This window comes from Burkholderia sp. 22313 (assembly GCF_052045245.1).
Taxonomy (GTDB): Bacteria; Pseudomonadota; Gammaproteobacteria; order Burkholderiales; family Burkholderiaceae; genus Burkholderia.
In genome coordinates this window covers 1-55998 of sequence record NZ_JBQEON010000015.1, presented here as the reverse complement: position 1 = coordinate 55998, position 55998 = coordinate 1, and the positions used below count along the sequence as shown (strand labels likewise).

The window sequence follows — 55998 nt, the reverse complement described above, 5'->3', positions numbered from 1 at the left end:
CCGGATTCTCGAGCGCCTCGTCGGCCTGGACTTCGCTGGCGTTGGTCTGCAGCGCGGCGAGGATCGATTCGATGTTCGCGGGCTTCGCGAGATAGTTGTCGGCGCCTTCCTTCACGGCCTGCACGGCGGTCGCGATGCTCGCGTAGCCCGTCAGCACGAGAATGCGCGCGTCGGGTTGCAGGTCGCACAGCGGCGCGATCAGGCTCAGGCCCGAATCCTCGCCGAGATGCAGGTCGACAGTGATGAACTGGAACTTGCCGCCGGCCGCGAGCCGCAGCGCCGCCTCCTTGTCGTGCGCCTGCTGGACCGCGTAGCCGCGGCGCTCGAGGCCGCGCGCGAGCGTACCCGCGAACACCTCGTTGTCGTCGATCACCAGGAAATTGTTCTCGCTCATGTGGTTTCTCCGTCTACGTGTTGGTTGAGGCGGCCGGTGCCGCGATGCGCGCCACCGGCAGGCGCAGCACGGCGCGCGTGCCGCGGCCGGGCGCACCGGCCGGGCGGCTGTCCGGCGCAGCGGCCGCTCGTTCGGTCGCGCGCTGGCCCGACGACGCTGCGGCGTGACCATTCGCGGCGGCGCCCGCGCGCCCGTTGCCGCCGGCCGTGCGCGGCGTGACATCGGACAGCTCGATCTCGCCGCCGAGGCGCACGGCCGCGCTGAACGCAAGGTACAGGCCGACCCCGTGCCCGCCCTGCGTGCTGTCGACCGGCATCGCGCCGAGCGATTCGCGCAACGCGGCCGGAATGCCCGGGCCGTCGTCGCATACTTCGAATTCGATCTGGTCGGCCGCCCGCTCGTGGTGCGCGAGCTTCGCGGCCAGCGTCACGCGATGCGGGCTTGCCCGCGCGGCGTTGTCGAGCAGGATCGTCAGGATCTGGCCGGCGGCGACCGTATCGTCGAGCGCGACGCCCGACGGCCGCGCGCCGAGCAGTTCGAACTGCACGTGCGGGTGCCGCAGGCGCCAGTGCTCGACGAACGTGTCGAGCCAGTCGTCCACCGGCTGGCGGCTCGCCGGCGCACTCGCGCGGCTGCGCAGGCGCGCGAGCGCCGACGTGCAGAGCGTCATCTGTTCTTCCAGCACCTTCAGGTCGGCCTCGTAGCGCGCAAGCCCCGGATCGGCGCGTGCCGCGTCGCGCAGTTCCTCCGCGAGCATCGCGATCGTCGACAGCGGCGTGCCCATCTCGTGCGCGACAGTGGCAGCCTGCACGCCGAGCGCGACCGCCCGCTCGTCGCGCAGCAGGTGCGCCTGCGCTTCGCCGAGCGCGGCATCGCGCTGGCGCAGCGCGTTCGACATGCGCGCGACGAACCACGCGATCAGCCCGACGCTGACCATGAAGTTCACCCACATCCCGGTGCGGTAGTGATCGAACAGGTTCGCCGGGTTGTCCATGTTGAGCGGCACCGAATCGAAGCCGAGCGCCGCATAGCACGCGACGGCAAACGCCGCGAGCCAGATCATCAGGTGCCACGGCAGCACGGCCGCCGCGATCGCGAGCGACGGCAGGTACAGCGACACGAACGGATTGGTCGTGCCGCCCGACAGGAACAGCAGCGCCGACAGCGCGCCGAGGTCGACCCACAGCTGGCCGAGCAGCTCGAAATTGGTCTCGGGCCGCGCGCGCAGCACGCGCACCCAGGTCAGCGCGTTGAAAACGATTTCGAGCGCGATGACCATCAGCATCGCCGGCAACGGCAAATGCACGCCGAAATAGGTCTGCACGACGCCGATCGTCACGAGCTGGCCGATGATCGCGAGATTGCGCAGCCAGAACAGGTGACTGAGGTTGACGCGCCCGGTGGTGGTGATTCGTTGCATCCGAGCAGTTTACCCGTTTAGCCCCCGACGCCTCCACCGGGGGCCGGATCGAAACGGACGAACGGGCCGCCGGGCGAGCCGGCGTCTCGTCCGGATGCACGGGCTGCGCCTTCAGCCGGTCGCGCCGGCCATGCGCTGCGCGATCTCGTCGGCGAGGCACTCCGGACACCGGCAGCGCACGCCGGCCGCCAGCGGTGCGCCGCCGGGCAGGGCCGGCATCGACGCGCACCAGCAGTCGAACGGCTGCGTGCGGGCGCCGCAGTCGAAGCCGCGCCCGCAGTGCGGGCAGCGCGCGTGGCGCGGGGTCGAACGGGCGTCGGCGGCGGAATCGGTCATGGCGAAAGCGCGGAAGCGGGCATCAACGTCACCCTACGCGACAAGCATAGCGCGGCGGGCGGATTTTGCACGTCGGCCATCCGGCCGATGCGTGCCGCCGGTACCGCCGGATGCGCCGGGCGCCGCCGCGCGCAGCTCGCTGCCGTGGGGCGCAGCGCCATAGCCGGCGGGCCGCCCGGCTCGCGCCATCCGCCTTCCGGCCGGTCCAAAAACCCGATGCTGCGCTGCGCCACTCCTGTACAATTCGCCCTGTTTCAACCGTTCCCAGCCAGAGCCGCCGCCATGTCCGAGCCCATCGACCTCTCGCAGATCGCCCCCACGCTGAAAGCAGAAATCCTCGCCGAGGCGCTGCCGTACATCCGCCGCTACCACGGCAAGACCGTGGTGATCAAATACGGCGGCAACGCGATGACGGAAGAGCGGCTCAAGCAGGGCTTCGCGCGCGACGTGATCCTGCTGAAACTGGTCGGCATCAATCCGGTGATCGTCCACGGCGGCGGTCCGCAGATCGATCACGCGCTGAAGAAGATCGGCAAGGCCGGCACCTTCATCCAGGGCATGCGCGTGACCGACGAAGAGACGATGGAAGTCGTCGAGTGGGTGCTGGGCGGCGAAGTGCAGCAGGACATCGTGATGCTGATCAACCACTTCGGCGGCCATGCGGTGGGCCTGACGGGCAAGGACGGCGGCCTGATCCACGCACGCAAGCTGCTGATGCCGGACCGCGACAACCCGGGCCAGTACATCGACATCGGCCAGGTCGGCGAAGTCGAGGCGATCAACCCGGCGGTCGTGAAGGCGCTGCAGGACGACGCCTTCATCCCCGTGATCTCGCCGATCGGCTTCGGCGAAGACGGCCTCTCGTACAACATCAACGCGGATCTGGTCGCGGGCAAGCTCGCCACGGTGCTGAACGCCGAGAAGCTGCTGATGATGACCAACATCCCCGGCGTGATGGACAAGGACGGCAACCTGCTGACCGACCTGTCCGCTCGCGAGATCGACGCGCTGTTCGAGGACGGCACGATCTCGGGCGGCATGCTGCCGAAGATCTCGTCGGCGCTCGACGCGGCGAAGAGCGGCGTGAAGTCGGTGCACATCGTCGACGGCCGGATCGAGCACTCGGTGCTGCTGGAAATCCTGACCGAGCAGCCGTTCGGCACGATGATCCGCTCGCATTGAGCGCGCGCCGCCAGCCCGCCAGGCCCGACCTGCCGGCGTCGCTACGGCGCCGGCGCATCTCCCGCAGCCGGCCGCGCGCCGGCGCCCCCGTCTGGCTGTTCGATCTCGACAACACGCTGCACCACGCATCGCATGCGATCTTTCCGGAGATCAATCGCGCGATGACGCAGTACATCATCGACGCGCTCCACGTCGATCGTGCCGAGGCGGACCGCCTGCGCACCGGCTATACGCAGCGCTACGGCGCCGCGCTCCTCGGCCTCACCCGCCATCATCCGATCGATCCGCACGACTTCCTGCGCGTCGTCCATACGTTTCCCGATTTGCCCGCGATGCTGCGCGCCGAACGCGGCCTCGCGCGGATCGTCGCCGCACTGCCGGGCCGCAAGTTCGTGCTGACCAACGCGCCCGAGAACTACGCGCGCGCGGTGCTGCGCGAGCTGCGCATCGAGCGGCTGTTCGAGCGCGTGATCGCGATCGAGCATATGCGCGACCGGCGCACGTGGCGCGCGAAGCCCGACCACGCGATGCTGCGCCGGACGCTGCGCGCCGCGCACGCGCGGCTCGCCGACGCGGTCCTCGTCGAAGATACCCGCAGCCACCTGAAGCGCTACAAGCGCCTCGGCATCGGCACGGTATGGATTACCGGCCACCTGCCGGGCCATCTGCCGAACATCGGCCGTCCGCATTATGTCGATCAGCGCATTCGTTCGTTAAAATCGCTGCGACTGGGCACACGATCGGGGCGACAGAAATGCAGCCGACTTACCCGCAGGACCACGCCGTAACGGAAGACCAGGCCACGCCGTCCCGCTCCCGCCCGAAGCCGGGCGAGCGGCGCGTGATGATCCTGCAGACGCTCGCCGCGATGCTCGAGGCGCCGAAACCCGAGAAAATCACGACGGCCGCGCTCGCGGCGCGGCTCGACGTGTCGGAAGCCGCGCTGTACCGGCATTTCGCCAGCAAGGCGAAGATGTACGAAGGGCTGATCGAGTTCATCGAGCAGGCGCTGTTCGGCCTCGTCAACCAGATCGTCGCGAAGGAGCCGAACGGCGTGCAGCAGGCGCGCACGATCGCACTGACGATGCTCAATTTCGCCGCGAAGAACCCCGGGATGACCCGCGTGCTGACCGGCGAGGCGCTGGTCGGCGAGGACGAGCGGCTCACCGAACGCGTGAACCAGCTGCTCGACCGGATCGAGGCGACCGTCAAGCAGTGCCTGCGCGTCGCGCGCACCGAGGCGCAGGCGCCTGATGGTGCGGCGCCGTTCGTGCTGCCGGCCGACTACGATCCGGCCGCCCGCGCGAGCCTGCTCGTCAGCTACGTGATCGGCCGCTGGCACCGCTTCGCGAAGGGCGGGTTTCAGAAGCCGCCCGGCGAGCTGGCCGATACGCATCTGCGGCTGATCCTGCAGTAGTCGGTGTCCGCCCGCTAAATCCGCACCCCCGCTGAATTCCGCTATACTCTTCCGACCTGCCGCCCGTTGGCGGCAGGTCGGAAGCGCGCCGATTTGCTGACTCGATTGCGGGCGCGCGAACCGACCGGGGCCTTGATGCGTGTCGATGCGTCGTTTGTCCCGGCGGTTCACTACAAATGCGGCTAAAGAGGTCGTCAGCCGCGCACCTTCGCCTCCGCGCACGCCGACACCGTTTAGCCGCCCAGTCATAAGGCGGAACGAATGGAATCGATCGGCATCGTCGCTCCACAGACCATGCACTTCGCCGAACCGCTGCGCTTGCAAAGCGGCAGCGTGCTCGGCAACTATCAACTCGTCGTCGAGACGTACGGCGAGCTCAACGCCGCGCGCTCGAACGCGGTGCTCGTCTGCCACGCGCTCAATGCGTCGCATCACGTTGCCGGCGTCTATGCGGACGATCCGCGCAGCACCGGCTGGTGGGACAACATGGTCGGGCCCGGCAAGCCGCTCGACACCAACCGCTTCTTCGTGATCGGCGTGAACAATCTCGGCTCGTGCTTCGGCTCGACCGGCCCGATGAGCATCGACCCGTCGAGCGGCAAGCCGTACGGCGCACGCTTTCCGGTCGTCACCGTCGAGGACTGGGTGCACGCGCAGGCACGTGTCGCCGACGCATTCGGCATCGACCGCTTCGCCGCGGTGATGGGCGGCAGCCTCGGCGGGATGCAGGCGCTCGCATGGAGCCTGATGTATCCGGAGCGCGTCGCGCACTGCATCGACATCGCGTCGACGCCGAAGCTGTCCGCGCAGAACATCGCGTTCAACGAGGTCGCGCGCTCGGCGATCCTGTCCGATCCCGATTTCCACGGCGGCGACTACTACGCGCACGGCGTGAAGCCGAAGCGCGGCCTGCGCGTCGCGCGGATGATCGGCCACATCACGTACCTGTCCGACGACGACATGGCCGAGAAATTCGGCCGTGCGCTGCGCCGCGCGGACGGCGCTGTCGATGCGTACAACTTCAGCTTCGACGTCGAGTTCGAGGTGGAGTCGTACCTGCGCTACCAGGGCGACAAGTTCGCCGACTACTTCGACGCGAACACGTACCTGCTGATCACGCGCGCGCTCGACTACTTCGATCCGGCCAAGGCGTTCGACGGCAACCTGACGGCCGCGCTCGCGCGCACCCAGGCGAAATACCTGATCGCGAGCTTCTCGACCGACTGGCGCTTCGCGCCCGCGCGCTCGCGCGAGATCGTGAAGGCGCTGCTCGACAACAAGCGCACGGTCAGCTACGCGGAGATCGACGCGCCGCACGGCCACGACGCGTTCCTGCTCGACGACGCGCGCTATCACAACCTGCTCCGCGCGTATTACGAACGAATCGCCAACGAGGTGGGTGCTTGACGTCCTCGCCCGCTTAAAGGCGGGCGATTCCCGCTACCGGCGATGCACGTCCGCATCGGAGAATATTCAACGCAGCGTTGGTATCACGATCATGCACGACACCACATTCACTGCAGGCCCACTCTCTTATTCGCAGCCCCGCGATACCTTTCGGCCGCGTCGTGCTATCTCTCGACCCGCACGACGAACAGGACTGGGTAGAACCACTTTCGTCGACTTCCTCGAAGGTGGCCCCGTGCGCGATCGCCTTGTAACGGAGCTTGTTTCGGAAGGACGACCAGGATGCGTCGTAGACGCTCTTCGCCATCCTGGTTCTGGCGAGCTTCGCGGCCGACACGTTGCCAACCGAGATGTAATCGAAGCGCCGCACCAGATCGAGTGCGAGCTTGTGTTGAAAATCGGCACGCGCATTTGCCACCTTGGCGTGCAGCTTCGCGATATGTCGCTTGTGCTTTCTCGCCCGTTGCGCTTTCGCGAGCTTCTCGCCCGTCGAAAGTGTGGCGAAGTCTTTCAAGCCAAGATCGATGCCGACGCCGGAACGAATCTGGCGAGCTCGAACATCGGACATCTCGATCACGATATTCAAGAACCAGTTACCGCGCGCATCCTGTGCGAAATTGGTTCCGTCCTTGATCTTGCCTTCGGGAAGCGGCCGACTGTTGAACACGCGAAAGGTGTTGCCGGCAAAGCGAAACGCGTCGCCCTCGCGCTTCAGGTCGCGGCCCTTCAGCGGCACCCAGCCCAGCGATTTTCTACCGCGATAGCGCAAGCAAGGTCGTCGGTGCTGGCTGCGCGACTTCGCGTATTGCTCACAGGTTGCGTTGACCGTGCCGGAGTGGAGGCCAAGTTCCTTGCTACTGCCGCTCGTCAGTCGATTCAGGTCGAATCCTGTCGGCCACTTCTTGCTCCACTTGAGCGCGTGCTTCTGCGTGTCGTTGCTGAAGTTCCAGACGTAGTTCACCGCACGGCTCTGCTTGTTGAGCAGTCCGTTGAGCGACTTCACGCGGTAGCGGTAGACAAAAATCATGCTGGTCACTTTAACGTTCGAGTGCCGCCCTTCAAAGGCATTCTTTTTTCCCCGTCCTGAAAGTCGGGAATCCTCGGAGCATCTGATGAACCAGCAAGCACTGAATTCCCTGTCCGCACGCGCGGACTTCCGCACGATCGCGCGCTGGGTCGAACCGCGCTCGACGGTGCTCGACCTCGGCTGCGGCGACGGCTCGCTGCTCGCGCTGCTGATGGAAGAACTGGACGTGACCGGCTACGGGATCGAGCTGAACGACGCGGGCGTGCTCGCGAGCGCGAAGAACGGCATCAACGTGATCCAGCAGAACCTGGAAGACGGCCTGCGCCTGTTCGAGGACCACAGCTTCGACATCGCGATCCTGTCGCAGACGCTGCAGACGATTCACCAGACGGCCGCGATCCTGCGCGAAACCGCGCGGGTCGGCCGCGAATGCATCGTGTCGTTCCCGAACTTCGGCTACTGGCCGCACCGGCTGTCGGTGCTGAACGGCCGGATGCCGGTGTCGAAGTCGCTGCCCTACCAGTGGCACAACACGCCGAACGTCCGCGTGCTGACGATCGAGGATTTCGAGGCGCTCGCGCCCGACGTCGGCGTGACGATCCTCGACCGGGTGGTGCTGCACGAAGGCCAGCCGATTCGATGGGGAGCGAACTGGCGTGGTAGTCTTGCTGTCTACCGCGTCAAGCGCAGCTGAGCCGGGGCCGTTGACGGATGATCCGGCCCGCACACGCGTGCGGCCGCCCCTCCTGCACCGCTCGCGCCGCCTGCGCTGCCGCCGCAATCAGTCAACGCTACCCAGTTCCAGTCCATGTCGAAAACGCCACACGAGGCGCCCGCACTCACCGCTCACGAGGATCACCCCGGCTGGCGCGCCTATCTGAACACGCACATGCTGATCTGCGTGTTCCTGGGCTTCACGTCGGGGCTGCCGCTGTTCACGCTCGTCTACCTCGTGCAGGCATGGCTGCGCTCCGAGGGCGTGAACCTGAAGGAAATCGGCCTGTTCGCGCTGATCCAGTTCCCGTATACGTGGAAGTTCCTGTGGGCGCCGCTGATGGACCGCTACATCCCGCGCCTGCCCGGCTGGCGGCCGGGCCGCCGGCGCGGCTGGCTGCTGTTCACGCAGGTGCTGGTCGCAGGGGCGATCGCCGCGCTCGGCTTCGTGTCGCCGCGCGACTCGATCTGGACGGTCGCCGCGCTCACGACCCTCGTCGCGTTCTTCGGCGCGAGCGCCGACATCGTGATCGACGCGTATCGCCGCGAACTGCTGCGCGACACCGAGCAGGGCCTCGGCAACGCGGTGCACGTGAACGCGTACAAGCTCGCCGCGCTGATCCCCGGTTCGCTCGCGCTGATCCTGTCCGACCACATGCCGTGGGACGCCGTGTTCGCGCTCACCGGCGCGTTCATGCTGCCGGGCATCCTGATGACGCTGGTCGTGCGCGAACCCGAGGTGGTCGGCACGCCGCCGCGCAACCTGCGCGACGCGATCGTGCTGCCGTTCCGCGAATTCATCCAGCGCGACGGCTGGGCCGGCGCGCTGCTCGTCATCGCGTTCATCTTCCTGTTCAAGATCGGCGACACGATGGCAACCACGCTGTCGACGTCGTTCTTCCTCGACATCGGCTTCACGCGTACCGAGATCGGCATCGTCGCGAAAACCACCGCGCTCGTCGCGAGCGTCGCCGGCGGCATCATCGGCGGCATCTGGCTCGTGAAGATCGGGATCGGCCGCGGGCTGTGGATCTTCGGCGCGCTGCAGATGGTGTCGACGCTCGGCTTCGCATGGCTCGCGCAACTCGGCCCCGGCTCGCCGGTGCTCGCGATGCTGTACGACTTCACGGTGTCGACGAGCCACGCGATCGCGTCGGCGCTGTCGGTGTTCGGCATTGCGGTCACGCCGCAATTCAGCCCGATGACGGTCGCGCTCGCGATCGTCTACGGCTTCGAAACCTTCACGACCGGCCTGACGATGGCCGCGTTCGTCGCGTATATCGCGAGCACGACCGACCCGCGCTACACGGCCACGCAGTTCGCGCTGTTCACGAGCCTCGCGTCGGTGCCGCGCACGCTCGCCTCGGCTGCGAGCGGCTTCATCGTCGCGAAGATCGGCTGGTTCGACTACTTCATCGTGTGTACCGCGCTCGCGATCCCCGGCATGCTGCTGCTGTTCAAGATCGCGCCGTGGAACGGTGTCGCGCGCAACGGCGAGGCCAGCCGTGCGCAATGAGCGCATGCATCGCGCGGCACGCGTCGCCGCCGCGCTGAGCATCGGCATCGCAACGCTCGGTGCAGCCGGGAACGCACAGGCGACCGACGCCGGCACGGCGGCGGCCGGCTCCGCCCCCGCCACCGCACCGGCCTTGCCGTCGACGCCGGCGGCAGCCGTCCCGCCGTCCGCCGCCGAGGCCGCGCAGCCGACCGGCGCCGCCGCGCCCGCCAAAGCCTATTCACAGACGTCGCAGCAGGTTCGCTACGGCAATGCGATCGCGTTCCGCACACTGATCCCGTCGCCGCTGCTCGAACAGCTGACCGCGAGCGAATACGCGCAGATCGTGCAGGCAGCCGCCGACAGCAACCGCCTGCTGCCCGCGAACCAGCCACGCGTGAAGCGGCTGCGCGCGATCGTGATGAAGCTCGCGCCGTATTCGGTGAAGTGGAACGATCGCGTGAAGAACTGGGCGTGGGATGTCAACGCGATCCGCTCGCGCGACATCCGCATCACCTGCCTGCCGGGCGGCAAGGTGCTCGTGTACGGTGGCCTGCTCGATCGCGTCCGCCTGAACGACGACGAGCTCGGCGTGCTGCTCGCGCACTGCATCGCGCATGCGCTGCGCGAACACGCGCGCAGCAATTTCAGTACGACGTCGCAGACGTCGCTGCGCGCCGCCGCGCTGCCGCCCCTGTTCGGCGTCGGCGATCCGCTGCCGCAGGCACTGAACCTCGGCGCACGCCTGCAGACGCTGCGCTACGACCCGACTGACGAAACCGAAGCCGACGTGATCGGCGGCGACATCGCCGCCCGCGCGGGCTTCGATCCGCGCGCGGCGATCACGCTGTGGGACAAGCTCGCCGCGGCGACGCGCGCGAACAGGACGTCGGGCTTCATCTACACGCACCCGTACAGCGCGGAGCGCCGGCAGGATCTGCTGAACCGCCTGCCGGACCTGATGCCGCTGTATGCGAAGGCGACGGCCAAACGCGTCGACACGCTGCCCGACTACGCGGGCATCAGCGCGCAGCGGCGCAAGGTGGTCCGGCGCTGAGCGCGCCATCCGGCGGCGCCGCGATCGAACATCGCCGGCGCGTGACGCCGGGCGCTACGCGCCGACATCCGCTTCGACCGGCCGGCTGCCGCTCTCGCGCATCCAGCGCACTTCGTCTCCCGGGCTGCGGCCGAACAGCCGCTTGAACTCGCGGCTGAACTGCGACGCGCTCGCATAGCCGACCCGTGCGGCGGCGGCGCCCGCCCCCACACCGTCCTGCACCATCATCAGGCGCGCCTGATGCAGGCGCGCGGCCTTCACGTACTGCATCGGCGACGTCGCCGTCACGTGCTTGAACTGCGCGTGGAACACGGCCAGACTCATCCCGGCCTCGCGCGCGAGCGTCTCCACATCGAGATCCGCGTTCAGCTCCGCATGGATGCGCCGCAGCGCCTTCGCGATGCGGCCGAAATGATGCTGCTGGACGAGCGCCGCGCGAATCGCGTCGCCCTGTGCGCCCGTCAGCACGCGGTACGCGATCTCGCGCATGATCGCCGGCCCGAGCACGCACGTGTCGTGCGGCGACGCGAGCGCTTCGAGAAGGCGCACCACCGCGTCGGCGAGCGGCGCATCGAGCGGCGTCGAATAGACGCCGTGCGGCTCGCTGACCGCGGCGCCCAGCGTCTCGTCGAGCAGGATCGCGAGCTCGGCGATCACCGCGAGATCGACGCGGATCGAGATCGCGAGAAACGGCTCGTCCATGCTCGCGAAGGTCTCGCATTCGAACGGCAGCGGCACCGACAGCACGAGATACTGCTGCGCGTCGTAGACGAACGAGCGGTCGCCGAGATAGCCGAGCTTGCGGCCCTGGCACACGACGATGATGCTCGGCTCGTACAGCACCGGCATGCGCGGCACGGGGCGGCTGACGCGGATGAAACGCACGCCGTCGAGCGCCGCCAGCGTATCGCCCTCATTCGGCGCGAGGCGCGAATGCAGCTCGATCATGCGGCGCTGCACACGGTCGCCGGAGTCATCAAAAAGGGGCTGGAAGCTCATCGGCGTCGTCCTGTCCGGCAAGAGAATCTGGCTTGCAATGTAGCACTTTGAAAGCGTTTTGACGGGTGTTCTGGCGCAATTCGAGAGGAATAGGCAAATCTTCGAGACCTTCGTGTATTTCGCCGATGCGGCTCGCTCCTTACGATGGGCACCTGTCTCGCCGCGTCGCCACATGATGCGGCGGCAGTCTGATTCGCCGGATGCCTTTCCCGGACAAGGAGCCCCTGCATGAGCACTACCTACGCTTACGCGGCGACCGACGCGCAATCGCCGCTCGCCCCGTTCGAATTCCAGCGCCGCGCGCTGCGCGACCTCGACGTCCAGATCGAGGTGCTGTATTGCGGTGTCTGCCACTCGGACCTGCACCAGGCCCGCAACGAATGGCGCAACACGATCTACCCGGTCGTGCCGGGCCATGAAATCGTCGGCCGCGTCACCGCGACCGGCCCGCAGGTGTCGCGCTTCAAGATCGGCGAGCTGGTCGGCGTCGGCTGTCTCGTCGATTCGTGCCGCACCTGCCCGAGCTGCGCGGAAGGCCTCGAGCAGTATTGCGAGAACGGCTTCGTCGGCACCTACAACGGCCAGGACCGCGTGACCGGCGACATCACGTACGGCGGCTATTCGACGCAGCTCGTCGTCGACGAGGCGTTCGTGCTGCGCGTGCCCGACACGCTCGACCCGGCGGGCGCCGCGCCGCTGCTGTGCGCGGGGATCACGACCTATTCGCCGCTGCGGCAATGGAACGTCGGGCCCGGCAAGAAGGTCGGGATCGTCGGCCTCGGCGGGCTCGGCCATATGGGCGTGAAGCTCGCACGCGCGATGGGCGCTCACGTCGTGCTGTTCACGACGTCGCCGTCGAAGGTCGAGGACGGCAAGCGGCTCGGCGCGCATGAAGTGGTGATCTCGAAGGACGAAGCGCAGATGAACGCGCACCTGAACAGCTTCGACTTCATCCTGAACACGGTCGCTGCGCAGCACGACCTGAACCCGTTCCTGCATCTGCTCAAGCGCGACGGCACGATGACGCTCGTCGGCGCGCCGGAGCACGATCATCCGTCGCCGCAGGTGTTCAACCTGATCTTCAAGCGCCGCCGCCTCGCGGGCTCGCTGATCGGCGGGATCGCGGAAACGCAGGAAATGCTCGACTTCTGCGCGAAGCACGGGATCACGTCGGATATCGAGACGATTCCGATGCAGCAGATCAACGCTGCCTACGAGCGGATGCTGAAGAGCGACGTGAAGTATCGCTTCGTGGTCGACATGGCGTCGATCAAGCAGTAAGCGACGCCCCCAGACGAAACGGGCCGCATGTTCGACATGCGGCCCGTTCTGCATCCGGCAGGCGGATAACCCGACCGCTACGCGCGCGGCGTAGCGCGGGGTCGACGATTATTTCTTGTAGTCGTAATCCACCGTCAGCGGCGCGTGATCGCTGAACTTGATGTCCTTGAAGATCGACGTGCTCTTCGCGGTGCCGGCCACGCCCGGCGTCGCGATCTGGTAATCGATCCGCCACCCGACGTTCTTCGCATACGCCTGGCCGCGATTGCTCCACCACGTGTACTGCTCGGCGCGCGGGTCGAGCGTGCGGAACACGTCGACGTAGCCGACATCGTCGAACAACTGCGTGAGCCATGCGCGCTCTTCCGGCAGGCAGCCCGAGTTCTTCTGGTTGCTCTTCCAGTTCTTGATGTCGATCTCCTTGTGAACGATGTTCACGTCGCCGCACAGGATCACCTCGCGCTTCTTCTTCAGCTCGGCGAGGTGCGGCATGAACTCGTCCATGAAGCGGTACTTCGCCTGCTGGCGCTCTTCGCCGCTCGAGCCGGACGGCACGTACACCGACACGACCGACAGCTTGCCGTAGCGTGCCTCGACGTAACGCCCCTCGCTGTCGAATTCGCTGCTGCCGAAGCCGATGATCACGTCATCGGGCTCGTGGCGGCTGTACACGCCCGCGCCGCTGTAGCCCTTCTTCTCGGCGTGGTGGAAATAGCTCCTGAAGCCGTGCGGCTCGACGAATTCGGCCGGCAGGTCGTCGGCCGATACCTTGATTTCCTGCACGCATACGCAGTCGGCGTTCTGTTCGCCGAGCCATTCGAAGAAGCCCTTCTTCGCGGCGGAGCGGATGCCGTTCAGGTTGGCGGTAATCACTCGCATCATGTCGGGTTCCAGTGTTCAGTTCAATTCAGTTCGAGGTGTTTTGCCGGATCGCGGCCTAGCGGATCTTCACGCCTTCGAGCTCCGGCTTCGGCGGCGGGAACTCGAGCTTCATGTCGGTCAGCGTGCGCAGCAGCAGCTCGGCGATCATCACGTTGCGATGTGTCTTCGAGTTCGCCGGGATCACGTACCACGGCGCATGCTCGGCCGACGTTGCGGCAAGCGCGTCGCGGTACGCCGACTGGTAGGCATCCCAGTGCTTGCGCGCGTCGAGATCGGAGATGTCGAACTTCCAGTGCTTGGTCGGATCGTCGATGCGCGCCTGCAGCCGCTCGCGCTGCTCGTCCTTCGAGATGTGCAGGAAGCACTTGACGATCGTCGTGCCGTTGTCCGCGAGCATCGTCTCGAAATCGCGGATCTGCCGGTAGCGGCGCTCGCATTCCTTGTCGTTGATGAGGTCGAGCACGCGCGGCACGAGCACGTCTTCATAGTGGCTGCGGTTGAAGATCGCGAGCTCGCCCGCGGCCGGCACCTGCGCGTGCACGCGCCACAGGAAGTCGTGCGCGGCCTCGATCGGAGTCGGCGCCTTGAACGGCACGATGCGCAGGCCGAGCGGATCGACGTCGCGAAACACCGCGCGCACGGTGCCGTCCTTGCCGCTGGTGTCCATCCCCTGCAGCACGAGCAGCACGCGCTTCTTCTGCTGCGTATGCAGGCGTTCCTGCTGCACGTCGAGCTCCGTCGACACGGCGGTGAGCCGTTCGCGGTCGGCGTCCTTCGACCCCGACGAAAACGGCTTCGCACCCGGATCGAACGCGTCGAGCTTGAATGCGGCAGCTTCCTTTTCGCGCGTGCAGTACGGCACGCGGAAATCGTCGAGCGACGGTTGTTTCGCCATTCGTTCCTCCGTTGGGATGGAATGCACACGCGCATACGATAACGCATGCACCAAAGCGACGGGCCGCCCCGAACTGGTTCGGCGGCGGCCCGTCGTCAGGCGCGGCTCAGGCGCGCGGCCATGTTCAGCCGAGCTTCTTCTTCAGCAGTTCGTTGACCTGCTGCGGGTTGGCCTTGCCCTTGGTCGCCTTCATCGCCTGGCCGATCAGCGCGTTGAACGCCTTTTCCTTGCCCGCGCGGAACTCCTCGACCGACTTCGCGTTCGCCGCGAGCACCTCGTCGATGATCGCTTCCAGCGCACCGGTGTCGGAGATCTGCTTCAGGCCCTTCGCGTCGATGATGCGGTCGGCCGCTGCATCGTCGGCCGCCTTCTCGTCCCAGATCGTCGCGAAGATTTCCTTCGCGATCTTGTTCGAGATCGTGCCGTCGGCGATGCGCTGCAGCACCAGCGCGAGCTGCGCGGCGGAGACCGGGATCGCGTCGATCTCGATGCCGTCGCGGTTCAGCTGCGACGACACGTCGCCCATCAGCCAGTTCGCGGCGATCTTCGCATTCGCCGCGCCGGCCTTCGCGACCACCGACTCGAAGTACGCGGCCATCGCCTTGCTCGACGTCAGCACGCCCGCGTCGTACGCGGACACGCCGTACTGCTCGACGAACCGCTGCTGCATCGCGGCCGGCAGCTCGGGCATCCCGGCCTGCACGCGCTCGACCCAGTCCCGGCCGATCACGAGCGGCATCAGGTCGGGATCGGGGAAGTAGCGGTAGTCGTGCGCGTCCTCCTTGCTGCGCATCGAGCGCGTCTCGCGCTTGTCCGGATCGTAGAGGCGCGTTTCCTGCACGACTTCGCCGCCGTCCTCGATCAGCTCGATCTGACGACGCACTTCGTAGTTGATCGCTTCCTCGAGGAACCGGAACGAGTTCAGGTTCTTGATCTCGGCGCGCGTGCCGAACTTTTCCTGGCCGACCGGGCGCACCGACACGTTCGCGTCGCAGCGGAACGAGCCTTCCTGCATGTTGCCGTCGCAGATGCCGAGCCACACGACGAGCGCGTGCAGCGACTTCGCATACGCGACGGCCTCGGCCGCGCTGCGCATTTCCGGCTCGGTGACGATCTCGAGCAGCGGCGTGCCCGCGCGGTTCAGGTCGATCCCGGTCATCCCGGCGAAGTCTTCATGCAGCGACTTGCCTGCATCTTCCTCAAGGTGCGCGCGGGTCAGGTTGACCGTCTTTTCGTACGCTTCCTTGCCGGCCTTTTCGTTGGCGGGCACCTGGATCGTGATCTGGCCGCCCTGCACGACCGGAATCTCGTACTGGCTGATCTGATAGCCCTTCGGCAGATCGGGGTAGAAATAATTCTTGCGCGCGAAGATGCTGCGCGGCGCGATGGTCGAGCCGATCGCGAGGCCGAAGCGGATCGCGCGTTCGACCGCGCCGCGGTTCAGCACCGGCAGCACGCCCGGCAGCGCCAGGTCGACCGGGCAGGCCTGCGTGTTCGGCTCGGCGCCGAACTGCGTCGATGCGCCGGAGAAAATCTTCGAGACGGTCGACAGTTGCGCATGCGTCTCGAGACCGATAACGACTTCCCACTGAGTAGTCATGTGCTTACACCCCTGCCGGAACTTGCTTGTGCCAGTCGGTCGCACGCTGGAACGCGTCGGCGACCTGCAGCATCCGGGCTTCGTTGAAATAGTTGCCGATGATCTGCAGACCAACCGGGCGCTTCGCGTTCGCGCCGGCGCCGAAGCCGCACGGCACGCTCATGCCCGGCAGGCCGGCGAGGCTCACCGACAGCGTGTAGATATCCGCGAGATACATCTGCACCGGATCGTCGCCCTTCGCACCGAGATCCCATGCGACCGTCGGCGACGCCGGGCCCATGATCACGTCGCAGGACTTGAACGCTTCCTGGAAATCGTTCGCGATGATGCGGCGGATCTTCTGCGCCTGCAGGTAGTACGCGTCGTAATAGCCGTGCGACAGCACGTAGGTGCCGACGAGAATCCGGCGCTTCACCTCGGGGCCGAAGCCTTCGGCGCGCGACTTCTTGTACATGTCGAGCAGGTCGCCGTACTGCGCGGCGCGGTGGCCGAAGCGCACGCCGTCGAAACGCGACAGGTTCGACGACGCCTCGGCCGGCGCGATCACGTAGTACACGGGGATCGACAGTTCCGTCTTCGGCAGCGATACCGGCACGAGCGTCGCGCCGAGCGCTTCATATTGCTTGAGTGCCGCGTCGATCGACGCGCGCACGTCGTCGGCCAGGCCGGCGCCGAAATACTCGTTCGGCAAACCGATGCGCAGCCCCGCGAGCGGCTTGCCGGCATCGTTGCCGGCCGTCCACGGCTGGCCGAGGTGGCGCGTGAAGTCTTCGTCGTCGCGCTCGAGGCTCGTCGAGTCGCGCTCGTCGAAGCCGGCCATCGCATTCAGCAGCAGCGCGCAGTCAGACGCGCTCTGCGCCATCGGGCCGCCCTGGTCGAGCGACGACGCGAACGCGATCATCCCGTAGCGCGACACGCGGCCGTAGGTCGGCTTGATGCCCGTCACGCCCGCGAACGACGCGGGCTGGCGGATCGAGCCGCCGGTGTCGGTGCCGGTCGCGGCCGGCGCGAGGCGCGCGGCGACGGCCGCCGAGCTGCCGCCCGAGCTGCCGCCCGGCACCGCGTGGGTATCCCACGGGTTCTTCACCGCGCCGAACGCCGAGTTTTCGTTCGACGAGCCCATCGCGAACTCGTCCATGTTGGTCTTGCCGAGCGTGACCATGCCGGCCGCCTGCAGGCGGGCGACGACGGTCGCGTCGAACGGGCTCTCGTAGTTCGCGAGCATCTTCGAGCCGGCGGTCGAGCGCCAGCCGCGCGTGACGAACACGTCCTTGTGCGCGATCGGCAGGCCGGTCAGCGCGCCGCCCGCGCCGCGCGCGAGTTCGGCGTCCGCGGCCTTCGCCTGCGCAAGGGTCAGATCGGCGTCGACGTGGACGAACGCGTTCAGGTCGCGGGCCGCGTCGATCCGTTTCAGGTAGAGCTGCGCGAGCTCGACGGCCGAGCATTCCTTGGCAGCGAGCGCGGCGCGCAGTTCGGTCAGGCTTTTTGCGTGCATTGAGTGGTTTTCCTGGGAATTCTGGGTGGCGCGCGGCACAAGCCGGCCGGCGCGCTTGTCATCGAATGCTTACTCGATCACCTTCGGCACGAGATAGAGGCCGTCCTGGACGGCCGGCGCCGGACGCTGGTTGTCGTCGCGATTGACGACTTCCGTCACGGCGTCGTCGCGCAGGCGCTGCGCGACTTCCTGGATCTGTTCGATCGGGTGGGCGAGCGGCGCGATGCCGGCGGTGTCGACCGCCTGCATCTGTTCGACGAGGCCGAAGAATTCATTGAGCTGGCCGAGCGTATGCTCGGCGTCGGCGTCGGCCATTTCGAGTCGCGCCAGGTGCGCGATGCGTTTCACATCGGTCAGGGTCAGGGCCATGCGATCACCGGAAAAACAAGGCTGCGCAGCGCATCGACAACAGCACTGCGGCGGGGGGTTGGAGGGTGCGATCCCACCCTCAAAAATCGGGGCCGAAGCGGCAAAAATACCGCCCGTTTCGATTCAAATACCGTGAAATTATAAGGTATCATTACGCGTTCGACCCAAACCCGGCAGCCTTTTCCCGCACCGTTTCGCCCTGTTTCGGCAAGCCGTGCGTGCTTCGTGCGATTCCCGGTAGACATCACTCGCAGCTTCGTGCGCCGCGGCGGCCGCTTCCGCCACGCTTCCCGAGGCTGTTATTTTTTCCGCTGCCGCCCTCAGCGCTCGCTATGCAGGGCCGGCCCAGAGCGAAACAGGATTCTGAATGTTCGGTTTTTTGCGCAGCTACTTCTCCAACGATCTGGCGATCGACCTCGGCACCGCAAACACCCTGATCTACATGCGCGGCAAGGGCATCGTGCTCGATGAACCGTCGGTCGTGTCGATCCGCCAGGAAGGCGGCCCCAACGGCAAGAAGACGATCCAGGCGGTCGGCAAGGAAGCCAAGCAGATGCTCGGCAAGGTGCCGGGCAACATCGAGGCGATCCGCCCGATGAAGGACGGCGTGATCGCCGACTTCACCGTCACCGAGCAGATGATCAAGCAGTTCATCAAGACGGCCCACGAGTCGCGGATGTTCTCGCCGTCGCCGCGCATCATCATCTGCGTGCCGTGCGGCTCGACCCAGGTCGAGCGCCGCGCGATCAAGGAAGCCGCTCATGGCGCCGGCGCGTCGCAGGTCTACCTGATCGAGGAGCCGATGGCGGCCGCGATCGGCGCGGGCCTGCCGGTGTCGGAAGCCACGGGCTCGATGGTCGTCGACATCGGCGGCGGCACGACGGAAGTCGGCGTGATCTCGCTCGGCGGCATCGTCTACAAGGGCTCGGTGCGCGTCGGCGGCGACAAGTTCGACGAAGCGATCGTCAACTACATCCGCCGCAACTACGGGATGCTGATCGGCGAGCAAACCGCCGAAGCGATCAAGAAGGAAATCGGCTCCGCGTTCCCGGGCTCCGAAGTCAAGGAAATGGAAGTGAAGGGCCGCAACCTGTCGGAAGGCATTCCGCGCAGCTTCACGATCTCCAGCAACGAAATCCTCGAAGCGCTGACCGACCCGCTGAACCAGATCGTGTCGTCGGTGAAGATCGCCCTCGAGCAGACGCCGCCGGAACTCGGCGCCGACATCGCCGAGCGCGGGATGATGCTGACGGGCGGCGGCGCGCTGCTGCGCGACCTCGATCGCCTGCTCGCGGAAGAAACCGGCCTGCCGGTGCTCGTCGCCGAAGATCCGCTCACCTGCGTCGTACGCGGTTCGGGCATGGCGCTCGAGCGCATGGACAAGCTGGGCAGCATCTTCTCGTACGAGTGATCGACGAGTGGTCGCCTAAGCAGTCCCGTTTGATATGACGCACCCGCGGCGTGGCCGGATCGCTCGTTCAGAACGAACCGCCACGCCGTTTGCGCGTCTGAGCATTATTTAACCGATCGCCACGCGCCCGGCGCCGACCATGGAATACAGTCCGCCGCCCCTCTTCAAGCAAGGTCCGCCCGCGCTCGCGCGGCTCATCTTCTTCGTCGCCCTCGCCATCGCGCTCCTCGTGTCGGACGCGCGCTTCAGCACGCTCGAAATCGTCCGCGGCGTGCTCGGCACGGTGCTGTACCCGCTGCAGCGCGCGGCGCTCGTGCCGCGCGACCTGTTCATGGGCGCGGCCGACATCGCCGTCACCGGTGCGTCGCTGCGCCACGAAAACGACGCGCTGCGCAAGCGCAACCTGCAGCTGTCCACGCAAGCCAATCAGGCCGCGGTGCTCGCGCAGGAAAACACGCACCTGCGCGCGGTGCTCGAGCTGCGCCAGCACATCGCGACGCAATCCACGCCGGTCGAGATCCAGTACGACACCAGCGACCCGTTCACGCAGAAGATCGTGATCGGGCAGGGTTCGCAGCAAGGCATCCAGGACGGCGCGCCCGTCGTTAGCGAGGACGGCGTGATCGGCCAGGTCACGCGCGTGTTCCCGCTGCAGGCCGAAGTCACGCTGATCACCGACCGCGATCTCGCGATTCCCGTGCAGGTGCTGCGCACCGGCCTGCGCAGCGTGATCTACGGCACGCCGAAAGGCGATTCGCTCGATCTGCGCTTCGTGCCGACGAGTTCCGACCTCGTCGCGGGCGACGAGCTCGTCACGAGTGGCCTCGACGGCGTCTACCCGCCGGGCCTGCCGGTCGCGAAGGTCGTGCGCGTCGACAAGCTCGCCGATACCGCCTTCGCGCGCGTGACGTGCGCACCGGTCGCCGCCGTGCGTGGCGCGCGCGAGATGCTCGTGCTGCATTACCAGAACGACGTCCCGCCGCGCCCGGCCGAGCCCGATCCGGCCGCCGACAAGAACGCGAAGGGCAAGAAGGGCGGCAAGGCCGCCGCGAAGGGCGATAAAGCAGAGAAGGCCGCCGCGAACGCGAAGCCGGCCGCCGCGGCCGCGCCCGGCGCAAAGCCGGCGCCGGCGGCGCCTGCCGCCCCGGCCAAGCCCGCTGCCACGCCCGCGAAGCCCGCGGCCGGGCAATCAGGAGCCCAGCGATGAATCGCCCGCAATACATCCTGCAGCCGGTCAACCCGTACTTCATCGTCTTCAGCCTCGCCGCCGCGTTCCTGCTGAACCTGATGCCGTGGGGCCGCCTGCCCGGCGTGCCCGACTTCGTCGCGCTCGTGCTGCTGTTCTGGAACATCCACCAGCCGCGCAAGGTCGGGATGGGCATCGCGTTCGCGCTCGGCATCCTGATGGACGTGCATGACGCGGGGCTGCTCGGCGAGCACGCGCTCGCCTATACGCTGCTGTCGTACGGTGCGATCACGATCCACCGCCGCGTGCTGTGGATGCCGATCGGCGTGCAGGTGCTGTATGTCACGCCGCTGTTCGTCGCCGCGCAATTGGTGCCGTTCGTGATCCGCCTCGTGATGGGCGCCGCGTTTCCCGGCTGGCGCTATCTGGTGGACGGCTTCGTCGAGGCCGCGCTGTGGCCGATCGCGAGCCACCTGCTGCTGATGCCGCAACGCCGCCCGGTCGACCCGGACGATACGCGCCCCATCTGAGCCGGACCGACCTTGCATACCCGCCGCCCCCACGCTCGCCACGCGCCGCGCTCCGGGGTGGCCCCTCGCCCGCATGCGCTTCACGCGCCCGGGCCTCGAACGTAACCGCATGACCGAATTCAACGACACCCAACAGCAGCTCTCGAGGTTCCGCCTGCGCGTCGCGGCGGCGGGCGTGTTCGTGTTCGTGTGCTTCGGGCTGCTCGCGAGCCGCTTCTTCTACCTGCAGCTGTTCCAGCACGGCAAATACGCGCTGCAGGCGGAGGAGAACCGCATCTCGGTCGCGCCGATCGTGCCGAACCGCGGGATCATCACCGATCGCAACGGCGTGGTCCTCGCGAAGAACTATTCGGCGTATACGCTCGAGATCACGCCATCGAAGCTCGACGACACGCTCGACAACACGATCGACAAGCTGTCCGAGATCATCCCGATCGACGCGCGCGACCGCCGCCGCTTCAAGAAACTGCAGGAAGACTCGAAGAACTTCGAGAGCCTGCCGATCCGCACGCGCCTCACCGATGCGGAAGTCGCGCGCTTTACCGCGCAGCGCTTCCGCTTCCCCGGCGTCGACGTGCGTGCGCGGTTGTTCCGCCAGTACCCGCTCGGCATGACGGCCGCGCACGTGATCGGCTACATCGGCCGGATCTCGAAGCGCGACCAGGATCGCATCGACGCGATGAGCGACGACAACGACAGCGATCAGGAACACTACGATCCGCGCCGCGACGCCAACAACTACAAGGGCACCGACTACATCGGCAAGATCGGCGTCGAGCAGAGCTACGAGACCGAGCTGCACGGGCTCACGGGCTTCGAGGAAGTCGAGGTGACGGCCGGCGGCCGCCCGGTGCGCACGCTGTCGCGCACGCAGGCGACACCCGGCAACAACCTCGTGCTGTCGCTCGACATCGGGCTGCAGCAGGTCGCCGAGCAGGCGTTCGCCGGCAAGCGCGGCGCGCTCGTCGCGATCGAGCCGAAGACGGGCGACGTGCTCGCGTTCGTGTCGTCGCCGAGCTTCGACCCGAACTCGTTCGTCGACGGCATCGACCAGCAGACGTGGGACGAGCTGAACAACTCGCCCGACAAGCCGCTGCTGAACCGCCCGCTGCACGGCACCTACCCGCCCGGCTCGACCTACAAGCCGTTCATGGCGCTGGCCGGCCTGACGCTCGGCAAGCGCACGCCGGGCTGGGGCTTCCAGGATCCCGGCTACTTCACGTTCGGCGGCCACACGTTCCGCAACGACGTGCGCTCGGGCCAGGGCTGGGTCGACATGAACAAGGCGATCATGGTGTCGAACGACACCTACTTCTACATGCTCGCGCGCGACCTCGGCGTGAACGCGATCGCGAACTTCATGAAGCCGTTCGGTTTCGGCCAGATCACCGGCATCGACATCCAGGGCGAGGCGCGCGGGATCCTGCCGTCGACCGACTGGAAGAAGAAGGCGTTCAAGAAGGCCGCGCAACAGAAGTGGTTCGACGGCGAGACGATCAGCCTCGGGATCGGCCAGGGCTACAACTCGTTCACGATCCTGCAGCTCGCGCATGCCACGGCAACGCTCGCGAACAACGGCATCGTGATGAAGCCTCACCTCGTGAAGGAAGTCGAGGATCCGATCTCGCGCGTACGTCATCTGACGGTGCCGAAGGAAAGCGAGGTGATCCCGCTCAAGCAGGCCGACATCGACGTCGTGAAGCGCGGGATGGAGAACGTGATCGAGAACCCGTCCGGCACCGCGTACAAGGTGTTCCGCGGCGCGCCGTACCTCGCGGCCGGCAAGACCGGTACCGCGCAGGTGTTCTCGCTGCAGGGCTCGAACTACAAGGGCCACCTGCTCGCCGAGCACCTGCGCGACCACGCGCTGTTCATCGCGTATGCGCCGGTCGACCATCCGCAGATCGCCGTCGCGCTGGTCGTCGAGAACGGCGGCTGGGGCGCGCAGGCCGCGGGCCCGATCGCCCGCCGCGTGCTCGACTACTACCTGGTCGAGCGCCAGAACCCGAAGAACGAGGCCGCGGCCGTGGCCGCCGCCGCGTCGGCGACCGAGCCGGTGAGCTCGCCCGTGGTCGGCGACACGTCCAAGCCCGCCACCGTCGCGGCCGGCTTCACCGCGCTGCCGCAGCCGGTCGTGCCGACCGCGGCCAGCGCGGCGGACGCTGCGTCGGCGGCCGATGCGGCGAGCGCGGCCTCGTCGCTCGCGCCGCCCGACACGAGCGCCGCGGCGCCGATGGCCGCGAGCCTGCCGCCGATCCGGCGCCCGCACCGGCCGCACCGGCCGGCCGGCGATGCGCAGCCGCTCGCCACCGCGCCGCGCGACGACAACTTCCGTGCCTCGGCCCCCGCGAAAGCGGCGACCACCGGCACCGCTCATTAACGGAGAAAGGCATGCAATTCGACAAGCGCGCCTGGCTCGACAAGATCAAGCAGATGTTCGCGGGCTTCGACCGCCCGCTCGCCCTCATCGTGTTCCTGCTGCTGTGCGTCGGCATCGTCACGCTGTACAGCGCGGCGATCGACATGCCGGGCCGCGTCGAGGACCAGTTGCGCAACATCCTGCTGACGTTCGTGCTGATGTGGGTGATCGCCAACATTCCACCGACGACGCTGATGCGCTTCGCGGTCCCGCTCTATACGTTCGGGGTCGCGCTGCTGGTCGCGGTCGCGCTGTTCGGGATGACCAAGAAGGGCGCGAAGCGCTGGCTGAACGTCGGCGTCGTGATCCAGCCGTCCGAAATCCTCAAGATCGCGACCCCGCTGATGCTCGCGTGGTATTACCAACGCCGCGAAGGCGGGCTGCGCTGGTACGACTTCCTCGCCGCGTTCGGAATCCTGCTGGTGCCGGTCGGCCTGATCGCGAAGCAGCCCGACCTCGGCACCGGCCTGCTCGTGTTCGCGGCCGGCTTCTTCGTGATCTACCTCGCCGGCCTGTCGTTCAAGCTGATCGTGCCGGTGCTCGTCGCGGGCGTGATCGCGGTCGGCTCGATCGCCGTGTTCGAACAGCGCATCTGCCAGCCCGAAGTGCAGTGGCCACTGATGCACGACTACCAGAAGCACCGCGTGTGCACGCTGCTCGACCCGACCTCCGACCCGCTCGGCAAGGGCTTCCACACGATCCAGGCCGTGATCGCGATCGGCTCGGGCGGCGTGCTCGGCAAGGGCTACCTGAAGGGCACGCAGGCTCACCTCGAATTCATTCCGGAAAAGCACACCGACTTCATCTTCGCGGTGTTCTCGGAAGAATGGGGGCTCGCCGGCGGCCTCGTGCTGCTGACGCTGTACATGGCGCTGATCGCACGCGGGCTCTACATCGCCGCGCAGGGCGCGACGCTGTTCGGCCGGCTGCTCGCGGGCTCGCTCACGCTCGCGTTCTTCGTCTATGCGTTCGTCAACATCGGGATGGTGAGCGGCGTGCTGCCCGTGGTCGGCGTGCCGCTGCCGTTCATGAGCTATGGCGGCACCGCGCTGGCGACGCTCGGCGTCGCAATCGGGATGATCATGAGCGTCGGGCGGCAGCGGCGGCTGATGAAGAGCTGACGACGCAGCGCGGCACGCAGTCGCAAGCGGTCGTACGCAGTCGCAGCAACGAACAACGGCGCCTCGGGCGCCGTTGTTCGTTGTGGTGATCGGCCGCGCTCACGGCGGCGTCGCGTGCGGGCTCCCGTGATCCGCGCCGGCGCCCGATGCCGGCTCCTTCAGCCGCGCGCTCAGTTCCCTGAATTTCAGTTCGGCCGTCTCGTCGCCCTGCGCGGCCGCGGCGGCGTAATACGCGCGTGCGATATTCAGGTTCTGCGTGACGCCGTCGCCGCCGCGCTCGTAGAACGACGCGGTCACGTACTGCGCGGTCGGCTCGCCCGCGTCGGCCGCCTGCTTGTACCACGCGAACGCCTGCCGGTTGTCGCGCGGCGTGCCGCGTCCGTCGAGGAACTGGTTCGCGAGCGACAGCTCGGCCTGCACGTGCCCCTGCTTCGCCGCCCGCAGGAACCAGCGGTGCGCTTCGACCGGATTGCGCGCGACGAACTCGCCGTCGTCGAACATCCGCCCGTACACGTACTGTGCATGCGACATGTTCGCGTCGGCGGCCCGCTTCAGCCAGCGCAGCCCTTCGCCGACGTTCGCGGTCACGCCGACGCCCGTCAGCAGCATCATCGCGTAATTGAACTGCGCGAGCCGGTCGCCGCGTTCGGCCGCGTCGTGAAACTGCACCAGCGCCGCGCGATAATCGCCGGCGTTGTAGTCGGCCACTGCCGATTGGGTCTCGTGCGCCGGATCGGGCTTCGCGTGCGGCGCATTCTGCGCGGCCGCCGCGACGCACACGGCCCACAGTCCAACCCTCGCGCCGATCCGTCCGACCGCGCCGGCGATACGCCGCGCGTGCCGTGCCCCCTCGCCGTCGCCGCCGTTCATGAGCGCACCTCCTGCAACGCCTGCCGCGCCGCGCGCAGCAGCCAGCTCACGTCGGCCGACAGCGTGATCATCCGGTAGCCCGCCTCGCGATACTGCCGTGCGGTGGCGGTATCGCTCGCGAAGATGCCGACCGCGACGCCGGCCTGCTTGCCGGCCGCGAGCACGCGCGCCATTGCGGTTTCGACGTCCGGGTGGCGGCTGTCGCCGAGATGCCCGAGGCTCGCCGCCAGATCGGCCGGGCCGACGAACAGGCAATCGACGCCCGGCGTCGCGGCGATCCGCTCGACTTCATCGATGCCGCGCGCCGACTCGATCTGCACGATCACCGCGACCTGCGCATTCGCCGTCTGCAGGTAATCGCGACGCATGCCGAACGCCGCCGCGCGCACCATGCCGGCGACGCCGCGCAGCCCGTCGGGAGAATCCGGCGACGGGAAGCGCGTGAGCCGCACCGCGTGCGCCGCCTCGTCGGGCGTCTCGATGCACGGGAACATCAGCGTGCGCGCGCCGGCGTCCAGCGCGCGCTTCACGAGCCACGGCTCGCGCCCCGGCACGCGCACGACAGGCTCGCTCGGCAGGTGCGCGGCGGCCACCGCACGCAGTTGCGACGCGACGTCGCGACTGTCGTTCGGCGCATGCTCCATGTCGATGCAGAGCCAGTCGTAGCCGGCATGCGCGAGCGCTTCCGCGGCCGAATCGCAGCCGAGCGACAGCCACAGGCCGTACAGCGGCTCGTCGCCGTCATGCAGACGTTGCTTGAGGGAATTGGTGAGCGTGCTCATCGATACGGCCTCCGGGACGGAACGGCAATCGAACGGGACAAGCAACAGGCGGAAGCGGGTGCAACATGTCGTGCAGCGCAGCACGGCGACTGCACCGGACCGCACCCTGGAACGTGGGACGGCGCTGGACGACGCTGGACGGCCGGTCCGACAGCGCGGGCCGCGCGACCGCGCACGAGCGCATTTTCCGGTGCCACGCAACGATCATAGCGCGGCGGTACGCGGAATGTGGGATCAGGCGGGGAGTGGCGGCAGACGGGGCCGGCCGGCGCGGCAGCCGGCAGCCCGCGCCAGCGGGCGGGGCTGCCGGGAAAGCAGGATCAGCGGCCGGGCTGGCGCTCGACGTCGGCCCAGCAGTTCGGCGTTTCGTACAGACGTACGCGCTCCAGGCGCAGGTTCACGCCGTAGTGCGCGTCGTACACGTTCGCGAGGATGTCGAACGCGATCGCCGCGAGGTTCTCGACGGTCGGGATCCGGTCGAGCACGACGGTCTTGTGGTCGGCCATCTGTTCGAGGAACGAGCGCACGACTTCGTCGCGTGCATAGACGAGGAACGCGTGATCCCACTTGTTGACGAGGTGCTCGACCGCGAGCGCCTTCACGTCGGCGAAATCCATCACCATGCCGCGGTCGGGCGCCCCCTCGGTATCGACGAGATCGCCGCGCAGCGTGACTTCGAGCACGTAGCGATGGCCGTGCAGGTTCCTGCACTGGCTGCGGTGATCGGGAATGCGGTGGCCCGCGTCGAATTCGAGTTTTCGGGTAATCAGCACGATGTCAAAGGCCGTGGCTCAGGGAATGTTCAGATATTTGTGGGTCTGCATCGACAGGCGCCACTGCGGATGCCGCTTGCACCAGTCGATCGCGAGCTTCGTATTGATGTCGCGCGACGGGCCGTCCATCGGCTGCACGAGAAAATACGCGAAATCGAGCTTCGCGTAATCGGCGAGCCGCTGGTTGTCCTGCGGGATCACGACCTTCAGTTCGTTGCCCTTCGTGACGACGAGCGGCGCGTCAGCCTTCGGGCTGACGCAGATCCAGTCGATCGTCTCGAGCACCGGCAGCGAGCCGTTGGTCTCGATCGCGATCTCGAAGCCAGCCGCGTGCAGCGCGTCGACCAGCGGCTGGTCGAGCTGCAGCATCGGCTCGCCGCCCGTGCAGACGACGAAGCGATGCGCCTCGCCATCCGGCCACAGGCCCGCGATCGTCGCGACGAGGGCTTCGGCATCCTTGAACTTGCCACCGTTCTCGCCGTCGGTGCCGACGAAGTCCGTATCGCAGAAGCGGCACACGGCCTCCGCACGATCCTCTTCGCGGCCCGACCACAGGTTGCAGCCGGCGAACCGGCAGAACACGGCCGGGCGGCCCGCGTTCGCGCCCTCGCCCTGCAACGTGTAGAAAATTTCCTTGACCGCGTAAGTCATCGTGCTTCGTCCGGCTCGCGCCGCTCGTTGTCGATCAGAATCCGTTGTCCATCAAGCGCTGCCTGCGCGCCCGCGTCACAGCGGCGCTTCGGTCACCCGCTCGCCCTTCAGGTAGGCCTCGTAGCCGCGCTTGCGCAGCTTGCAGGCCGGGCATTCGCCGCAGCCGAAGCCCCAGTCGTGCAGTTCCGCGCGCTCGCCCACGTAGCACGTGTGCGTCTCGACGCGGATCAGCTCGACGAGCGCCTCGCCGCCGAGTTGCTCGGCGAGTTGCCAGGTCTGCGCCTTGTCGAGCCACATCAGCGGCGTCTCGAGCACGACGCGCGTGTCCATCCCGAGGTTCAGCGCGACCTGCAGCGCCTTCATCGTGTCGTCGCGGCAGTCGGGGTAGCCCGAGAAATCCGTCTCGCACATCCCGCCGACCAGCACCCGCAGCCCGCGGCGATAGGCAATCGCGGCCGCAATCGTCATGAACAGCAGGTTGCGGCCCGGCACGAACGTGTTCGGCAAGCCGTTCGCCGCGGTCTCGATCTCGATCGTGCGCGTCATTGCGGTATCGCTGATCGCGCCGAGTACCGACAGGTCGATCATGTGATCGTCGCCGAGGCGATCGGCCCACGCGGGAAACTGACGTTTCAGTGCGTCGCGCAGGCCTTCGCGACATTCGAGTTCGACGCGGTGGCGCTGGCCGTAATCGAAGCCGAGCGTCTCGACCGTCTGGTAGCGTTCCAGGGCCCAGGCCACGCACGTGGCCGAGTCCTGCCCGCCGGAAAACAACACGAGCGCGCCGTCTTTAGCGTCTGTCCGAATCACCGTGATACTCCGTGAATGTGTAGGCTCGCGTCGCGCTGCGCGCCGGGGCCGGCTGCCGCCGGGCGGCCCGACGCGTCCGGCCTGCGCCGGCTCGACCAGTATAGGCAGCGCGGTCGGCCGCGAACGCGGCGGCGCGCTTATACCGCCCATCGCGCGGCATCGTTGCCGCGCGTCACGGCGGCGCTGCGGGCAGCCCTGCCGCGCGCATGAAGCGATGCGCTAAGTCATTGAGCGGGCACGGATTTTATCATGCCCCGCCGAATGCTGCCGGGCACGCCGAGGATGCGGCGCAAACCCACCACAAACGAAAAACCCCAAGAACCTTCCGATTCTTGGGGTTGGAACTGCTGGTGGCCTGGGACGGAATCGAACCATCGACACGCGGATTTTCAATCCGCTGCTCTACCAACTGAGCTACCGGGCCAACGAAGAAGAGAAAGTATATCCATCCATCAGCACTTGCGCAAGTGTTTTGGCGAAATATTTTTATGCGGCGCCTTCCGCCGGTTTCTTGCCGAGCTCGACGCCCAATTGCTTGAGCTTGCGATACAGGTGCGTGCGCTCGAGGCCCGTCTTCTCCGCGACGCGCGTCATGCTGCCGTTCTCGCGCGCGAGGTGATATTCGAAATACGCACGCTCGAACGCATCGCGCGCTTCGCGCAACGGGATGTCGAACGGAATCGCGGCCGTCTGGCCCGCGAGGCCGAGCGCCGTCGCCATGTCGTCGCCGAGCGTCGGCAATGCCGCCGCGGACGCGACCGCCGCCGGACCCGACGCCGGGCCGGCGCCCGCCTTCGCCGCCGCGTTGACGGACACCGGTGCCGCGCCGCGCGCGAGACCGTGCTCGACGGACTTCAGCAGCTTCTGCAGCGCGATCGGCTTCTCGAGGAAATCGAGTGCGCCGATCTTCGTCGCCTCCACGGCCGTGTCGATCGTCGCGTGCCCGGACATCATGATCACGGGCATCGTCAACAGGCCCTGCGCCGCCCATTCCTTGAGCAGCGTGACGCCGTCGGTATCGGGCATCCAGATATCGAGCAGCACGAGATCGGGCGCCTGATTCAGACGGTATTCCCGCGCGGCCTGCGCGTTCTCCGCCGCCTCGACGACATGTCCTTCATCGCTGAGGATCTCCGAGAGCAATTCCCGGATGCCCATTTCATCATCTACCACCAGGATGGTTGCCATTTACGCTGCCTTTGTCTGCACACTTGCTTTTGTCTTGGCGGGGGCCGCCCCGTCCTGCGCGCCGGGTTCGGCGCCTGGCGTATCGCTCGCCATCTGCAGGAACAGGATCGACACCTGCGCACCCTCGACGGTCTCGCCGTGCATGCGATTGCGCAGATCGATCCGCGCGCCGTGCTCATCGACGATTTTCTTGACCGTGGCCAATCCGAGCCCCGTGCCCTTCGCCTTCGTCGTGACGTAAGGCTCGAACGCACGGGTCAGGATGCGTGCCGGAAAACCGGGCCCGTTGTCGGACACGGTCAGACGTACCGCGACGCGCGTTTTGCCCTCGGCGTCGGGGTCGCCATATTCTACTGTCTTGGTTTCGATCAACACACGCGGATGGGCGACTTCCGCGACCGAATCCTGCGCGTTCTGCAGCAGGTTGTGAATCACCTGGCGCAGTTGCGTCGCGTCGCCGCGGATCACCGGCAGCGACGGGGCGAGTTCGGCGACGATCGCACTCTTGCCTTCGCCGACACCATACAGCCCGAGCACCTCGCTGGCCAGTTCGTTCAGCTGCAGGTTCGCGAGCATCGCCGGCGGCGTGCGCGCATATTCACGGAAGTCGTCGACCATCCGCTTCATCGCGGCCACCTGGTTGACGATCATCGTCGCGCCGCGCTTGAGCACGTCCGCATCGTGCGGCGCGAGCTTGTCGGACAGCTTCATCTCGAGCCGCTCGGCCGACAGCTGGATCGGCGTCAGCGGGTTCTTGATCTCGTGCGCGAGCCGGCGCGCGACCTCGCCCCACGCGACCGAACGCTGCGCGGAAATCACGTCGGAGATGTCGTCGAACACGACGACGTAGCCCGATGTTTGCGGATCGTCGGCCTCGCCTTCCACCGTCGACACGAGACGCGCGCCGCGCACGAGCAGCGTCAGCGGATCGGCTTCGCCCGGCACTTCGACCGCGAACTGCTGCTGCCAGTGGCCGCGATCGCCGCTGCCGCCGTCGGATGCCGCTTCGCGATCGGCGAACGCCTTGCGCACCATCGCGCCGAATTCCGCGACGACGCCGATCCGGTCGAGCGCCGTACCGATCATCGAGCCGAACGGCTGCCGGAAGATCCGCTCGGCGCCGCGGTTGGCCGTCGTCAGCCGGAACTGGCGGTCGAGCACGAACACGCCGGCGGTCAGGTTCGCGAGGATGCTCTCGAGGTATGTCTTCGAATGTTCGAGCGCGACCCGGTTCTTCTCGACCGCGAGCCGCGCCTCGGACAGCTGGCGCGTCATCGCGTTGAACGACTGCGTGAGGAAGCCGAGCTCGTCGCGCGACTTGATCTCGCGCTTCGGCGTGTAGTCGCCTTCCGTGATCTCCTTCGTGCCCTGCGCGAGCAGGAACAGCGGCCGCGCGAGTTGCTGGCCGAGCGCGAGCGCGAGCATCATCGCGATGAAGGTCGCGAGGAACAGCGCGAGCGTCAGCGTGCCGATGTACATCTTGCGCAAGCCGGTGCGGCCGAGCGATTTTTCCTGGTACTCGCGATACGCGCGCTGCACCGCGTCGGCGTTGTGCGCGAGCGCTGGCGGCACCGGCTGCGTGAGTTGCAGGAACCGCTCCGCCGGTTGCAGCAGCGACGTCGTCGCATCGGGAATCGGCCGCACGACGCGCAGCCGCAGCGCGCCCTTCGCCCCGTGCGCGCGCGGATCGCCGTCGACTTCGCCCTCGATCGCCGCGTACGCGCCGTGTTCGCGCGCCTGGCTCAGCATCAGCGGCGTCGGCAGGTCGTCCGGAATCAGCGCGGCGAAATTGCCCGATGCCTGCGCGACGATGTGCAGGTCGGGCGCCGCGCCGGAACCGCCGCGGCTCGGCTCGACGATCGTCGCGTCCTGCACGCCGAACTGGTCGCGCAGGCGCAGCAGCGTGAGCGTCGTGCCGTTGGTGTTCGCATCGACGCTCGCGAGCTGGTCGGACATCATCCGCGCCTTCGTCTGCAGGTCGGACAGCGATGCGTCGAGCATCCCGCGGCCGAGATTCAGGCCGGCTGTCAGTGCGGTTTCGACGTTCACGTCGAACCACGACTCGATACTGCGCGACACGAACTGGTACGACACGATGTAGATGATCCCGCCCGGCACCACGCCGACGAGCGCGAAGAACACCGCGAGCTTCGCGAGCAGCCGCGTGCCGAACTTGCCCTTCCTCAGCCGCACGACGATCATCCCGATCAGCCCGAGCACCACCAGCAGGAACACGAGCGCGACGACGATGTTCGTCGCGTACAGCCACGAGTAGTAGCGATCGAAGAATTCGGTGTTCGCGCTCGCGGCCGCGAGCAGCACGAGCAGCAGCAGCGCGGTGAGCGCGACGGTCGAGACGATCACGCGAACGAGGAGGCTCTTCCCGCTGGCCGCGCGGCGCACTTTATTTAGCACGTTCGGTCACCGTGAAGTTGAAGCGCTTCCAGTCCGACCCGAGCGTCCAGTCGCGGTTGTTCACCGCGTCGACCTGGAACGGCTTCGGCATCAGCGCCGTGTCGAGCTGCATGCGCACCGAGGCCGTGTAGGTTTCGCCGGCGCGCACCTGGTTGCGGTCGATCACGTGCCACGACGTGATGTGCCGGACGACCGCGAGCGCATCCTTCAGCGACGGGAAGCCGAGCTGCAGCCCGCCGGTCGACACGCGGTACTCGCGCGTGAGCGGCTGGAACGACAGGCGGAGCGTCTGCGACACCGACACCGGCTGCTCGTCGAACCAGTACCAGCGCGCGCGGCCCAGCTCGAAGTCGGTCGTGAAATAAAGCGGGATGCCCTTGTTGACGGCATCCTCGAGGTTCGGATTCAGCTCGAAATCGAAGCGGGCATCGAGGCTCCAGCCGCTTCCGTCAGCCTGCAGCGATGCGCGCTGCACGGCGATCGACTCGGCGCGCGCCGGCCGGACGACTGTCAGGCACAGCGTCAGCGCGACCAGCAGGACGGCCGCGAGCCGAAGTGGAAAAAGGTGTTTGGTCGTCACCGTTTCTGAAACCGCGCGTAGAAAAATCCGTCGTGATCGGTGTTCTGGTCGAGTGCGCCGGCCGAGCCGCCGTGCACGCCGCCCGGCAGCAGTTGGCCGGGCGCGTCCAATCGTACCGCATCTTCACAGGCCGCTTCAAACCAGCGCGCCTGCAATTCGCCCTCCTCGGGGAAGATCGAACAGGTCACGTAGAGCAGTTCGCCGCCCGGCTTCACGAGCGGCCACAACGCCGTCAGGATGCGGCGCTGCTCCGCGACGAGCGCGGCGATGTCGGCTTCGCGACGCAGCCAGCGGATGTCGGGATGACGACGCACGATGCCCGACGCCGAACACGGCACGTCGGCCAGGATGCGATCGAACGGACGGCCGTCGTACCACGCGTGCGGTGCGCCTGCGTCGCCGACGTGCACGTTCGCCGTGAGCGACAGGCGCGCGAGGTTCTCGCCGATGCGCGCCGCGCGGGTCGCGTCGCTTTCGAGCGCAACGACTTCCGCGTCGGCCAGTTCGAGAATGTGGCCGGTCTTGCCGCCCGGTGCCGCGCACGCGTCGAGCACACGCATGCCGTCGCGCGCACCGAGCCATTCGGCCGCGAGCTGCGCGCCGGCATCCTGCACCGAGACGACGCCGTCGGCGAAGCCCGGAATGCGATCGACCGGCAGCGCCGACGCGAGCCGCACCGCATGGCGGCCAATCGCTGTCGCGTCGATTCCGCTGGCGCGCAGCGTGTCGAGATACGTGTCGACGGTCGCGCGGCGCGCGTTCACGCGCAACGTCAGCGGCCCCTGGCGCTCGCCGGCCGCGAGCATCGCCTGCCACGCGTCCGGCCATGCGCGCTTCACCGCATCGATCCACCACGGGCGGTAATTCCAGCGTGCGACCGGATCATCCTGCAGCGCCGCGACGAGCACGTCGCGCTCACGCTGGAACCGCCGCAGCACCGCGTTGACCAGCCCTTTCGCGAACGCGTATTCGCGCCGCGCACCGATCACGGTCACGGCCTGGTCGACGATCGTGAACGCCGGATACGCGGCCGCATCTTCCGGATCGAGCAGCAGCGCCAGCGCGCCGGCGAGCACCGCGTGCACATGCGCGGGCGGCGCCTTGCTGACGAGCCGGCCGATCAGCCAGTCGGCGCTGCCGAGACGACGCATCGTCCGGTACGCAACGTCCTGCGTCGCGCCACGCGCAAGCGCCTGCGTGCCGGCCGGCATCTGCGCGAACACCGCGGCGAGCGCCGCCGGCAGCGCGGTGCCGCGCCGCACCGCATCGACTGCCTGCGCGGCCGCGTCGAGCGCGAAGCCCAGCGAATCGGGCGCGAGATGCAGCGCGGACGGGCGCGCCGGGCGGCCGGAGGAAGACGGGGCGGAGGAACGGGTTCGTGTCATCGGAACGGAATCGGCAATCAAACGCGGCAAGCGGGCACGGCAAACACAGGCTGCAAACGGCGGGATCGCGACGGCCGCAAGGCCACGCGATTCCAAACCGCGCATTGTAGCGTGCGACCACGCGCCCCCTTTGGCCCCTTTACGGCGCACGGAAATGAAACACCCCGCAGCGCGAGGCGTGCGGGGTGGCATGGCGACCCGCGCGGCAACCGCCGCGCGATAAGCCGGGGATCAATCGAAGCGGCCGGTGCGCGCCATCTCCATCAGGCGCGCGATGCGCTCCTCGGTCGCCGGGTGCGTGGAGAACAGGTTCTGCAGGCCGCCGCCGTGCAGCGGATTCATGATCATCATCTGTGCGGTGGCCGGATGCGCTTCGGCCGCCTGGAACGGGATGCCGGCCGCATAGCGATGGATCTTGTCGAGCGCGGTGGCGAGCGACTGCGGATCGCCGGAGATCTGCGCGCCGCCGCGGTCGGCCTCGAACTCGCGCGCCCGCGAGATCGCCATCTGGATCAGCGCGCCGGCGATCGGCGCGAGCAGCGCGACCGCAATCCCGGCGATCGGGTTGGCCGGACGACCGTTTTCGTCGCGACCGCCGAAGAACATCGCGAAGTTGGCGAGCGCCGAGATCGCGCCCGCCATCGTCGCGGTGATCGTCGAGATCAGGATGTCGCGGTGCTTCACGTGCGCAAGCTCGTGCGCCATCACGCCGCGCATCTCGCGCTCGGACAGCACGCGCAGGATGCCCGTCGTCGCGGCGACCGCCGCGTGCTCGGGGTTGCGGCCCGTGGCGAACGCGTTCGGCGCATCCTCGTTGATCAGGTAGACACGCGGCATCGGCAGGTTTGCACGCGTGGCGAGCTCGCGCACCATCCGGTAGAACTGCGGCGCGGTGTTCTCGTCGACTTCCTGCGCGTTGTACATGCGCAGCACCATCTTGTCGGAGAACCAGTACGAAAAGAAATTCATGCCGAGCGCGAACAGCAGCGCGATCGTCATGCCGCGCGAGCCGCCGATCATGCCGCCGATCACGATGAACAGGGCCGTGATCGCGGCCATCAACGTCGCCGTTTTGACCCAATTGAACATACCCACTCCTTATCCGTCAGGGAACCCGCCGCACCTCACGGTGCTCGGCGGAAAATTGTAAGCGATTTGTTAGATAAGGGCTTGCCGGAAAAATTCAATTTCAGCGTTGCGCGGCCGCGAGCCGCAGCCCAAGCCCGACAAACGCGCTGCCGACCGTGCGGTCGAGCCATTTCTTGACGCCCGGCTTGCCGGAAAAGCGCTGCGTGACGCTGCCCGCGACCCAAGCGACGATACAGGTCCAGATCGTGCTCATCACGACGAACACCGAACCGAGGGCCAGGAACGCCAGCGCCTTGTGCGGGCTGTCCGCCGACACGAACTGCGGGAAGAACGACACGAAGAACAGCACGACCTTCGGATTCAGCACGTTGGTCCAGAAGCCCTGCAGGAACAGCCGGCGCAGCGGCTTCGCGGCCGTGGCCTGCGTCGTGTCGGCGTCCGCAGGCGCGGCGGCCTGCTTCGTGAGGATCATGCGTACGCCGAGGTAGATCAGGTACGCGGCACCGACCAGCTTGATCACTGTGAACGCGGCGGCCGACGCCGCCAGCAGCGCGGTCAGGCCGAATGCGCACGCGAGCGCGTGCACGCAGCAACCGGTCGAGATGCCGAGCGCCGACATCAGCCCCGCTCCGCGGCCCTGCGCGACGCTGCGGCCGACGATGTACGCCGTATCGGGGCCGGGCGTGACGTTCAGCAGAAAAACCGCGAGCACGAAGAAGCCAAAATGGGTGATGCCAAGCATGGGGACCTCGAAAACCGAAACGCGCAGGGAAATTCTACGCGCGCCTGTCACGCCGCGCGACTCGGCCATCCGGCCGATTGCGCGCGGCCGGGATACCGTATCGAATGATGCTCAAGCGCCGTCGGACAACGCGAAGCGCTGGCCCGCGGCGAGCGGCGAGCCGGCCAGGAATTCGCGCGCCGGCAGCCGCTTGCCGCCCGGTTTCTGCAGTTGCGTGACGCGCAGCGCGCCGCTGCCGCATGCGACGACCACCCCTTCGGGCGCGACCTCGACGATCGTGCCGGGCGCGGCGTCGCCGCGTGCCGCCACGGGCTCGGCTGCCCACAGCTTGATGGCCGCACCGTCGAGCGTCGCCACACCGCCCGGGAACGGATCGAACGCGCGCACCTGGCGCGCGAGCATGTCGGCCGGCTTGCGCCAGTCGAGCGCCGCTTCGTGCTTGCCGATCTTTTCCGCATAAGTCACGCCGTCGGCCGGCTGCGGCGTGGCCGGCAGCGAGCCGTCGCGCTCGAGCCGCACGAGCGCGTCGACGATCAGCCGTGCGCCGTCGGCGGCCAGCCGGTCGTGCAGCGTCGCGGTCGTATCGTCGGGCGCGATCGCGAGGCGCGCCGCTTCGATCATCGCGCCGGTGTCGAGGCCGACGTCCATCTGCATCAGCGTGACGCCCGTCTCGGCGTCGCCGGCCTCGATCGCGCGGTGGATCGGCGCAGCGCCGCGCCAGCGCGGCAGCAACGAGGCGTGGATGTTGATGCAGCCGGCGCGTGGAATGTCGAGCACTTCCTGAGGCAGCAGCAGGCCGTATGCGGCGACCACCATCACGTCGTGCGGGGTCGTGCGCAGCAGCTCGATCGCGTCGGCCGCCTCTGCCGGGTACTTGCCCGCGCGGCGCAGCGACGGCGGCTGCGCGACGGGCATCCCGTGGTCGACGGCATAGCGTTTCACGGCGCTCGCCTGCAGTTTCATCCCGCGCCCGGCGGGGCGATCGGGCTGGGTGAGCACGAGCGGCACCGGAAAACCGGCCTCGTGGATCGCGGCGAGTGCGGCCGCGGCGAATTCCGGCGTGCCGGCAAAAATCACGCGCAACGTATGGGTCATGACAGCGTTCGGGGAGCTTGGCGAACGCGCGTTACATCGCGCGTTCGAGTTTCTTCATCTTCGTCTTGATGCGGGTCTGCTTCAGCGGCGACAGGTATTCGACGAACACGCGCCCCATCAGATGATCCATCTCGTGCTGCACGCACACGGCCAGCAGGCCCTCGCAGTCGAGCTCGAAGGTCTCGCCCTGCTCGTTGAGCGCACGCACGCGCACGTGGTCGGGGCGCTCGACTTCGTCGTAGATCCCGGGCACCGACAGGCAGCCCTCCTCGTAGACCTGCTTCGCGTCGCTCGACCAGACGATCTCGGGGTTGATGAACGCGCGCAGCTCGTTCTTCTCCTCGGAGATGTCGATCACGATCACGCGCTCGTGCACGTCGACCTGCGTCGCCGCAAGGCCGATACCCGGCGCGGCGTACATGGTTTCGGCCATATCGGCGACGAGCTTGCGGATCCGGTCGTCGACCTTGTCGACGGGCTTGGCGACCTTGTGCAGCCGCTTGTCGGGGTAATGAAGAATGTTGAGCAAAGCCATGGTGTTCGGTGGAGCGGCGTGCCGCATCTGCCATCCGGCCGGCTGGCGCCACTGCCGGGATGCAATGAAGATGAGGCGGACGCACGGCATGCAACGCCGCCCGTCATGCCCCTGCAATTGGCCGGACGCCTTGGCGCGCGGCCCTGTCGAGTATTTCGGATGATGAAAATTTTATCATGGCGCCACGCTGTCCGCTGGCGGTCGCGTTCGAGGGGAGCCTCATGTCGCCACAAGCGCTGACCACCTCCGCGCTGCGCGCGTGGCTGCAACTCGCGCATGTGCCGGGCCTCACACCCGCGGTGCTGCGCGTGCTGCTCGATGCATTCGGCTCGCCGGCCGCGCTGCTGCGCGCGTCCGATCAGGCGATCGGCGCGGCGAGCAGCGCGGCCGCCGCGCGGGCGATACGCGCCAGCGAACGGGACGACCTCGACGCGCGCACCGACGCCGCGCTCGCGTGGCTCGATGCGCCGGGCAACGCGATCGTCGCGCTCAACGATCCCGTCTATCCGCCGCGGCTGCGCGATCTGCACGATCCGCCGCCGCTGCTATATGTAAAGGGCAGACTCGACCTGCTGCACGCGCGCGGGCTCGCAGTCGTGGGCAGCCGCCACGCGACGCCGCAAGGGCTCGCCGACGCCACGCGCTTCGCGCATGCGCTGTCCGATGCCGGGCTCGCGATCGTCTCCGGTCTCGCGCTCGGCATCGACGGCGCCGCGCATCGCGGCGGGCTCGACGGCCGCGCCAGCACCATCGCGGTGATCGCGACAGGCGCCGATCTTGTCTATCCGGCACGGCACCGCACGCTGGCCCACGAGATCGCCGCGCGCGGCGCGATCGTGTCGGAATGGCCGCTCGGCACGCCCGCACGGGCGTCGCATTTCCCGCAGCGCAACCGGCTGATCGCCGCGCTCGCGGTCGGCACGCTGGTGGTCGAAGCCGCGCCGCGCTCCGGCTCGCTGATTACCGCGCGGCTCGCGAACGAGCTGGGCCGCGACGTATTCGCGATGCCGGGCTCGATCCACGCGCCGCTCGCGCAAGGCTGCCATGCGCTGATCCGCGACGGCGCGAAACTCACCGCGACACCGCTCGACGTGCTCGAGGAATACGGATTGAGCGACCCCGCCGATCGCGCAACCGGCGGCACGGCCCATCCAGGATCGCGCCCCGATAACGGCGATCAAGCCGGTTCCGCTGGCCAGTGTACGGGCGAGCACGTCGCGAAGGCCGATGCTGCCGCATCGGCCTTCGCATCGGCCGGAATCGAACGTCGGCCACCCGATGACCCGGCCGAGCGGTCCGTGCTCGTCGCATTGGGATACGGCCCCGTTACTTACGAGTGGCTCGCCGAGCGCAGCGGCCTGTCCGACGAGGTACTGCATCGCGCGCTGCTCGCGCTGGAACTCGCCGGCCGCGTCGCGAGCGTGCCCGGCGGCCGGTTCGCGCGGCTTGACGCGGCGCCCACCCCGCCCGCGTCCGGCGTGCTACATTCCCCCGCATAGGAGCGGCCGTGCCGCCGACGCTACCCAAGGAATTCCATGCCCGCGCTGAATCTCGACACCGATGCCGATCGGATCGCCGAGCGCCTCGCCGATCCCGGCACATTGCTGGTCGCGTGCCTGTGCGCCGACTGGTGCGGCACCTGCCGCGACTACCGGACAGCCTTCGACCAGCTCGCCGACGCCCATCCCGATGCCTGCTTCGCGTGGATCGACATCGAAACCCATGCGGATCGGCTCGACGACCTCGACGTCGAGAATTTCCCGACGATCCTGATCGAGGATGCGAACACCGCCCGCTTCTTCGGCACGGTGCTGCCGCACGCGGCCATCGTCGAACGGATGCTGTCCGACCTGAGCGCGGTGCCGGGCTCGCCGCACGCACCGAAATTGCGCAACATCCTGAACGTCGAGGCGTAATCCGCGCACCGGCCGGCGGGCTTTTCGCGCCGTGGCGCGTGCCGTCGCGCCGGGCGCTTGCCGCCGTTGCGCCCCCCCTCTATGATGGGCCGCTTTTTACACGCCGCGCCGCCGTCGCCGCAGCGTGTGCTATAAAGCCGTCGTAAAAGGGACCCACGCCGGCGAACCCGGTCTACCAACACACACCTGTCATGTCCAAAGCACTGATCATTGCGGAAAAGCCTTCTGTCGCGAACGACATCGCGCGCGCTTTGGGCGGCTTTACCAAGCATGACGAATACTACGAGAGCGACGAATTCGTCCTGTCGTCCGCGGTCGGCCACCTGCTGGAAATCGCCGCCCCGGAAGAGTACGAGGTCAAGCGCGGGAAATGGAGCTTCGCCCATCTGCCCGTCATCCCCCCGCATTTCGACCTGAACCCGATCGCAAAAAGCGAATCGCGGCTGAAGGTCCTTACCAAGCTGATGAAGCGCAAGGACGTCGATCGCCTGATCAACGCATGTGACGCGGGGCGCGAGGGCGAGCTGATTTTCCGCCTGATCGCGCAGCACGCGAAGGCGAAGCAGCCGGTCCAGCGCCTGTGGCTGCAATCGATGACGCCGCAGGCAATCCGCGACGGTTTCGCGAACCTGCGCAGCGACACGGACATGCAACCGCTCGCCGACGCCGCACGTTGCCGCTCGGAAGCCGACTGGCTCGTCGGGATCAACGGCACGCGCGCGATGACCGCGTTCAACAGCAAGGGCGGCGGCTTCTTCCTGACGACCGTCGGCCGGGTTCAGACGCCAACGTTGTCGATCGTCGTCGAACGTGAAGAGAAAATCCGCCGTTTCATCCCGCGTGACTACTGGGAAGTGAAGGCCGAGTTCGCGTGCGCCGGCGGCTTCTACGAAGGCAAGTGGTACGACCCGAAATTCAAGCGGGACGAATTCGATCCGGAAAAGCGCGACTCCCGCCTGTGGAGCCTGCCCGCCGCCGAAACCATCGTCGCCGCTTGCCGCGACCAGGTCGGCACGGTGTCCGAGGAATCGAAACCGTCGACCCAGCTGTCGCCGCTGCTGTTCGACCTGACAAGCCTGCAGCGCGAGGCGAACAGCCGCTTCGGCTTCTCCGCGAAGAACACGCTCGGTCTCGCGCAGGCGCTGTATGAAAAGCACAAGGTGCTGACGTACCCGCGTACCGACGCGCGCGCGCTGCCGGAAGACTACCTCTCGACCGTGCAGTCCACGCTCGAGATGCTCAAGGAGAGCAACAACTACCTGCCGCACGCGAAGCAGGTGCTCGACAAGGGCTGGGTGAAGCCGAACAAGCGGATCTTCGACAACTCGAAAATCAGCGACCACTTTGCAATCATCCCGACGCTGCAGGCGCCGAAGTCGCTGTCCGAGCCGGAGCAGAAGCTGTACGACATGGTCGTGAAGCGCTTCCTCGCGGTGTTCTTCCCTGCCGCCGAATTCCGCGTCACGACGCGGATCACCGAGGTCGCCGGCCATCACTTCAAGACCGAAGGCAAGGTGCTGGTCGAGCCGGGCTGGCTGCAGGTGTACGGCCGCGACGCCGAAGGCGCGGACGCGAACCTCGTGCCGGTGCAGAAGGACGAGAAGGTGAAGACGGACGAGATCGCCGCCGTCGCGCTCGTGACGAAACCGCCCGCACGCTACTCGGAAGCCACGCTGCTGTCCGCGATGGAAGGCGCGGGCAAGCTCGTCGAGGACGACGAGCTGCGCGAGGCGATGGCCGCGAAGGGCCTCGGCACGCCGGCGACGCGCGCGGCGATCATCGAAGGCCTGCTCGGCGAGAAGTATCTCGTGCGCGAAGGCCGCGAACTGATCCCGACCGCGAAGGCATTCCAGCTGATGACGCTGTTGCGCGGGCTCGGCGTGAAGGAACTGACCGCGCCCGAGCTCACCGGCGAATGGGAATACAAGCTGTCGCAGATGGAGCGCGGCAACCTCGGGCGCGATGCGTTCATGCAGGAAATCGCCCGCATGACGCAGCAGATCGTCAAGCGCGCGAAGGAATACGATTCCGACACGATCCCCGGCGATTACGCGACGCTCGAGACGCCGTGCCCGAACTGCGGCGGCCAGGTGAAGGAAAACTACCGCCGCTTCGCGTGCACGAAGTGCGAGTTCTCGATCTCGAAGATTCCGGGCAGCCGGCAATTCGAGATCGCGGAAGTCGAGGAACTGCTGCGGGAGAAAACCATCGGCCCGTTGTCCGGTTTCCGCAGCAAGATGGGCCGTCCGTTCTCGGCGATCCTCAAGCTCTCGTTCGACGACGAAACGAAGAACTACAAGCTCGAGTTCGACTTCGGCCAGGACCAGGGCGGCGAGGAAGGCGAAGCGCCCGACTTCTCCGCGCAGGAACCGGTCGGTGCGTGCCCGAAGTGCAAGGGCCGCGTGTTCGAGCACGGGATGAGCTATGTGTGCGAGCACTCGGTCGCGAATCCGAAGACCTGCGACTTCCGTTCGGGCAAGGTGATCCTGCAACAGGAAATCACGCGCGAGCAGATGGCCAAGCTGCTTGCCGACGGCCGCACGGATCTGCTGCCGAACTTCAAATCGTCGCGTACGGGCCGCAACTTCAAGGCGTTCCTCGTGAAGCAGCCGGACGGCAAGATCGGTTTCGAGTTCGAGAAGAAGGAACCGAAGGCTGCTGCCGCGAAGAAGACGGCAAAATCGGCGACGAAGGATGCCGAAACCGTGACGGAGGGCGTCGACGAGAAACCGGCACCGGCGCGCAAGACCGCCGCCCGCAAGACGACGGCGCGCAAGACGGGTTCGTGACAGCCGGCCGCCGGGGCCTCCCCGGCGCGTCGCACGCCGGCCAACGGCAATAAAAAACGCGGATCGATCGCTCGATCCGCGTTTTTTATGGGTGCCGGCGCAATCGGTGCGCGAGCGCCGCGGCGTTACAGCGGCGACGGCACCGCGACGCGCGCGCGCGGCGAGCGCGCCACGCGCGGCTGCAGGTTCGGGTCGGTCGACTCCGACGGCTCGGCGCGCATCTCCACACCGATCGGAGCAGGCGTCGCACCCTGCGCGGCCCATTGCTCGCCCATCATCGCATCGGTCGAGTGGCTGAAATACTCGACGAGGTGATCGATGAACGTGCGCACCTTCGCGGGCAGATGGCGCCGGCTCGGATACGCAATGTTGATCTCGACTTGCGGCAGCCGGAAATCCGGCAGCAGCCGCACCAGCGCGCCGCGCGCGATATCGCTGCCGATCAGGTAGCTCGGCAGGATCGCGATGCCCATGCCGAGCAGCGCGAACTGGCGCAGCATCGCGGTGTTGTTCGCGACGATCAGGTTGGTCGGGCGCACGCGCACTTCGCCGTCCGGCCCCGTGAACACGCGCTCGTCGCCCCAGTATTCGGTCGGCAGGCTCAGCGCCGGGTGTTCGGCGAGCTGCTCCGGGTGGGTCGGCACGCCGTGCTTTTCCAGATAGCTCGGCGTCGCGCACACGGTCATGCAGCCGGTGGTCAGCCGACGCGTGACGATGCTCGCGCTGCGCATCTGGCGCGTGACGACGATGCCGACGTCGAAACCTTCCTCGACGAGATCGACCTGGCGGTCGACCAGCGTCAGATCCGGCACCACTTTCGGGAAATTCTCCGTGTACGACTGCAGGACGGGGGCGAGGTTGTGCAGGCCGAACACGACCGGCGCGACGATGCGCAACGTGCCGACCGGCTCGTGATTGCGCGCGACGACCATCTGTTCGACATCCTCGAGCTCATCGAGAATCTGGCGCGCCCGCTCCAGATAGACCTGGCCCGACTCCGTCAGCGAAAGGCTGCGCGTGGTGCGGTTCAGCAACCGCGTGCCGAGCCGGCCTTCGAGATCGGCGACGTGACGCGTCGCGACCGCGTTGGAGATATCCATTGCACTCGCGGCCCGCGCGAAACTGCCGAGATCCGCAACCTTGACGAACACGCGCATCGACTGCAAATGATCCATAAACGACTCCTGCCGCTGTTACAACTTCAAAAAGATGATGCAAATGCGTAATTCTCCTACGACAGCGGAAATGATGCAGAGTTGCTCAACAAGGTGCCGGATAGCGATAAAAATAGTCAAAAATCCTCACCTATTGCGAACGGATGATCCAATTATTCTGATTGAAGCAACAATTGGGTGAACCTCGTCCGGTATACGTCCGAATCAGGAAGGACGTATTTGATGCGACACAGCAGCGCACCCCGCCGCACCACGCGGAAGGCGCCCGGGATCAGGCCGCCGCCGATTGCGGCGGAGCGTAACAACCTGTTAAAAAGACCCCACGGCGGGCGCCGACGTAGCATCATGTCGGCCCCGGCCGGGCGGGACGGGTGCGCGACGTGCGCCGCCGCCACTGCCGCTTTCAACGCGCGACTCCCGCTGACCATGAAAATTGCCATCCTCGACGACTACCAGGACGCCGTCCGCAAGCTGAACTGCTTCGAGATGCTTGCCGAGCACGACGTGAAGGTCTTCAACAACACGGTGCGCGGCCTGGGCCAGCTCGCGAGCCGTCTGGCGGAAGTCGAGGCGCTCGTGCTGATTCGCGAGCGCACGCCGATTTCGTCGCAACTGCTCGCCAAGCTGCCGAATCTGCGCATGATCAGCCAGACCGGCCGCATCTCGAGCCACATCGACCTCGAAGCCTGTACCGACCGCGGCATCGCGGTGCTCGAAGGCACGGGTTCGCCGGTCGCGCCGGCCGAGTTGACCTGGGCGCTCGTGATGGCCGCCCAGCGCCGCATTCCGCAATACGTCGCGAACCTGAAGCAGGGTGCGTGGCAGCAGTCGGGCCTGAAGACGTCGGCGTTGCCGCCGAACTTCGGCCTCGGCCAGGTGCTGCGCGGCCAGACGCTCGGCATCTGGGGCTACGGGAAGATCGGCCGGCTGGTCGCCGGCTACGGCAAGGCGTTCGGGATGAACGTGCTGATCTGGGGCCGCGAGCACTCGCTCGAAGCCGCGCGCGCCGACGGCTACACGGCCGCCGAGAGCCGCGAAGCGCTGTTCGAGCAGAGCGACGTGCTGTCGCTGCACCTGCGCATGCACGACGACACGCGCGGGATCGTCAAGCAGGAAGACCTGATGCGGATGAAGCCGACGTCGCTGCTCGTCAACACGAGCCGCGCGGAGCTGCTCGAGGAAAACGCGCTCGTCAACGCGCTGTCGCACAACCGCCCGGGCATGGTCGTGATCGACGTATTCGAGAGCGAGCCGATCCTGCAGGGCTACAGCCTGCTGCGGATGGAAAACGTGATCTGCACGCCGCACATCGGCTACGTCGAGCGCGAAAGCTACGAGCTTTATTTCAGCGCCGCGTTCCGGAACATCCTCGCGTTCGACGACGGCGACATGTCGAGCGTCGCCAATCCGGAAGCGCTGACGCCGCGCCGCGTGCGCTGATGAATAGGCGGGGCCGCGCTCGCCGCACGGCCCTGCTGCCGGCTTCCCGCCTTCCCTTCTTCAGGCGGCCACGCGACTGCCTGTCATCGCGTCGACGCGCGTGAGGAAATGCTCGCCGTCGCGCCGCCCGAGATCGTACGCATGCCGCATCTGCGACGGGCTCGTGTAATCCCAGCTCGAAATCGGCACCTTGCTCGACGGTTGCACGTAGAGCCGCCGCTGGTCGCCGTGCGCGACCGTGAACATCTGCGGGCGCGGATACCGCCGCGTGACGAGCACCAGCACGTCGCCCGGCGACGCGTCGAGCGCACCGACCGGCACGTTGTCGACCATTCCGCCGTCGAGCACCGGCCGGCCGTCGCGGCGCAGCACCGGCGTAAACGGCGGCGTGCACGACGACTGCAGGATCAGGTCGGCGAGTGCGTCCACACTCGTGCAGGACTGCGCGCGCACGAACTCGGGCCGGAAGCCGAGCGTGCGCCCGAGCGTCGGATGCAGCGTCTTGCGCAGGTACTTTTCGATGTTGTACGCGATGAGGCCCGCGGCGACCGCGCTGCGCGCGCCGAGCCAGCGCGGCACGTGCGACAGGCCGATGCGGATCTCCGGTGCGTCGGCGAGTTGCCGAAACGGCTCGCCGTAGATGTCGAGCAGCGCCTGACGGTAGATCCGGTAATGCGGAAACACGGGCTCACGCCCGAACAGGTTGCCCCAGTACGCGTTCTTGCGGTTGTGGCGCAGCGCCTCCTCGTAATAGCGCATCACCCATGCGGCATCGCGCGTATACAGCATGCAGGCGGTCGCCGCGCCGGCCGAGATGCCCGCGATCACGCGCGGACGCAACTCGAGCGCCGGCCGCGCGACGTCCCAAAAGCCGGCCTGCCACCAGCAGCGATTGCCGCCGCCCGCGAACACGATCTGGTCGAACATCGCGCCGCTCAGCTGACGAGCGCGTAGGTCGACGTCGCGTGCACGGCCATCTTGCCGTCCTCGTCGAACAGCTCGACTTCGCCGAACACCAGGTTGCGGCCCATCCGCAGCACGCGCGCGGTGACGAGCACGTCGCCTTTGCGCACCGGGCGCATGAAGTTCGTGTTCAGCGACACGGTCGTCATCGGCCGGAACTCGCCGAGCGCGGCCGAGATCGCGATCACCATCGCGGTGTCGGCGGCAGCCGTGAACACCTGGCCGCAGATGACGCCGCCCGAGTGACGGAATTCGCCGGAAAACGGCAGGCGCATCGTGACGCTGTCATCGCCGATCGATACGGGGACCAGACCGAGCGAGCGGACCCACGGGGCCAGCAGGCGATCCAGCAATTCGCGGACTGCGTTTTCGTCCATCTTCGAATGCCCTGAGAGCGTTGCGCGACCGTCGCGCAACAGGTGGACGTCATCATACCGGGAGCGGGCCAACTGCGATCGCTCGTTACCGCGCCGACAGCCGCCGTTGTCGAGACGAAATATTTTGAGGAAATTTCGAGAAAAGGCTTGCCAAGGTCGAAATACCCATGCATAATCTTTCTTCTGTTGGGGGCGTTAGCTCAGTTGGTAGAGCAGCGGACTCTTAATCCGTAGGTCGAGTGTTCGAGTCACTCACGCCCCACCAGGAATTCCAAAGGCCGGTCAGCGCAAGCTGACCGGCCTTTTTCCTTTTCCGGCGCCGCCCGGCTTCTCCCCCTCTCGCGACAGGCCATCACATTGATGCCTCGTCGATGCGCTTTCCGCTAGAATCGTCCGACAAATATCACACAACCGGCACGGCGATCGCCGAATCGCCGCCGACACTGAGAGAGCATGGGACGTCAGACATGGAATCATGTGAGCGAGACGCGACCATTCAGAGGGCATGGTCACGCCGATATCGGCGCGCACGTCGAGTCGCGCCATCCACCCGATCGCACCCGAACCCATCGCACGACGCGCCCAGCGGATCCGGTCATGCTGCGTAGGGACGCGCTCGTCGCATTCACGCTCGGCGTTGCGCTGCTCGTGGTCGCCACCGTGCTCACCTTCACCGCGACCGGCACGGCCGGGCATCTGGTTCGCGCGCCGGGCACGGTCGTGCGCATCGTGCAGGACAGCGACGCGATGCACGCTTACCGCCCGATCGTCGCCTACCTCGCGAACGATGGCCGGCGCCGCGAAGTCGCCGGCAATACCGCGTCGATGGTTCCGGCATACGACATCGGCGAAAGCGTCGATGTCCTCGTCGACCCGGACCTTCCGGGCCGTCCCGCACTGATCGACGATTTCGCGCAACGCTGGCTTCCCGTCGCGGTGCCGGCATTGCTCGCGGTCGCGTCACTTGCGATCGGCGGCCTGCTGGTCGCAAACGAGCGCCGCAGCCAGCCAGTCGGCACGCATTCCGCACCGGCCGCCGGCAAGACAACCCGGCGCCGCTTGAATATCGCGATGGTGCTGATCCCGATCGCGATCGGCACCGGCTTCCTCGCCGGCGCCGGCGCGGCCGGGCTGCGCCAGTGGCAGATCGCCCGGCATTACGCGCACTCGACCGGCCATGTCGTCGAGATCGCCGAAAACGCGCACTCGCCGCGCACCCGCACGCCGCGCTATTCGGCGATCGTCGCATTCACGACAGACAGCGGCCGCCCGATCACGTTCGCGCAAGGCTCGGCTTCATCGCATCCCGGGCTGTACGAAGGCGAGATCGTCAACGTGCTGTACGACCCCGTCACCCCCGAACGCGCGGTCATCGACCAGTTCTGGGACAGGTGGGGGCTCACGGCGATCCTGTTCACGATCGGTGCGCCCTTCCTCGTCGCGGGATTGTTCGTCGCCGGGGCCCTGTGGCCCGAGCATCGGCCGCACGACCTCGCTGAATGACGCGCGCGACGCGGCGCGCGCATCGGACCGCCATGTGAAGCGGCCATCGTCCGCGTCGAATGTGCTGCGCCCGAGCGCCTCGCGAACGGCAAGCCGATCAGGGTGCCGCGCGCGGGTCACCTGGTCCAGGAAGATGCGCCGGAAGCGAACGTCGCCGCCGTGCTCGACCGGTAGGCGCACCCGCGCGGGCGCATGGCACCGTACGGCTTACCAGGGCAGCGAATAGGTCTTCGTATTCGTGAAGCTCTTCATCGCCTCCTGCACGCCTTCCTTGTAGCCGAGGCCCGAATCCTTCACCCCGCCGAACGGTGTCAGTTCGAGCCGGTAGCCCGGCACCTCGCGCACGTTCACGCTGCCCACCTCGAGCTCGGTGATGAAGCGCGTGATGCTGTCGAAGCGGTTCGTGCAGACCGACGACGACAACGCATAGTCGGTGCTGTTCGACATCCGGATCGCCTCGTCGATGTCGCGAAAGCGCATGATCGGCGACACGGGCCCGAACGTCTCGTACTTCACGAGCGGCATGTCGGGCGTCACGCGATCGATGACGGTCGGCGAATACAACGCCCCGTCGCGCACGTTGCCGACCAGCAGCCGCGCGCCGCGCGCAATCGCGTCGTTCACCTGCTGCTCGCAGAACTTCGCGGCCGCTTCGTCGATCACCGTGCCCATGTCGACCGACGGATCGGCCGGGTTCCCGTAGGCCCACGCGCGGGTCTTCTCGACGACCAGCTCGGTGAAGCGATCGGCCACCGCCTCGTGCACGAGCATCCGCTTGATCGCGGTGCAGCGCTGCCCCGAGTTCTTGTAGGAGCCCGACACGGCAAGCGTGCTCGCTTCGTCGAGATCGGCATCTTCCATCACGATGATCGGATCGTTGCCGCCGAGCTCGAGCACGGCGCGCCGGTAGCCCATCCGCGACGCGATCGACTTGCCGATCGACACGCCACCGGTGAACGTGATCAGGTCGATCGCCGGGTTCGTGATGAGCTCGTCCGCGATGTCCTTCGGATCGCCGGTGATCACCTGCAGCATCTGCGGCGGCAGGCCGGCTTCATACAGGATGTCCGCGAACAGGTAGCACGACAGCGGCACCTTCTCCGACGGCTTCACGACGATCCGGTTGTTGGTCGCGACCGACGGCACGACCTTGTGCGCGACCTGGTTCATCGGATGATTGAACGGCGTGATCGCGGAAATCACGCCGAGCAGCGGCTCGCGCTGCGTGTACACGCGGCGCTTCTTGCCATGCGGCGTCAGATCGCACGAGAAGATCTGGCCGTCGTCCTTCAGCACTTCGCCCGCGCCGAACGTGAGCACGTCGGCGACGCGCCCGGCTTCGTACGTCGAATCCTTGATGCACAACCCGGCCTCGGCCGTGATCAGCGCCGCGATCTCGGCGGTGCGCGCACGCACGATGTCGGCTGCACGGCGCAGGATCGCCGCGCGCTCGTGGCGCGTGAGCGACGGCCGGTACGCACGCGCGACCGCAAACGCGCGCCGCACGTCGTCGAGCGTCGCCTTCGGCACGGTCCCGACGAGCGACCCGTCGTACGGGTTGCGCACCTCGATCACCGCGTCGCGGTAAATCTTCTCACCATCGATTCGCAGTGCTTCACGATGAAGCCCGCGGACCTCCGTCGATGCTGCAATGGCGTTCATGAGTGTCTCCTGGCGGATGCGTCCGCGTCACTGCAGATGGTTGAGCGCGATGTCGATGATGTCGAAGTTGCGCAGCCGCGCGCGGCCCGTGACGGCACTCGCGACCGGCTTGCTGAAGATCAGCGGCACGATCTGCTCGGAGATCCCGCCGTGCGAGCGCAGCGGCACGTCGAGGCCCGACAGGTCGTGCTTGATGCGGCGCGTGCCGAGCACGACGTCCTGCTTCGAGATCACGATCAGGTCGCCCATCCGGTCGGGCGGCAGCTCGAAGCGCGCGCAGCCTTCGGCGCCGTTCAGCACGACCTCGATGCCGTCGACCGCGGCAAGCCGCGCGCGCAGCGCGTCGGTGTCCGCGCCGTCCGGCACGTAGACGGTCGCGAACGAGCCGAGCGCGCCGTGGTGCACGACGTACGGGTCGGTGATCGGCAGGATCACGCGCGCCGCATCGTGGCCGAGCCACTCGTCGAACAGTTCCTGCAGGTAGATCACGTTCGGCTCGCCGGTCTCGCCGTCGTGCTTCGCGTTCATCCCGTGGTCGGCCGTGATCGCGACGATCGCGCCGAGTTCGTCGAGCCGCTTCAGGTACGTGTCCATCATCTGGTAGAACGCGTTCGCCCCATCGGTGCCGGGCGCGCACTTGTGCTGCACGTAGTCGGTCGTCGACAGGTACATCAGGTCGATCGGGCGGGTCTCGAGCAGGCGCACGCCGGCCGCGAACACGAACTCCGACAGGTCCGCGCTGTACACGCTCGGCACCGGCTTGCCGACCAGCTCGAGCACGTTGTCGATGCCGTTCTCGGCGAGGCTGGCTTCATCGGCCTTCTCCGACGAGAAGCAGATGCCCTTGAGCCCCTTGCCGAGCAGGCGGCGCAGCTTGTCCTTCGCGGTGACGACCGCGACGCGCGCGCCCTGCTCCGCGAAGGTCGCGAGCACGGTGGGTGCGACGAGGTACTTCGGATCGTTCATCAGCACCTCGGCGCCGGTGTCGCGATCGTAGAAGTAGTTGCCGCTTATCCCGTGGATGGCCGGCGGCACGCCGGTAACAATCGACAGGTTGTTCGGGTTCGTGAAGCTCGGCACCACGCATTCGCCCTTGAGCGCCGTGCCCGGCTTCAGCAGCGTGCGCAGGAACGGCGCGACGCCGGCCTCGGCCGCCATCTCGAGATATTCATAGGCGCAGCCGTCGACACAGACGACCACCACGGGACGGCTCATCCAGTTGTAGCGACGGCCGTTCACTTCCACGGATACAGGCGTTTCAGTCATGACGTTCAGTCCTTTCGGTTCGAAGGGGGTTGAGCTATCGGCGCCCGCGCCGCGCCGAGGAGGTGTTTTCCATGCTTGACATTAAAATTGATGATTTGTAGATTGTCAACAACATGCAGAGAACAGAAAGCAAAATACGGAAGCACGAGGCAGTACAAAGAGGGCTGGTCTCCACTCATTCGCCGCGTGCCGCGGCGCCACAGTCAAGGGGTCTGAAGATGAACCAAGTGCCGGTACACAAGCGTTTCAATGGATGGGCAACGGGCGCGGCCCGTGTCGCGCTGGCCGCCGCGGTGGCGCTCGGCGCCGCGCAGGCGGCGCACGCGAAGACGTCGCTGCTCGTCTACACCGCGCTGGAAGACGAGGCGATGAAGCCCTACAAGGACGCGTTCGAGAAGGCGAACCCCGACGTCGAGATCCGCTGGGTGCGCGACTCGACCGGCTCCGTCACCGCGAAGCTGCTCGCGGAGAAGAACAACCCGCGCGCGGACGTCGTGCTCGGCCTCGCCGCGTCGAGCCTCACGCTGCTCGACCTGCAGGGAATGCTGATGCCGTATTCGCCGAAGGGCTTCGACCAGCTCACGCGCAAGTACAGCGATGCGAACACGCCGCCGCACTGGGTCGGCATGGACGTGTGGGGCGCGACGATCTGCTACAACCGCGTCGCCGCGCAGGCGAAGAACATCCCGAAACCGACCTCGTGGGAAGACCTGACGAAGCCGGTCTACAAGGGCGCGATCGTGATGCCGAGCCCGGTCTCGTCGGGCACCGGCTACCTCGACGTGACCGCGTGGCTGCAGACCTTCGGCGACGACAAGGGGTGGAAATTCATGGACGCGCTCGACAAGAACGTCGCGCAGTACGTGCACTCGGGCTCGAAGCCGTGCACGCTCGCCGGCACCGGCGAATTCCCGATCGGCATCTCGTTCGAGTTCCGCGGCCACGAACTGCAGGCGCAGGGCGCGCCGATCGACCTGGTGTTCCCGAAGGAAGGCCTCGGCTGGGACATGGAAGGCACGGCGATCATGAAGACGACCAAGCAACCCGACGCCGCGAAGAAGCTCGCGGACTTCATGGCGAGCAAGGACGCGAACGAGATCACCGCGCGCTGGTGGGCGATCGTCGCGTACCCGGGCGTCGCGCGCAAGCTGACCGGCATCCCGGACAACTACTCGGACCTGCTCGTGAAGAACGACTTCGTGTGGTCCGCGAAGAACCGCCAGTCGATCCTCGATAACTGGCAAAAGCGCTACGGGGCGAAAACGCAGCAATGACGCGGCAGTAACGCCGCACCAGGCAGCGGGGTCGCGCCACGCGCCGCCCCGCCTCCCTTCCCATCGTCGTATCCGGCCCGCGTCCGGGCCGCCCGCAGCGTGGAGGCGTGCATGGCACCCTATCTGAGCGTAGAACGCATCGAAAAGCGGTACAACGACACACAGGTTCTCACCGACATCAACCTGAGCGTGATGAAGGGCGAGATGATCTGCTTCCTGGGGCCATCCGGCTGCGGGAAAACCACGCTGCTGCGGATCATCGCAGGGCTCGAGGCGCAAAACGCCGGCCACATCATGCAGGACGGCCGCGACATCTCGCGGCTGCCGCCGCAACTGCGCGACTACGGCATCGTGTTCCAGTCGTACGCACTGTTTCCGAACCTCACCGTCTTCGACAACGTCGCGTACGGGCTCGTGAACCGCCGGATGAAGCGCGACGCGATCCACGAACGCGTGCATACGTTGCTCGCGCTGGTCGGCCTGCCCGACAGCCATCGCAAGCATCCGGGCCAGTTGTCCGGCGGCCAGCAGCAGCGCATCGCGCTGGCGCGCGCACTGGCGACGTCGCCCGGCCTGCTGCTGCTCGACGAGCCGCTGTCGGCGCTCGATGCGCGCGTGCGCGTGCGGCTGCGCCAGGAAATCCGCGCGCTGCAGCAGGAACTCGGCGTGACGACGATCATGGTCACGCACGATCAGGAAGAAGCGCTGTCGATGGCCGACCGGATCGTCGTGATGAACCACGGCGTGATCGAGCAGATCGGCACGCCGCTCGAAATCTATCGGCAGCCCGCGTCGCCGTTCGTCGCGGACTTCATCGGCCGCGTCAACATGATCCCCGCCGAAGTCGGCCAGGATGGCACGCTGCGCGCGGGCGCCGTCGGCTTCGACTGTCGCCACGGCGCCACCCGGCCAGCCCAGGGCGCGGCCGTGTCGGTCTACGTGCGACCCGAGGACCTGCGCATCCGCATTCCGGGCGAAACCGCCGACAACGTGCTGGCCGGCCGCGTCGAGAAGCTCGAGTTCCTCGGTGCGTTCTGCCGGGTGAGCTTCCGGATCGACGGGCTCGACGGCCAGGAGATCGTCGCCGACCTGTCGTATCACGACGTCGACCGCGCCGGCATGCAGGCCGGCGCACGCATCGACCTCGCGCTCGATCGCGAGCATGTCCGCGTGTTCCCGAGCGCGAAGGAGCGACTGCAATGAGCACCGTCCTCACCGAACGCCGCCGCGGTGCGGCCACCCCCGCCGACGTGCGGCAGATCACGCACTGGCACGACCGCATCGCGCAGCTCGCGCTCGTCGCGATGGCCGCGCTGATGTCGCTGTTCCTGCTGCTGCCGCTCGCGCTCGTCGTGCAGAAATGCTTCGTCGACGCGGACGGCCGTTTCGTCGGCGCGCACAACTTCGTCGAGTATCTCGAGGACAGCGGCGTGCTGCGCTCGATGCTGCATTCGCTGACCGTCGGCGCGCTCGTCACGTCGATCGTCGTGCCGATGGCGTTCACCTTCGCGTATGCACTGACGCGCTCGTGCATGCCGCTGAAGAACGCCGCGCGCACGATCGCGCTGCTGCCGCTGCTCGCGCCGACGCTGCTGTCAGCCGTATCGTTCATCTACTGGTTCGGCAACGCGGGGCTGCTCAAGCCGCTGCTGCACGGCCACTCGATCTACGGGCTGCCGGGAATCGTCGCGAGCATGGTGTACGCATCGTTCCCGCACGTGCTGATGATCCTCGTCACCGCGCTGTCGCTCGCGGACGGCCGCCTCTACGAAGCCGCCGATGCGATGGGCACGAGCGTCACGCGCAAGTTCTTCACGATCACGCTGCCCGGCGCGAAGTACGGGCTGATCAGCGCGACGATGGTGGCGTTCACGATGTGCATCAACGACTTCGGCGTGCCGGTGGTGATCGGCGGCTCGTACAACGTGCTGTCGACCGACATCTACAAGCTGATCATCGGGCTGCAGGACTTCAACCGCAGCGCGGTCGTGAGCCTGATGCTGCTGTGCCCGGCGCTCGTCGCGTTCGGCGTCGACTTCTTCATCCGCCGCCGCCAGCAGTCGCAGCTCGGCGCACGCTCGACGCCGTACCAGCCGAAGCCGTCGCGCGGCTTCGACTTCGCGATGCTCGCGTACTGCGCCTTGGTGTGCGCATTCTTCATCGCGGTGGTCGGCATCTCGGTGTTCGCGTCGTTCGTGAAATTCTGGCCGTACCAGATGACCCTCGGGCTGCAGCACTACAAGATGGGGCTGATCGGCGCCGGCATCTTCGATGCGTACAAGAACAGCCTGCGGATGGCCGCGACGGTTGCACTCGGCGGCACGGTCGTCGTGTTCGGCGGCGCCTACCTGATCGAGAAGACCCGCGGCGCACGCTGGCTGCGCGGCTTCATCAGCCTGTGCGCGATTCTGCCGATGGGCGTGCCGGGCCTCGTGCTCGGCATCAGCTACATCTTCCTGTTCAATGCTCCGGGCAATCCGCTGAACGGGCTGTACGGATCGCTGTGGCTGCTCGCGATCGTCACGGTCGTCCACTACTACGCGTCGAGCCACCTGACCGCCGTCACCGCGCTGCGGCAGATCGACAGCGAGTTCGAGGCGGTGTCGGCGTCGCTGAAGGTGCCGTTCTACAAGACCTTCCTGCGCGTGACCGTGCCCGTGTGCCTGCCCGCGATCCTGCTGATCGCGCGCTACCTGTTCGTCAACGGGATGACGACGGTCTCGGCCGTCGCGTTCCTGTACTCACCGGACACGCAGCCCGCGTCGGTCGCGATCCTGAACCTCGACGATGCGGGCCAGATGGGCCCGGCCGCGGCGATGGCGACGCTCGTGCTCGCGACCTCGTCGTTCGCCTGCGTGCTGTTCGCCTGCATCTCGCACCGCCTGTTGCGCCGCACGCAAGCCTGGCGCACCCCGCATCGCCGTTGATCCCTTAGCCGTATTCACGTGACGTCCCGACTTCACCAAGGAGACACCATGACGCTCGCCACCCAGCCCATCCTGCTCACCCCGGGCCCGCTGACCACCTCCGACCGCACGCGCGACGCGATGCTGCGCGACTGGGGTTCGTGGGACGGCGATTTCAACGCGATCACCGCGCGGCTGCGCGAACGGCTGCTGCAGATCGTGCACGGCGAAGGCACGCACGAATGCGTGCCGTTGCAGGGCAGCGGCACGTTCTCGGTCGAGGCGGCGATCGGCACGCTCGTGCCGCGCGACGGCCACGTGCTCGTGCCGAACAACGGCGCGTATTGCGCGCGCCTCGCGAAGATCTGCCGCGTGCTCGGCCGCAAGCTCACGACGATCGACTACAGCGAGGAGCGCCGCGTCGATCCGGCCGACGTCGAGCGCGCGCTCGCGGCCGATCCGACCATCACGCACGTCGCGCTCGTGCACTGCGAAACCGGCGCCGGCGTGCTGAACCCGCTGCACGACATCGCGCAGGTCGTCGCGAAGCACGGCCGCGGGCTGATCGTCGACGCGATGAGCTCGTTCGGCGCGATCGACATCGACGCGCGCACGACGCCGTTCGACGCGGTGATCGCGGCGTCCGGCAAGTGCCTCGAAGGCGTGCCGGGGCTCGGCTTCGTGATCGCGAAGCGCACGACGCTCGAGCGCTGCGAAGGCAACAGCCACTCGCTCGCGATGGACCTGTACGACCAGTGGGTCTACATGCAGCGCACGACGCAATGGCGCTTCACGCCGCCGACGCACGTGGTCGCGGCGCTCGACGCGGCCGTCGCGCAATACGTCGAGGAAGGCGGGCTCGCCGCGCGCGGCGGCCGCTACCAGCGCAACACGCGCGCGCTGATCGACGGGATGCGCGCGCTCGGCTTCCGGCCGTTCCTCGATCCGGCGATCCAGGCGCCGATCATCGTCACGTTCCATGCGCCGGACGATCCGAACTACGACTTCAAGCGGTTTTACCAGGAGGTCAAAAAGCGCGGCTACATTCTGTATCCGGGCAAGCTGACCGAAGTCGATACGTTCCGCGTCGGCTGCATCGGCCACTTCGGCGAAGCCGGCATTCCGGGCGCGGTCGCCGCGATCGCCGACACGCTGAAGGCGATGGGCGTGCGGCG

At 67.2% G+C, this 55998-nt stretch carries 50 protein-coding genes, 2 tRNA genes and 1 pseudogene (1 of these 53 only partly in view); 24 read left to right on the top strand and 29 right to left on the bottom strand.

All coding sequences use genetic code 11. The annotated features are described in order from the left end of the window. From ACTJKF_RS14590 to ACTJKF_RS14580, 3 genes are all read right to left on the bottom strand, one after another. Positions 1–394, bottom strand: partial view of a response regulator transcription factor gene (locus ACTJKF_RS14590; RefSeq protein ID WP_011658200.1) — the 5' portion only. 149 nt of this gene lie to the left of the window's left edge; only the first 394 of its 543 coding nucleotides appear in the window; its start codon is at positions 392–394; its stop codon lies beyond the left edge, outside the window. Between the two features lie 13 nt (positions 395–407). Then, the gene (locus ACTJKF_RS14585) at positions 408–1814 is read right to left on the bottom strand and encodes an ATP-binding protein (RefSeq protein WP_440624219.1); all 1407 of its coding nucleotides are present in this window, start codon (positions 1812–1814) and stop codon (positions 408–410) included. A 111-nt stretch (positions 1815–1925) separates the two neighbouring features. Next, the gene (locus tag ACTJKF_RS14580) at positions 1926–2150 is read right to left on the bottom strand and encodes a cysteine-rich CWC family protein (RefSeq protein WP_440624218.1); all 225 of its coding nucleotides are present in this window, start codon (positions 2148–2150) and stop codon (positions 1926–1928) included. A 282-nt stretch (positions 2151–2432) separates the two neighbouring features. Here ACTJKF_RS14580 and argB point away from each other — a divergent pair, with 282 nt between their 5' ends. From argB to metX, 4 genes are all read left to right on the top strand, one after another. After that, positions 2433–3332: an acetylglutamate kinase gene (gene argB, locus ACTJKF_RS14575; RefSeq protein WP_006490510.1), complete on the top strand. Its 900-nt coding sequence runs from the start codon at positions 2433–2435 to the stop codon at positions 3330–3332. Beyond that, positions 3329–4120, top strand: coding sequence for an HAD-IA family hydrolase (locus tag ACTJKF_RS14570; protein WP_440624216.1), 792 nt, complete (start codon positions 3329–3331; stop codon positions 4118–4120). The genes argB and ACTJKF_RS14570 overlap by 4 nt, the downstream gene beginning before the upstream one ends. Continuing rightward, entirely contained in the window at positions 4087–4749 is a 663-nt protein-coding gene (gene slmA / locus ACTJKF_RS14565) for a nucleoid occlusion factor SlmA (RefSeq protein ID WP_440624214.1), read from the top strand. The genes ACTJKF_RS14570 and slmA overlap by 34 nt, the downstream gene beginning before the upstream one ends. A 261-nt stretch (positions 4750–5010) precedes the next feature. After that, entirely contained in the window at positions 5011–6156 is a 1146-nt protein-coding gene (gene metX, locus ACTJKF_RS14560) for a homoserine O-succinyltransferase MetX (protein WP_440624213.1), read from the top strand. Positions 6157–6169: 13 nt separating this feature from the next. Here metX and ACTJKF_RS14555 read toward each other — a convergent pair whose 3' ends face one another. Then, a complete protein-coding gene (locus ACTJKF_RS14555) occupies positions 6170–7183 on the bottom strand; it encodes an RNA-guided endonuclease InsQ/TnpB family protein (protein ID WP_440624308.1) in 1014 nt (337 codons plus the stop codon). Between the two features lie 85 nt (positions 7184–7268). Between ACTJKF_RS14555 and metW the strand changes: the two genes are divergently transcribed. The 3 genes from metW (at position 7269) to ACTJKF_RS14540 (ending at position 10449) form a co-directional block, all read left to right on the top strand. Continuing rightward, complete coding sequence (metW, locus tag ACTJKF_RS14550) at positions 7269–7877, top strand: methionine biosynthesis protein MetW (protein WP_440624212.1); 609 nt, start codon at positions 7269–7271, stop codon at positions 7875–7877. A gap of 114 nt (positions 7878–7991) precedes the next feature. Continuing rightward, the gene (locus ACTJKF_RS14545) at positions 7992–9413 is read left to right on the top strand and encodes an AmpG family muropeptide MFS transporter (protein WP_440624211.1); all 1422 of its coding nucleotides are present in this window, start codon (positions 7992–7994) and stop codon (positions 9411–9413) included. After that, the gene (locus ACTJKF_RS14540) at positions 9403–10449 is read left to right on the top strand and encodes a M48 family metallopeptidase (protein WP_440624210.1); all 1047 of its coding nucleotides are present in this window, start codon (positions 9403–9405) and stop codon (positions 10447–10449) included. The genes ACTJKF_RS14545 and ACTJKF_RS14540 overlap by 11 nt, the downstream gene beginning before the upstream one ends. A gap of 54 nt (positions 10450–10503) precedes the next feature. Here ACTJKF_RS14540 and ACTJKF_RS14535 read toward each other — a convergent pair whose 3' ends face one another. After that, a complete protein-coding gene (locus ACTJKF_RS14535; RefSeq protein ID WP_440624209.1) occupies positions 10504–11448 on the bottom strand; it encodes an AraC family transcriptional regulator N-terminal domain-containing protein in 945 nt (314 codons plus the stop codon). A gap of 228 nt (positions 11449–11676) precedes the next feature. On the opposite strand from ACTJKF_RS14535, the gene ACTJKF_RS14530 reads away from it, so the two are divergent. Continuing rightward, positions 11677–12729: an NAD(P)-dependent alcohol dehydrogenase gene (locus ACTJKF_RS14530; RefSeq protein ID WP_440624208.1), complete on the top strand. Its 1053-nt coding sequence runs from the start codon at positions 11677–11679 to the stop codon at positions 12727–12729. A gap of 108 nt (positions 12730–12837) precedes the next feature. Here ACTJKF_RS14530 and ACTJKF_RS14525 read toward each other — a convergent pair whose 3' ends face one another. From ACTJKF_RS14525 to gatC, 5 genes are all read right to left on the bottom strand, one after another. Continuing rightward, on the bottom strand, positions 12838–13611 hold the full coding sequence (locus ACTJKF_RS14525; RefSeq protein ID WP_014895708.1) for an exodeoxyribonuclease III: 774 nt from the start codon (positions 13609–13611) through the stop codon (positions 12838–12840). 55 nt (positions 13612–13666) lie between these two features. Beyond that, the gene (locus ACTJKF_RS14520) at positions 13667–14506 is read right to left on the bottom strand and encodes a polyphosphate kinase 2 family protein (protein WP_440624207.1); all 840 of its coding nucleotides are present in this window, start codon (positions 14504–14506) and stop codon (positions 13667–13669) included. Between the two features lie 124 nt (positions 14507–14630). Beyond that, positions 14631–16106 carry an Asp-tRNA(Asn)/Glu-tRNA(Gln) amidotransferase subunit GatB gene (gene gatB / locus ACTJKF_RS14515; protein ID WP_440624206.1) on the bottom strand — a complete coding sequence of 492 codons (1476 nt, stop codon included), beginning with the start codon at positions 16104–16106 and terminating at the stop codon, positions 14631–14633. A gap of 4 nt (positions 16107–16110) precedes the next feature. Further along, entirely contained in the window at positions 16111–17601 is a 1491-nt protein-coding gene (gene gatA, locus ACTJKF_RS14510; RefSeq protein ID WP_440624205.1) for an Asp-tRNA(Asn)/Glu-tRNA(Gln) amidotransferase subunit GatA, read from the bottom strand. Between the two features lie 69 nt (positions 17602–17670). After that, the gene (gene gatC / locus ACTJKF_RS14505) at positions 17671–17970 is read right to left on the bottom strand and encodes an Asp-tRNA(Asn)/Glu-tRNA(Gln) amidotransferase subunit GatC (protein ID WP_006407213.1); all 300 of its coding nucleotides are present in this window, start codon (positions 17968–17970) and stop codon (positions 17671–17673) included. Between the two features lie 367 nt (positions 17971–18337). On the opposite strand from gatC, the gene ACTJKF_RS14500 reads away from it, so the two are divergent. The 5 genes from ACTJKF_RS14500 (at position 18338) to rodA (ending at position 24637) form a co-directional block, all read left to right on the top strand. After that, positions 18338–19381, top strand: a complete 1044-nt coding sequence (locus tag ACTJKF_RS14500; RefSeq protein ID WP_004189550.1) for a rod shape-determining protein — start codon at positions 18338–18340, stop codon at positions 19379–19381. Between the two features lie 139 nt (positions 19382–19520). Next, positions 19521–20588 carry a rod shape-determining protein MreC gene (gene mreC, locus ACTJKF_RS14495; protein ID WP_440624204.1) on the top strand — a complete coding sequence of 356 codons (1068 nt, stop codon included), beginning with the start codon at positions 19521–19523 and terminating at the stop codon, positions 20586–20588. After that, positions 20585–21097, top strand: coding sequence for a rod shape-determining protein MreD (gene mreD / locus ACTJKF_RS14490; RefSeq protein ID WP_440624203.1), 513 nt, complete (start codon positions 20585–20587; stop codon positions 21095–21097). Before mreC ends, mreD begins: the two co-directional genes overlap by 4 nt. A 109-nt stretch (positions 21098–21206) precedes the next feature. Next, positions 21207–23477 (top strand): penicillin-binding protein 2, encoded by a 2271-nt coding sequence (gene mrdA / locus ACTJKF_RS14485; RefSeq protein ID WP_440624202.1) that lies wholly within the window; start codon positions 21207–21209, stop codon positions 23475–23477. Positions 23478–23488: 11 nt separating this feature from the next. Further along, positions 23489–24637 carry a rod shape-determining protein RodA gene (rodA, locus tag ACTJKF_RS14480; RefSeq protein ID WP_440624201.1) on the top strand — a complete coding sequence of 383 codons (1149 nt, stop codon included), beginning with the start codon at positions 23489–23491 and terminating at the stop codon, positions 24635–24637. 99 nt (positions 24638–24736) lie between these two features. Here the strand turns inward: rodA and ACTJKF_RS14475 are convergent, their stop codons facing one another. The 14 genes from ACTJKF_RS14475 to def form a co-directional block, all read right to left on the bottom strand. Next, the gene (locus tag ACTJKF_RS14475; RefSeq protein WP_440624200.1) at positions 24737–25507 is read right to left on the bottom strand and encodes a tetratricopeptide repeat protein; all 771 of its coding nucleotides are present in this window, start codon (positions 25505–25507) and stop codon (positions 24737–24739) included. Continuing rightward, a complete protein-coding gene (locus tag ACTJKF_RS14470) occupies positions 25504–26289 on the bottom strand; it encodes an HpcH/HpaI aldolase family protein (protein ID WP_440624199.1) in 786 nt (261 codons plus the stop codon). Before ACTJKF_RS14470 ends, ACTJKF_RS14475 begins: the two co-directional genes overlap by 4 nt. A 320-nt stretch (positions 26290–26609) precedes the next feature. Continuing rightward, positions 26610–27062: a 6-carboxytetrahydropterin synthase QueD gene (queD, locus tag ACTJKF_RS14465; RefSeq protein WP_044847357.1), complete on the bottom strand. Its 453-nt coding sequence runs from the start codon at positions 27060–27062 to the stop codon at positions 26610–26612. Between the two features lie 18 nt (positions 27063–27080). Beyond that, positions 27081–27713, bottom strand: a complete 633-nt coding sequence (gene queE / locus ACTJKF_RS14460; protein WP_440624198.1) for a 7-carboxy-7-deazaguanine synthase — start codon at positions 27711–27713, stop codon at positions 27081–27083. A 75-nt stretch (positions 27714–27788) separates the two neighbouring features. Then, positions 27789–28523 (bottom strand): 7-cyano-7-deazaguanine synthase QueC, encoded by a 735-nt coding sequence (gene queC, locus ACTJKF_RS14455; protein ID WP_440624197.1) that lies wholly within the window; start codon positions 28521–28523, stop codon positions 27789–27791. Between the two features lie 348 nt (positions 28524–28871). Continuing rightward, a tRNA-Phe gene (locus ACTJKF_RS14450) sits at positions 28872–28947 on the bottom strand. A 62-nt stretch (positions 28948–29009) separates the two neighbouring features. Beyond that, complete coding sequence (gene esaR, locus ACTJKF_RS14445; RefSeq protein ID WP_440624196.1) at positions 29010–29711, bottom strand: response regulator transcription factor EsaR; 702 nt, start codon at positions 29709–29711, stop codon at positions 29010–29012. Continuing rightward, positions 29712–32126, bottom strand: a complete 2415-nt coding sequence (gene esaS, locus ACTJKF_RS14440; RefSeq protein WP_440624195.1) for a sensor histidine kinase EsaS — start codon at positions 32124–32126, stop codon at positions 29712–29714. It lies immediately after the preceding gene. Beyond that, positions 32116–32706 (bottom strand): DUF4390 domain-containing protein, encoded by a 591-nt coding sequence (locus ACTJKF_RS14435; RefSeq protein WP_440624194.1) that lies wholly within the window; start codon positions 32704–32706, stop codon positions 32116–32118. The genes esaS and ACTJKF_RS14435 overlap by 11 nt, the downstream gene beginning before the upstream one ends. Then, entirely contained in the window at positions 32703–34091 is a 1389-nt protein-coding gene (gene rsmB, locus ACTJKF_RS14430; protein WP_440624193.1) for a 16S rRNA (cytosine(967)-C(5))-methyltransferase RsmB, read from the bottom strand. Before rsmB ends, ACTJKF_RS14435 begins: the two co-directional genes overlap by 4 nt. A 231-nt stretch (positions 34092–34322) precedes the next feature. Beyond that, positions 34323–35180: a zinc metalloprotease HtpX gene (gene htpX / locus ACTJKF_RS14425; protein ID WP_048244699.1), complete on the bottom strand. Its 858-nt coding sequence runs from the start codon at positions 35178–35180 to the stop codon at positions 34323–34325. A gap of 100 nt (positions 35181–35280) precedes the next feature. Next, the gene (locus tag ACTJKF_RS14420) at positions 35281–35922 is read right to left on the bottom strand and encodes a LysE family translocator (RefSeq protein ID WP_440624192.1); all 642 of its coding nucleotides are present in this window, start codon (positions 35920–35922) and stop codon (positions 35281–35283) included. Positions 35923–36033: 111 nt separating this feature from the next. Continuing rightward, the gene (fmt, locus tag ACTJKF_RS14415) at positions 36034–37017 is read right to left on the bottom strand and encodes a methionyl-tRNA formyltransferase (RefSeq protein ID WP_440624191.1); all 984 of its coding nucleotides are present in this window, start codon (positions 37015–37017) and stop codon (positions 36034–36036) included. A gap of 31 nt (positions 37018–37048) precedes the next feature. Beyond that, the gene (gene def, locus ACTJKF_RS14410) at positions 37049–37552 is read right to left on the bottom strand and encodes a peptide deformylase (protein ID WP_098550271.1); all 504 of its coding nucleotides are present in this window, start codon (positions 37550–37552) and stop codon (positions 37049–37051) included. 221 nt (positions 37553–37773) lie between these two features. Here def and dprA point away from each other — a divergent pair, with 221 nt between their 5' ends. From dprA to ACTJKF_RS14395, 3 genes are all read left to right on the top strand, one after another. Continuing rightward, entirely contained in the window at positions 37774–39051 is a 1278-nt protein-coding gene (gene dprA, locus ACTJKF_RS14405) for a DNA-processing protein DprA (protein ID WP_440624190.1), read from the top strand. Between the two features lie 36 nt (positions 39052–39087). Further along, positions 39088–39468, top strand: coding sequence for a thioredoxin family protein (locus tag ACTJKF_RS14400; protein ID WP_440624189.1), 381 nt, complete (start codon positions 39088–39090; stop codon positions 39466–39468). 191 nt (positions 39469–39659) lie between these two features. Next, positions 39660–42257 (top strand): DNA topoisomerase III, encoded by a 2598-nt coding sequence (locus tag ACTJKF_RS14395; protein WP_440624188.1) that lies wholly within the window; start codon positions 39660–39662, stop codon positions 42255–42257. Positions 42258–42382: 125 nt separating this feature from the next. Here the strand turns inward: ACTJKF_RS14395 and ACTJKF_RS14390 are convergent, their stop codons facing one another. Further along, positions 42383–43432 carry a LysR family transcriptional regulator gene (locus ACTJKF_RS14390; RefSeq protein WP_440624187.1) on the bottom strand — a complete coding sequence of 350 codons (1050 nt, stop codon included), beginning with the start codon at positions 43430–43432 and terminating at the stop codon, positions 42383–42385. A 426-nt stretch (positions 43433–43858) separates the two neighbouring features. Here ACTJKF_RS14390 and ACTJKF_RS14385 point away from each other — a divergent pair, with 426 nt between their 5' ends. Further along, positions 43859–44872, top strand: coding sequence for a D-2-hydroxyacid dehydrogenase family protein (locus ACTJKF_RS14385; RefSeq protein WP_440624186.1), 1014 nt, complete (start codon positions 43859–43861; stop codon positions 44870–44872). Positions 44873–44932: 60 nt separating this feature from the next. On the opposite strand, the gene ACTJKF_RS14380 is transcribed toward ACTJKF_RS14385, so the two are convergent. Together ACTJKF_RS14380 and ACTJKF_RS14375 are read right to left on the bottom strand one after the other, a co-directional pair. Further along, positions 44933–45799 carry a patatin-like phospholipase family protein gene (locus ACTJKF_RS14380; RefSeq protein ID WP_440624184.1) on the bottom strand — a complete coding sequence of 289 codons (867 nt, stop codon included), beginning with the start codon at positions 45797–45799 and terminating at the stop codon, positions 44933–44935. 8 nt (positions 45800–45807) lie between these two features. Continuing rightward, positions 45808–46212, bottom strand: coding sequence for a PaaI family thioesterase (locus ACTJKF_RS14375; RefSeq protein ID WP_257773942.1), 405 nt, complete (start codon positions 46210–46212; stop codon positions 45808–45810). Positions 46213–46401: 189 nt separating this feature from the next. Here ACTJKF_RS14375 and ACTJKF_RS14370 point away from each other — a divergent pair. The 3 genes and pseudogenes from ACTJKF_RS14370 to ACTJKF_RS14360 form a co-directional block, all read left to right on the top strand. After that, a tRNA-Lys gene (locus ACTJKF_RS14370) sits at positions 46402–46477 on the top strand. A gap of 188 nt (positions 46478–46665) precedes the next feature. Next, positions 46666–47715: a DUF3592 domain-containing protein gene (locus tag ACTJKF_RS14365; protein ID WP_440624183.1), complete on the top strand. Its 1050-nt coding sequence runs from the start codon at positions 46666–46668 to the stop codon at positions 47713–47715. 63 nt (positions 47716–47778) lie between these two features. Continuing rightward, positions 47779–47889: pseudogene (locus tag ACTJKF_RS14360) on the top strand (alpha/beta fold hydrolase); the annotation flags it as partial. 33 nt (positions 47890–47922) lie between these two features. On the opposite strand, the gene phnY reads toward ACTJKF_RS14360, so the two are convergent. Together phnY and phnA are read right to left on the bottom strand one after the other, a co-directional pair. Continuing rightward, on the bottom strand, positions 47923–49377 hold the full coding sequence (gene phnY / locus ACTJKF_RS14355) for a phosphonoacetaldehyde dehydrogenase (RefSeq protein ID WP_440624182.1): 1455 nt from the start codon (positions 49375–49377) through the stop codon (positions 47923–47925). A gap of 27 nt (positions 49378–49404) precedes the next feature. Next, positions 49405–50643 carry a phosphonoacetate hydrolase gene (gene phnA / locus ACTJKF_RS14350; protein WP_440624181.1) on the bottom strand — a complete coding sequence of 413 codons (1239 nt, stop codon included), beginning with the start codon at positions 50641–50643 and terminating at the stop codon, positions 49405–49407. A gap of 218 nt (positions 50644–50861) precedes the next feature. Here phnA and ACTJKF_RS14345 point away from each other — a divergent pair, with 218 nt between their 5' ends. From ACTJKF_RS14345 to ACTJKF_RS14330, 4 genes are all read left to right on the top strand, one after another. Further along, positions 50862–51917, top strand: a complete 1056-nt coding sequence (locus ACTJKF_RS14345; RefSeq protein WP_440624180.1) for a putative 2-aminoethylphosphonate ABC transporter substrate-binding protein — start codon at positions 50862–50864, stop codon at positions 51915–51917. A gap of 111 nt (positions 51918–52028) precedes the next feature. Continuing rightward, positions 52029–53120: a putative 2-aminoethylphosphonate ABC transporter ATP-binding protein gene (locus ACTJKF_RS14340; protein ID WP_440624179.1), complete on the top strand. Its 1092-nt coding sequence runs from the start codon at positions 52029–52031 to the stop codon at positions 53118–53120. After that, entirely contained in the window at positions 53117–54844 is a 1728-nt protein-coding gene (locus ACTJKF_RS14335; protein WP_440624178.1) for a putative 2-aminoethylphosphonate ABC transporter permease subunit, read from the top strand. The genes ACTJKF_RS14340 and ACTJKF_RS14335 overlap by 4 nt, the downstream gene beginning before the upstream one ends. Before the next feature lie 48 nt (positions 54845–54892). Then, positions 54893–55998: 2-aminoethylphosphonate--pyruvate transaminase (locus tag ACTJKF_RS14330; RefSeq protein ID WP_440624177.1), on the top strand; the 1106-nt coding region annotated here is incomplete at its 3' end.

What these genes read in the sequence shown, in the direction of transcription:
- ACTJKF_RS14580 (WP_440624218.1), bottom strand. Translation starts at nt 2,150, where the DNA reads ATGACCGATTCCGCCGCCGACGCCCGTTCGACCCCGCGCCACGCGCGC.
- htpX (WP_048244699.1), bottom strand. Translation starts at nt 35,180, where the DNA reads ATGTTCAATTGGGTCAAAACGGCGACGTTGATGGCCGCGATCACGGCC.
- fmt (WP_440624191.1), bottom strand. Translation starts at nt 37,017, where the DNA reads ATGACCCATACGTTGCGCGTGATTTTTGCCGGCACGCCGGAATTCGCC.
- rodA (WP_440624201.1), top strand. Translation starts at nt 23,489, where the DNA reads ATGCAATTCGACAAGCGCGCCTGGCTCGACAAGATCAAGCAGATGTTC.
- ACTJKF_RS14340 (WP_440624179.1), top strand. Translation starts at nt 52,029, where the DNA reads ATGGCACCCTATCTGAGCGTAGAACGCATCGAAAAGCGGTACAACGAC.
- ACTJKF_RS14545 (WP_440624211.1), top strand. Translation starts at nt 7,992, where the DNA reads ATGTCGAAAACGCCACACGAGGCGCCCGCACTCACCGCTCACGAGGAT.
- ACTJKF_RS14470 (WP_440624199.1), bottom strand. Translation starts at nt 26,289, where the DNA reads ATGAGCACGCTCACCAATTCCCTCAAGCAACGTCTGCATGACGGCGAC.
- ACTJKF_RS14525 (WP_014895708.1), bottom strand. Translation starts at nt 13,611, where the DNA reads ATGATGCGAGTGATTACCGCCAACCTGAACGGCATCCGCTCCGCCGCG.
- ACTJKF_RS14530 (WP_440624208.1), top strand. Translation starts at nt 11,677, where the DNA reads ATGAGCACTACCTACGCTTACGCGGCGACCGACGCGCAATCGCCGCTC.
- esaR (WP_440624196.1), bottom strand. Translation starts at nt 29,711, where the DNA reads ATGGCAACCATCCTGGTGGTAGATGATGAAATGGGCATCCGGGAATTG.
- ACTJKF_RS14375 (WP_257773942.1), bottom strand. Translation starts at nt 46,212, where the DNA reads ATGGACGAAAACGCAGTCCGCGAATTGCTGGATCGCCTGCTGGCCCCG.
- ACTJKF_RS14400 (WP_440624189.1), top strand. Translation starts at nt 39,088, where the DNA reads ATGCCCGCGCTGAATCTCGACACCGATGCCGATCGGATCGCCGAGCGC.
- slmA (WP_440624214.1), top strand. Translation starts at nt 4,087, where the DNA reads ATGCAGCCGACTTACCCGCAGGACCACGCCGTAACGGAAGACCAGGCC.
- gatC (WP_006407213.1), bottom strand. Translation starts at nt 17,970, where the DNA reads ATGGCCCTGACCCTGACCGATGTGAAACGCATCGCGCACCTGGCGCGA.
- queE (WP_440624198.1), bottom strand. Translation starts at nt 27,713, where the DNA reads ATGACTTACGCGGTCAAGGAAATTTTCTACACGTTGCAGGGCGAGGGC.
- dprA (WP_440624190.1), top strand. Translation starts at nt 37,774, where the DNA reads ATGTCGCCACAAGCGCTGACCACCTCCGCGCTGCGCGCGTGGCTGCAA.
- ACTJKF_RS14585 (WP_440624219.1), bottom strand. Translation starts at nt 1,814, where the DNA reads ATGCAACGAATCACCACCACCGGGCGCGTCAACCTCAGTCACCTGTTC.
- ACTJKF_RS14395 (WP_440624188.1), top strand. Translation starts at nt 39,660, where the DNA reads ATGTCCAAAGCACTGATCATTGCGGAAAAGCCTTCTGTCGCGAACGAC.
- phnY (WP_440624182.1), bottom strand. Translation starts at nt 49,377, where the DNA reads ATGAACGCCATTGCAGCATCGACGGAGGTCCGCGGGCTTCATCGTGAA.
- ACTJKF_RS14535 (WP_440624209.1), bottom strand. Translation starts at nt 11,448, where the DNA reads ATGAGCTTCCAGCCCCTTTTTGATGACTCCGGCGACCGTGTGCAGCGC.
- gatA (WP_440624205.1), bottom strand. Translation starts at nt 17,601, where the DNA reads ATGCACGCAAAAAGCCTGACCGAACTGCGCGCCGCGCTCGCTGCCAAG.
- ACTJKF_RS14335 (WP_440624178.1), top strand. Translation starts at nt 53,117, where the DNA reads ATGAGCACCGTCCTCACCGAACGCCGCCGCGGTGCGGCCACCCCCGCC.
- ACTJKF_RS14380 (WP_440624184.1), bottom strand. Translation starts at nt 45,799, where the DNA reads ATGTTCGACCAGATCGTGTTCGCGGGCGGCGGCAATCGCTGCTGGTGG.
- metW (WP_440624212.1), top strand. Translation starts at nt 7,269, where the DNA reads ATGAACCAGCAAGCACTGAATTCCCTGTCCGCACGCGCGGACTTCCGC.
- def (WP_098550271.1), bottom strand. Translation starts at nt 37,552, where the DNA reads ATGGCTTTGCTCAACATTCTTCATTACCCCGACAAGCGGCTGCACAAG.
- ACTJKF_RS14365 (WP_440624183.1), top strand. Translation starts at nt 46,666, where the DNA reads ATGGGACGTCAGACATGGAATCATGTGAGCGAGACGCGACCATTCAGA.
- mrdA (WP_440624202.1), top strand. Translation starts at nt 21,207, where the DNA reads ATGACCGAATTCAACGACACCCAACAGCAGCTCTCGAGGTTCCGCCTG.
- ACTJKF_RS14520 (WP_440624207.1), bottom strand. Translation starts at nt 14,506, where the DNA reads ATGGCGAAACAACCGTCGCTCGACGATTTCCGCGTGCCGTACTGCACG.
- ACTJKF_RS14420 (WP_440624192.1), bottom strand. Translation starts at nt 35,922, where the DNA reads ATGCTTGGCATCACCCATTTTGGCTTCTTCGTGCTCGCGGTTTTTCTG.
- rsmB (WP_440624193.1), bottom strand. Translation starts at nt 34,091, where the DNA reads ATGACACGAACCCGTTCCTCCGCCCCGTCTTCCTCCGGCCGCCCGGCG.
- ACTJKF_RS14500 (WP_004189550.1), top strand. Translation starts at nt 18,338, where the DNA reads ATGTTCGGTTTTTTGCGCAGCTACTTCTCCAACGATCTGGCGATCGAC.
- mreC (WP_440624204.1), top strand. Translation starts at nt 19,521, where the DNA reads ATGGAATACAGTCCGCCGCCCCTCTTCAAGCAAGGTCCGCCCGCGCTC.
- metX (WP_440624213.1), top strand. Translation starts at nt 5,011, where the DNA reads ATGGAATCGATCGGCATCGTCGCTCCACAGACCATGCACTTCGCCGAA.
- phnA (WP_440624181.1), bottom strand. Translation starts at nt 50,643, where the DNA reads ATGACTGAAACGCCTGTATCCGTGGAAGTGAACGGCCGTCGCTACAAC.
- ACTJKF_RS14385 (WP_440624186.1), top strand. Translation starts at nt 43,859, where the DNA reads ATGAAAATTGCCATCCTCGACGACTACCAGGACGCCGTCCGCAAGCTG.
- ACTJKF_RS14475 (WP_440624200.1), bottom strand. Translation starts at nt 25,507, where the DNA reads ATGAACGGCGGCGACGGCGAGGGGGCACGGCACGCGCGGCGTATCGCC.
- argB (WP_006490510.1), top strand. Translation starts at nt 2,433, where the DNA reads ATGTCCGAGCCCATCGACCTCTCGCAGATCGCCCCCACGCTGAAAGCA.
- ACTJKF_RS14555 (WP_440624308.1), bottom strand. Translation starts at nt 7,183, where the DNA reads ATGATTTTTGTCTACCGCTACCGCGTGAAGTCGCTCAACGGACTGCTC.
- ACTJKF_RS14390 (WP_440624187.1), bottom strand. Translation starts at nt 43,432, where the DNA reads ATGGATCATTTGCAGTCGATGCGCGTGTTCGTCAAGGTTGCGGATCTC.
- ACTJKF_RS14345 (WP_440624180.1), top strand. Translation starts at nt 50,862, where the DNA reads ATGAACCAAGTGCCGGTACACAAGCGTTTCAATGGATGGGCAACGGGC.
- mreD (WP_440624203.1), top strand. Translation starts at nt 20,585, where the DNA reads ATGAATCGCCCGCAATACATCCTGCAGCCGGTCAACCCGTACTTCATC.
- gatB (WP_440624206.1), bottom strand. Translation starts at nt 16,106, where the DNA reads ATGACTACTCAGTGGGAAGTCGTTATCGGTCTCGAGACGCATGCGCAA.